We start from the raw sequence: 57,671 nt of genomic DNA, 5'->3' as shown, positions 1-57,671 counted from the left end.
CAATCTTCTTGTCTCCTAGATTATCTGTAACTTCCTCGTTGTAATATACTTTTACCATACTTGTTTCCTCCGAATTCTTTCTTTATTTTAAGCAATTCAAAATTGCACTTACCCTCTTGTAAAGCCAGTGACACCCGTTCGTGCCAACTGTTTGATCCCGTAGGGACGCAAAACTTCGATGCATGCTTCTACCTTTTTCGTATCACCGGCAACTTGCACAACGATCGTTTTCAGTGCGACATCGACAATGTGCGCTCGAAACGGATCAATCACTGCTTGGATCTCCGAGCGGCTAGTGGTTGGTGCATTGACTTTGATCAGCACCAGCTCTCGTTCGATATGAGGAACTTCTGTAATATCAGAAACCTTCAAGACATCTATTTGTTTATTTAAATGCTTGGTCACTTGTTCTGTTTCTGCCAAATCGTTCACGTTGACAATGATCGTCATTCGTGAAAACTCTGGCCGTTCCGTTGTGCCGACAGAAATACTCTCGATATTGACCTGCCGGCGGTTTAAGACACTCGTGATGCGGCTCAAAACACCTGCTTCATTATGGACGATTGCTGCTAATACCCGTTTCATCCCCTTAGACCCCCATCATTTCATGATTGGCTTTCCCCGGTGGGATCATCGGCAACACATGCTCTGAGGGCGAGACCATTACTTCGATCAGTTGCGGCCCCGTATGTGCAAAAGCTTCCGCTAGCATAGCAGAAAGCTGAGTGGGTTCATCGATCCGACAGCCTTCGATGCCATAAGCTTGTGCTAGTTTAACAAAATCAGGTTGCTGTGCAAAAACAGAGGCAGAGCGTCGTTTGCCATGAAATGTTTCTTGCCATTGGCGGACCATTCCTAACGAACGATTATTCAACAAAACAAATTTGACATTCAAGCCATACTCATTCAAAATAGCAAATTCCTGGTTTGTCATTTGGAACCCGCCATCGCCAACAAACACCACGACCATTTTTTCTGGATGAGCAAATTGGACGCCAATTCCCGCAGGGATACCATAGCCCATCGTGCCTAGTCCGCCACTGGTGATCAACTGCTTAGGAAAGCGAAACGGATAATACTGCGCGACCCACATTTGATGCTGCCCAACATCGGTGATGACGTAAGCCTCTCCTTTGGTCAAACACCCTACTTCTTCGATGACTTTTTGCGGTTTGATTTCTTGTGCTTGAGTGCGATCATAGCGATAAGGTTTTTCCATCTTCCGTTTTTGGCATAGATCCGACCAGGCAGACCACGTTCCTCTAGTTGGCGGATACCGTAGCATCTGTTGCAAAGCAGCCTTGGCATCGCCGACGATTGGGATCTTTGTCTCTACAATCTTGCCGATCTCCACCGGGTCGATGTCGATATGAGCAACGATGGCCTGCTTGCCGAACTGACTGCCGGCAGTCGCTAAGCGATCATCGAAGCGAGAGCCGATATTGATAATCAAATCGGCTTCTGATAAAGCCATGTTCGCCGCATACGTTCCATGCATACCGCCCATGCCCAAGAAAAATTGATGATCATTTGGCAGTAAGCCTAAGCCGAGCAACGTTGTGACTGTCGGCAACTTGTACTTGGCAATAAATGCATTTAATTCAGCCGCAGCTTCAGCCGCGATCACGCCTGCACCAGCCAGTACCACTGGTCGCTGTGCTTTTTCTAAAACGTGCATCAATTTTTCAATTTGCAGACGGGAAGGCTCTGCATTCGGTTGATAACTTTTCCTTGTGATCGGCAATGAGCAGGTTTCAGCGGTTTCTTGCAATGTAATATCTTTCGGAAGGTCGATCACAACAGGTCCCTTACGCCCAGTTGAAGCGATGTGAAAGGCTTCAGCGATCACTTTCGGTAAGTCATCCACACAACGGACTTGGTAATTGTGTTTCGTGATCGGCAACGTGATACCTAGAATATCCGCTTCTTGAAAAGCGTCTTTGCCAATTCCTGGTACGGCCACTTGCCCCGTGATAACCACCAACGGTACGGAATCGCTCATAGCATCGGCAATGCCCGTGACGACATTCGTAGCACCTGGACCACTTGTCACTAAAACGACCCCAACATTGCCAGTAGCTTTGGCATAGCCTTCAGCGGCGTGGATCGCGCCTTGCTCGTGACGCGTCAAAATATTCGGAATCGCTGCATCATATAATTGGTCATATAACGGTAAGACGGCGCCACCCGGGTAGCCAAAGATCATTTCGACGCCTTGCTCTTGCAAGCTGTCCACTAACACTTGCGCGCCAGTCCTTAGATGCGATGCTTGATAGTCGATGTTTTCCATTGCTACTCCTCCTCATCAGGTACTCGCATAATCCCGCCCGTATTCGCAGAGGTCACTAAAGCGGTATAACGTGCAAGCCATCCTTTTTTTACTTTTGAACGAAACTTCGGTCGTTCTTGCGCACGCTTGGCAAGCTCTTCTTCTGAAACTTGCAGATTTAGCGTTCGATTTGGCAAATCAATAATGATCTCATCGCCATCGTTGACTAGTCCTAATGGACCACCGGCTGCAGCTTCCGGAGAAATATGTCCAACTGCGATCCCCCGCGTCGCTCCTGAAAAGCGGCCGTCTGTAATCAAGGCGACATCTTTGCCTAACCCACGACCAACGATACTTGAGGTAGGCGCCAGCATTTCCGGCATTCCCGGCCCCCCTTTCGGGCCTTCATAGCGGATCACTACAACATGTCCTTTTTGTACGGTATGATTGTCGATTGCTGCGACTGCTTCATCATGAGAATCAAAACAGATCGCTTTCCCTTTGAACACTTGGACACTTGGATCGACCCCGCCAACTTTGATGACACTGCCTTCTGGGGCGATGTTTCCGTACAAGATCGATAGGCCGCCAACTGGACTATACGGGTTTTCTTTCGGATGGATGACTTCTTCGTTGTGGATCTTCGCTTCAGCGACATTTTCTCGTAACGTCTTACCGGTAACAGTCGGTCGATCGGGATGAATCGCTCCTTCGATATCACATAGCTCCCGAATGATTGCTGAAACCCCACCGGCTTCATGGACATCATGCATCGAATAGGCTGATGATGGCGCGATTTTTGAGAGATAAGGCACTCTTTTAGCGATTTCATTGACCCGTCTTAAGTCATAATCGATCTCTGCTTCATTGGCGATCGCTAAGGTATGCAGCACTGTGTTGGTGGAACCCCCCATCGCCATGTCTAAAGCGAAGGCATCATCGATAGCTTCTTTGGTCACGATGTCTCGAGGTTTCACTTGTTTTTCAACAAGATCCATCAACTTAAAGGCGGCTTGTCTAACTAGTTCTCGTCGTTCTTCAGACACGGCGAGGATCGTACCATTGCCTGGCATTGCCAATCCTAAGATTTCTAAGAGGCAATTCATCGAATTGGCAGTAAACATCCCTGCGCAGGAGCCGCAAGTCGGACAGGCATTTTGTTCCATAAACTCAAAATCTTCTTTTGTCATATTACCCGTCTTGTACGTCCCAACGGCTTCAAACATGGAAGATAAGGTTATTTGATGTCCCCGAGGATCAATGCCGGCTTTCATAGGACCGCCGGAACAAAAAATTCCTGGTACGTTGGTCCGCATGGCTGCTAAGATCATGCCAGGAGTGATCTTGTCACAATTTGGGATATAAAATACGCCGTCAAACCAGTGGGCATTGATGACGGTTTCTGCAGAATCAGCGATCAATTCTCGGCTAGGTAGCGAATATCGCATACCGATATGTCCCATCGCAATGCCATCATCTACGCCGATTGTATTGAACTCGAAAGGGATGCCGCCAGCTTCACGAATCGCTTCTTTTGCGATATCTGCTAACTCCCGTAAATGCACATGCCCAGGCACGATATCGATATAGGAATTACATATCGCAATAAATGGCTTGTTCATATCATGGATATTTTTAACTTGTCCTGTGGCATAGAGCAGACTCCTAGCTGGCGCTGCATCGATCCCTTTTTTAATTTGATCACTTCTCACACTCATCATCTCCTGCATTTTGGAATAAAAAAAAGCATCCCGGTTATAAAAAACTGGGATGCTTTGCCAGAATCCCATTTTACTTACGCAAATAGGACTCAAACAAACGGATAATTTTTGCTTCCGTGTTCTAAGTCCTGGTATCAATAATAATGACTAATAAATATTGATTAAAATTACGCATAGAAAATGGCTCCTTCATTAGAAATAGTAACGTTCTTGTAATTGTTTACCAATATACCCTTTGCAAAATCACTTGTCAACGAATTTTCTGAATTTTTTTTCAATAATGACAATTCCAAGGAACCCTTTCTCACATCAGATGTCATTTAATCGCTTGCTTCTTTTGATAAGAATGACTTTTAAATCACCTTTATTCTTGCTTGAGAATTAAAGTGTGCCAGCAACCCTTGTTTTTTTTAGACCAAAAGAAAAACAAAAAATATTTTTGAATTTTCTGACAATAATAACCGTTTCTTTTCCCATTCGATCCGCCTGCATAGTGGCAGTTCCTAGTTAGACAAAAGAAAAAACCCTTGATTACTCAAGGGTTTCTACAAGACTCAATTATTTCACTGCGTCTTTAAGAGCTTTACCTGGTTTGAATGCAGGTACTTTGCTAGCAGGGATCTTGATTTCTTCACCAGTTTGTGGGTTGCGTCCTTTGCGTTCTGCACGAGAACGAACTTCAAAGTTACCAAAGCCGATCAATTGAACTTTTTCACCGTTAGCTAAAGCGTCTTGAATTGTTGAGAATACAGCGTCTACTGCTGCAGTTGCGTCTTTCTTAGTTAAGTCAGTAGCTGCTGCAACTTTTTCGATTAATTCTGCTTTATTTGCCATGGATGGTTTCACCTCCTGATATTTTTTTTGATGTCATGCATCAACAAAAATCTTGAGTGGTCCAAGGTTTTTGTCAAATATTGATTACCATCAATATTCTGATATAACGTTATCATAAGAACCTTGTAATATCAAGGATTTTAACGTTTTTAGGGGGTTTTTTTTTGGTTTTTTCCCATTTTTCTAGAAAAGGACAGATTTCTTTGTAAAAAGAAACAAAGTATGATAAAATCTCTATTTTCTTCTGCGTGGAATGATCCGAATCGGCGTTCCTTCAAAAGTGAATGCCTTGCGGATTTGATTTTCTAAGAAACGCGCATAAGAGAAATGCATCAGTTCTTCTTCGTTGACAAAAATAACAAAAGTTGGCGGTTTGACAGCCACTTGCGTCGCATAAAAAATCTTCAAACGTTTGCCTTTGTCTGTTGGTGTTGGGTTGATCGCCACCGCATCCATAATGACGTCATTCAACAACGCAGATGGAATACGCATGTTTTGATTCATGCTGACTTCTTCGATCAACTGCGGCAACTTATTCAAGCGCTGTTTCGTCACTGCGGAAACGAAAATGATTGGTGCATAATCCAAATATTGGAATTCATCTCTGATTTCTTCTTCAAAATCACGCATCGTATTCGTTTCTTTTTTCAATGTATCCCATTTATTGACAACGATAATGATTCCACGGCCTGCTTCATGGGCATAGCCAGCGATCCGTTTGTCTTGCTCGCGAATTCCTTCTTCGGCGTTCAAGACCATCAAGACGACGTCTGAGCGTTCAATGGCCCGCATTGCTCGCATGACACTGTATTTTTCAGTAGATTCGTAGACCTTCCCTTTTTTACGCATGCCGGCGGTATCGATCATGGTAAATTCTTGACCGCTTTCGCTGGTAAAATGGGTATCGATCGCATCACGAGTCGTTCCTTCGATATCTGAAACAATTACTCGCTCTTCTCCAAGAATCGCATTGATCAAAGAGGATTTCCCGACGTTTGGTCGACCGATCAAACTAAACTTGATGATGGAATCGTCTTCTTCTTCCGCTTCATTGGTAAAGTGTTTGACTGCTTCATCTAGGACATCACCGATCCCTAATCCATGACTTCCTGAGATTGGGTATGGATCGCCCAGACCTAAACCATAAAATTCATAGATATCGTTGCGCATCTCGGGATTATCAACTTTGTTGACCGCTAAAATCACGGGTTTGTTGCTTTTGTATAACAAACGAGCCACAAGCTCGTCAGCATCTGTTACTCCTTCACGAGCACTCGTAATAAAAACAATGACATCTGCTTCATCGATGGCGATTTCTGCTTGATGCTTGATTTGATCCATAAACGGCTCATCACTTAAATCGATCCCACCAGTATCGATTACACTAAACTCACGGCCTAGCCATTCACCAGTGGCATAAATACGATCTCTGGTCACTCCTGGAGTATCCTCAACGATCGAAATTCGTTCTCCAGCTATCCGGTTGAAAATGGTCGATTTCCCCACATTCGGACGTCCAACGATCGCTATTGTTGGATTTGACATTTTTTACCCTCCATTTAAAAAAGCAGTCCTTGTACGCTGCTTCTTGTATTCAATCTTACTTAGTTTACCTAAAGCCATGGAAAGTTGCAAGCTTTCTCGGCAAACAAAAAATCAGCTTATAACAAATTCAAACATCGAATCGTTATAAGCTGATGGCATACAATTACTCTTCGTCGCTGTCTTTTAAGGCATCACCTAAGATATCACCCATGGTAAACCCAGTTGATTCTTCTGGCAATTGATAATCATCCTCTGAAACTTCTTGTGTTTCATTGGTATTTTCTGCTTTTTCTAATGCTTTGATACTTAATGCGATTCGGTGTTCTGAAGGGTTCACTTCGAGCACTTTCACTTGCACTTCATCGCCTTCTTGTAAGACTTCATGTGGTGTCGCAATGTGTTTATGGGAGATTTGTGAAATATGGATCAGCCCTTCAACACCTGGGAAGACTTCCACAAACGCACCGAAGCTTGTCAAACGTTTAACAGTCCCAGTTAAGACACTGCCAACAGCCGCTTGCTCTTCAATATTGGTCCAAGGTCCAGGCAATGTGTCTTTGATTGAAAGAGACACACGTTCTTTGTCTGCATCAACAGATAAGATACGGACGTTGACGGTATCTCCAACAGACAAAACGTCACTCGGTTTGCCAACATGCCCATGTGAAATTTCAGAGACATGGACAAGTCCATCGATGCCTCCTAGGTCCACGAAGGCACCAAAGTCAGTCAAACGAGCTACTTTTCCTTCTACTTCTTGTCCTTCATATAAATCAGCTAGTAAAGCTTCTTTTTGTTTTGCTTTTTCTGCTTCAACAACAGCTTTATGAGAAAGGATCAAGCGGTTTTCAGAAGGCTCGATCTCAACGATTTTAAAGGTCAATGTTTTCCCTTTGTAATCTTCAAAATCCGCAACAAAATGATCTTCGACCATTGATGCTGGAACAAACCCACGAACCCCTACGTCAACCACTAATCCGCCTTTAACGACGTTGGTGACTGGTGCTTCGATGATTTTTCCTTCTTGGAAATCTTTTTCGATATCTTCCCAAACTTTTTTCGCATCTAAGCGACGTTTAGAAAGGAGATAGCTGCCATTTTCTTTGTCTTTCCCAATTGCTGAAATCACAACTAATTCTAAGACATCCCCTACTTTGACTGCTTCGTTGATGTCTTCAACAGGTAAAGTCGATAATTCTTTTGCAGGAACAACGCCTTCGACACCGGCGCCTTCGATCCCTACGATCGCTTGTTTATCCTCAATGGCCAATACCTCGCCTTTAACGATATCTCCAACTTTTACTTCTTGGAAATTGTCTAAAGCGGCTTCCATTGATTCATTTCCACTCTCAACCTGATTATTTTCAAATTCTGTCATCTCTCATGTCCTCCTAACCAACAATTCTGCAATAATTGCACTACATCTTTTAGTTTAAAATAGAATGAAAAAAAAATAAAGCGATTTCTCTTATTTTCCTAAAAAACTACGGTTTTTTCGTTGAAAAAGTCTTTTCACGTCTGTTTTCTTGCTTGCTTTCATCTTTTTCGTAGGAAAAATAAAAAAACAATGGGGAACACCCATTGTTTTCGCTAGTCGATCTTTTCTTGGATCGTTTTTTTGATCGCTTCTACGACTTGCTCGATTGTTAAACCGGAGGTGTCAATTCGAACGGCATCTGTTGCTTGTTTCAAAGGGGAGACTTCCCGATGAGAATCCAAGTAATCTCTTTGCTGAATCTCTTCTTTTAAAGTTTCATAATCGGTACCGATCCCTTTTTGCTGATTTTCTTTGAAACGGCGCTGCGCCCGTTCTTCCACACTTGCTACCAGAAAAATCTTGACTTCTGCTTGTGGTAAAACCGCCGTACCAATATCGCGGCCATCCATCACGACACCGCCATCTTTAGCGATCATCTGCTGTTGTTGGACTAGTTTTTCGCGGATCGCAGGGTATGCCGATACCTTCGAAACTGCGTTGGTTACTTCTGGCTGACGGATCGCTTCTGTGACTTGCTCTCCTCCTGCAAAGACCTCTTGACCGTGTTCAGTCGGTTCAAAAGTGATGGGGTATTGATCGATCAAAGCAGCGATCGCCGCTTCATCCTCTAATGAACAGCCGCTTTTTAAGGCCAAATACGTGATGCTGCGGTACATGGCCCCGGTATCTGTATAAATAAACCCTAAATCATTGGCGATGATTTTTGCCACGGTACTTTTCCCAGATGACGCCGGACCATCAATAGCGATGTTGATTTTTTTCATTTTTCTTACTCCTCGTTTCCCAACGATGTGTATTCTTCATCGTTTCTGCTTATCGTTCACCTTGGCTTCTTCCTACCAAGAAAAAAAACCGCCAAAGCGGTTTTTTATTTAATTCGTAATGTGTCGCCAGGGTATAGCATGTAGTTGTTTGGATCAATCCCATTTAATTGATATAGGGTTTCAACTGAGATGCCTGTACGGGCTGCCACTTGTTCAGGACCTTCACCTGCTTGCACCGTCGTGTATTCCTCGGTACCAGTCGCTCCTTGCCCTTGATTATTTTGCGTAGTGTCTTGCCCTGCATTGTTTTCCTGTTGAGCCGGCTCACTACTACTTGATGGCGTTGTTGAAGCTGGTGCAGAACTGCTACTGCTTGATGAAGAACTTGATTCACTTGTTGACGAACTCGTTTCACTTGTCGATTCAGCAGTTGATGATTCCGTTGTTGATGACTCAGTTGTCGAAGATTCTGTCGTACTTTCTACTGTACTGCTCGAACTTGCTGCGGTCGGGGCATCACTGTTATGATTCAACACCCAAATACCGGCACCAACCGGAATTGCCACGATCAAGAAAAGCAAAACTAAAACGATCGTCAAAAAGAGTGAATTCCCACGCTTTTGTTTTCTTTGTTGGGATCTTGATGCAGAATCATCGTATTCTGTATCATAGATTGGTTGTTCCCACGGTTCTTGATTTTCTGAATTGTAGTCATTGTCTTTCTTGCTCACTCGTATTCCCTCCTAGTTTCCTTCCGATGTATTATACCATAGGTAAATAAAAACTGTCCTGCAAAATACGATTCAATTTATATCTTTAAAAATTTTTATTAAACGTTCTTGCCAATGAAGGATGACTTTTTTTTCTAAAAGCTCTTCTTCCGCTGCCAATTCGATCCCGTCATTGTCGCAACAATAAGGATTTGCTGGTGCGTCTTCCCCAAAGTGCGCCAATAAAAACTGGCGACGACAGCCGGTAAAATGAATATAAGCCAACATTTTTTGTAATTGTTCTTGCTTTTGCTGTTCGTTTTGTTTTAGCGTTTCCAGCCAAAACGCAGCCCCCAACTCCTTCATCTTCAGCTGCCATTTTTCTTGCAGCGGTGTCAAAGGTCCTTTCATCTTTTCCTGATCCATTCGTTCTAAAGCACGGCGTTCTTCTTTGTTTTCTCGCTGAAAGAAGTAGTGAATCTGCTCATCGTGTTCCTGATAAAGCAAGATCGCACTGCTTTGTTTGCCATCGCGGCCTGCTCGACCGATTTCCTGACTGTAGTTTTCCAGCGAATCAGGCAAGTCATAATGGATCACAAAACGAATATCTTCTTTATTGATCCCCATCCCAAACGCATTGGTTGCGACGAGCAATTTTAGTTTATTCTGAGAAAACTGCTGCTGCAACGTTTTTCTTTGATCGCTCGCTAGACCACCATGATAATAGCCTACCGAATAGCGCTGACGCAGTTTGTTATAGACTTCTTCGACTTTGCTTCTTGTGGAACAATAGATGATCCCAGCCCCGCCTAAGCGGCTGAGATAGTCTGCCAATGCCGCATCTTTGTCTGACGTTTTCTCTACGAACAAGCCGATATTGCTGCGGTTCATCGAATAACGGTAGACATTGGCGTTCTTTGCTAACAACACTTGCCGAATATCTGCTTCGACTTGCGCCGTGGCAGTAGCCGTCAATGCTAATGTGACGGGTGCCTTCAACCGTTTTTTTACTTCACCAAGCTGCAAGTACTCTGGTCGAAAATCAATGCCCCATTGGGAAACACAATGAGCTTCATCCACCACGAGCATAGCGATCTTAGCTCGTTCGAGTTGTTGCAAAATGGCTTCTTGCACGATCATTTCTGGACTTAAAAACAAAAATTTGTACTGCGATAAATGCTGCATCACATAGTGACGATCGGCAAGGTCCAGTTGACTATTAAACGCAATCGCGCGTTTTTCCCCTTGCTTTTGTAGGCCATAGACTTGATCTTCCATTAAAGAAACAAGCGGTGAGATAATGATTACGATGCCATCTATGAGGTACCCTGGCAGCTGATAACAGAGACTTTTGCCATTCCCGGTAGGCAAAATCGCCAACGTATCTTGCTGCGCTAAAACACTTTCGATGACTTCTTTTTGTCCTTGACGAAATGTTTTGAAGCCAAAGTACTGATTCAGTGCGTTTTCTAACATCGAATCCCCCGTTTCTGAGCAATCTGTAACAAACGGATCGTCAAAAAATCAGTCGTAAGAAGCTCCTGTAATTCTTGATAGCTGTTTTTCCAAGAAGTTTCTGGCAGCTTATTCAGCAATGATGTATCAAAGCGCTGATACGGAAATGTCGGATCAAGCAGTGCCCACTCAATCAAATGATCATTAACGGTTCCTCGTTTGATCCTTCTTTTTTCCATGATCTGCTCAACAGAAGCTCCTTGCAAGAACAATGCACGACTTTCCAGCATACTTTGATTCAGATTCCTATTTAGAAAAGGTGACAATCCTTGAAACAGAACCATCTGAGACTCTTTTTCAACCAGGGCTAAAAATTGATGGATCGCAGCTCCTACATAAAGATTGTCCCAAGGCTTACCTTGTACAGATTCTGGCAAAAGTTGGAAAAACGCCTGCCCCAGAAGATCAGGACCAGATAAGGTACCCGCTAAAAAATCTGCGACTTCTGCGGGAAGTTGGGCAAAAACTGCCGAAAGTTCTCGATGAGTGATCTTTTTGATTTCAGGGTATTGATGGATCAGTCGACGCACAGGTTCTGTATATAAAGGCGTGTTCTCAACAGGAATATACTGATTCGTCACCTCTTGATATGCAGCTGCTTGAACCAGCAGTCGGACAAAACGCCACGCCTCCTCCGTCGTTCGTCCATACCGAAAATAATCCGTATGATGCAACAACATTTCTCTTGACTGTTCATAATTTGCAGCGGTCCTTTTGAGCAGCAGACCATCTGAATCTCGACTTAGCATCCCTTGTTGGATCAAGTCAGCGATCGTCTGTTGATACTCCCTCTCATTCAACTGTGGCAACGCTTGAAAAAGACCTAATCGATCATAAAAAAAGGCATAACTCAAGACAGAGCTAGTGCGCTTACCAATGAGAATTTGATAAAGTGTCGATGGACGCAACTTGTCAGTATCAGAAAACAGCGCTAAAATAAAAGAATCCATATCTTCCTCCCAGAAAGGACTAAAAAATGTCACAACGCTGTAAAATTGTTCCTGAGCGCTGCATTGCTTGTGGACTATGTGCGATCTATGCTCCCGAGATCTTCGATTATGATGAAGATGGGATCGTTTTATTTGCCCAAGAACCGAGTGCACGGCAACAGTTTATCATAGAAGAACAACAAGAAAAAGTCAAAACTGCTTATCGCAAATGCCCCACCAGAGCGATCCTTATAGAAAAATAAAAAAGTCGACCTGCCATTAACAGACCTTTCGTCTGCCACAGCAAGTCGGCTCATTTTTTATTTTCCTATAGCAGAATGATGGGGCTGCTTACGAGCCAACCATGGGAGCAGTTTGGCATGTAGTGCTAAAAAGACGGCACTGACGATCGCTCCTTTAACCAAATTGAAGGGTAAAATCCCGATCGCCACATATTGCGGCAAAGACATCCCTAAAAATTGATCGGCTGTGACCCCGAAAAAGCGTAGATAAAGCGGTGTGATCACAAATAGGTTCGCCACACTCATAAAAATCGTTACCGACAAGATACCGCTGATGACACCAACCATTTTGTTTTTGGTGTGGATACCTTTGCGGAAAAAGTAGTACATTGGCAAAGTAAAGGCACATGATGCTAAAAAGCTTGCCGTATCTCCCACCATATCAGCAGGTGAAAAACCAGATAAGAACAAATGCAGGACCGAACGAATGAAGGCAGTCACTACCCCACTCCAAGGACCAAATAAAAACATCATGATCATCACGGGAATATCACTAAAATCGATCTTTAAAAAGCTGAATGCCGGAAAAATTGGAAAAGCGATAAATTGCAAAATTGTTCCCATAGCAGCACACATGGCGATCGTCACCATTTTTCTTGTTTTGTTGTTCATCAGTATAAATCCTCCTAAGTTCAGGATTCCTCTTCAAACGAACCTATTAAATTTCCTCGGCTTTCTTGTCGGCGCCAGACAAAAAATGCCCTCTTTTTTCCACAGGGAAAAAAGAGGGCATTCGAAATAGCCATAAGCAAATCAAATACGCTCTATCTTCTTTATCCAGACTGTACTGTCGGTATCGGAATTTCACCGATTCAGCTATTTCCGAAGAAATAGGTCGTGGACTATAACCACCGGTCGGGAATTGCACCCTGCCCCTGAAGACGAACCTTTATTCTATTTATTACATGTTCTATTATACACAAAATCTAAAAATTAACAATAGTTACGTTTTCAGATACTTTTCAACTATTTTGCACTGTTTTTCAGCTGGCTGACTTCTTTCTTCGACAACTCTCGGTATTCCCCTGGACGAAGACCTTTTAAATCTAACGGACCATAGTTTTCCCGTTTTAGTTTTTGCACAGGCAAACCAACTGCTTTTAGCATGTTTTTGACTTGATGATTGCGACCTTCGTGGATCGTCAATTGCACAATACTAGATTGTGCCGTTTGGTCTGTCGATAAGATTTCAAAGCGAGCAGGCGCGGTCTTACGCCCTTCGATCCGAATTCCTTTTGTCAATGGGAGCAGTTGCTTTTTATCCGCAATGCCTTTGACCTTGGCAACATACACTTTTTCGACTTCGTGTTTTGGATGCATCAGTGTCTGTGACAATTCCCCATCATTTGTCAGTAGCAGCAAACCGGAGGTATCATAGTCCAAGCGGCCGACTGGATACACCCGTTCAGGGACTTCAGCAAAATAATCCAAAACGACTTTGCGTTTTTTATCATCTGTTACAGCTGAGATCACGCCACGAGGTTTATAGAACAGATAATAGACATGTTGTTCTTGTTCGATCGGAACGCCGTCCACTTCAACGACATCTTTTGAACCGACTTGGACCCCTAATTCTTTGATTACTTGTCCATTGACTCGCACACGGCCTTCGGTTATCAGTCCTTCAGCTTTTCTTCTTGAGGTGATGCCGGCATGGGCAATCACTTTTTGCAAACGTTCCATCTTCATTCTCCTTCTGTTTCTGCTTGTTTGTAGCGGTCGTAAAAAAGATCAAACGGTGTATCTTCTTCAAGTTCATCTTCCATTGATTGGATGTCAGGCAATTCAGCCAAACTTTTTAAGCCAAAATAATCCATAAAGTATTCCGTCGTACCGTATAGGATCGCTCGTCCTGGTCCGTCCACGCGTCCCTTTTCTTCAATCAGCCGCTTTGCCACCAGTTTTTGGACCGAACCGCTGGATTGAACGCCGCGAATCTCTTCTACTTCCATCCGAGTGATCGGTTGCTTATAAGCAATGATCGACAAAGTTTCCAAAGCGGCTTGCGACAATGAACTCCCCATCGGTGATTCGGCGTATTTCTTCAATAAAGGGGCAAATTGCTTTTTAGTGGTTAAAATAAAATGATTGCCAACTTCTAGAATATGCAACGCGGTATGTTCATTTTCTTCATATTGCTGATTTAGTTCCTGCAAATGCTGATAGACACTGGCAGTATTACTTTTGACTAAATAACTCAGTTCTTCAAGTCCGATCCCCTCATCACCGACGACGAATAAGATCGCTTCTAATTCACTATATTTACTCATCTTCTTTACCTGTTGGATAGAGCAGAATCGACGCATAATTGTCTGATTGCTCTACTCGAATCGTTCCTTTTTTCATTAATTCTAACAGTGCCATAAAGGTTACCACAACTTCTGTTTTATTGTAAGAAGTAAAAAACGAATCAAAGCTGCGGCCTTTTTTAGCACTCACATGTTGCATCTCCAACTGAATCGCCGCCATCTTTTCATCGATGGTGCTTTCATCAGGAGAAATCTTGGTTTCTAGTACTTGGCGATTTTTCTTTTTCTCGATCATTTTTTGAAAAGCCAAAAAGAGATCGATCGTGTTGAATTGATTGGCTCTTAATTGATCTTCTTCCTCTTTGTATTCATCGACATCCATCGGATCTTTCGTGTAATACAAACTGCGCTCTTCCGCTTTTTCTGAAAGCTGTTCGGCTGCGTACTTAAATTTTCGGTATTCTAGCAGTTGTGCCACCAGCATATCCCGCGGATCTTCTTCGTACTCTTCGACTTCAGCAATCAACTCTTGTTTAGGCAACAGCATCTGGCTTTTGATCGCCATCAAAGTCGCCGCCATGACTAAATACTCTCCAGCGACTTCTAATTCTAAAATTTTCATGGCATGGATGTACTGCATGTATTGTTCGGTGATGGTAGCAACTGGAATATCATAAACATCGATCTCCAGTTTTTTGATCAAATGAAGCAGCAAATCCAACGGTCCTTCAAAGACAGCTAATTTTATTTTGATTTCTTCCATTCCATCCTCGATTTCTAGGCGCGCGGAAAGTGCTGCTTGTACACTTCCGTCATCCGTTTCTTCGTTATATGCGTGTAAATCTGAGTGGTCGAGATGTCTGCGTGCCCTAGCAACTCTTGAACCGTTCGTAGATCTGCCCCGTTTTCTAATAGATGGGTCGCAAAACTATGGCGCAGCGTATGGGGAGTCACATTCTTGGTGATCCCAGCTTGTCGAACCAAGGCTTTTAAATTTTTCCAGATCCCTTGACGAGACAGTTGCGTACCATGGTTGTTTACAAACAGATGGCTTTCATCCGGCGTTTTTCTCGTCAAATACGGACGCGCATCGCTGAGATAGGTTTCGATCCATTGAATCGCTAAGTCCCCTAATGGAACGATCCGTTCTTTGTCGCCTTTTCCGGTTGTTTGCAACAATCCCATACTTAAATGCAGATCGTTTAATTTTAACCCGATCAACTCACTGACGCGCAAGCCCGTCGCATACATCACTTCCAAAATCGCTCGGTCACGGATGCCCAAAACTGCTCGCGTATCCGGTGTTTCGATCAACCGCTCCACTTCTTGTAAACTCAAGGTATCAGGCAGCTTCTGCTGTTTTTTTGGTGAATCAATATGCTGCATTGGATCATGATCGGTAAACCGTTCTTGACGCAAAAATTGATGGAACCTTCGCAAACTGGAAACCATCCGAATCACGGTTGCCGAGGATTTTCCCGCTTCTTGCAGACTTTGCAAAAAAGACAAAACGATCACTCGGTCGATCTGCTGCCACTGAGTGACTTGTTTTTTTTGTAAAAACGCAAGATACTGTTGCAGATCTCGCTGGTAGCTGGCACGGGTATTTTGGGATAGCCCGCGCTCAATGGTCAAATAATGAAGATAATCAATGATTTGTTCGTTCATGGGCTTCCTCTACTTTCAGCTTTTTTATCATATCAAATTCTGGCTCGTTAAGATAGTAGCTTGCCAATAAAAAAGAGGCATCTACCCGTATCTTTTGCCCAAGGAAACACCCGAATCATAGCAGATTTTTCGGTTTCTTTCAAATCGGAAAAAAGAGCACTCTTCCTATTGGAAACCATCTGACTATCATTCGGGTGATAACAAACGTTTATTTAAGATCGCCAAAGTACAATCACTCGGCTTTGCTTTGGCACTTTTGACAGACACCATGAAAGGTCAACCGATGATCCTTTACTAAAAAATGGTACTTTTGTTCAACGATCTCTTCGACACTGCCCAGCAGATCCTCTTCGACTTCTTCAATATTGCCGCATTCCAAACACAACAAGTGATGATGAAAGTGTTTGGCACCTTCTTTACGTAGATCATAGCGAGCGACACCGTCATTAAAGCTGACTTTATCGACAATTTTCAGATCCGTTAAGATCTCCAATGTTCGATAGACGGTTGCCAAGCCAATCTCAGAATTTTTTTTTCGCACAAAAAAGAAAATCTCTTCTGCGGATAAATGGTCTTTCTCATTTTCTAATAAGACCAACAACGTCGCTTCTCGCTGAGGAGTTAATTTAAACCCCGACTCGTGCAATTGTTTCTTGGTCTTTTTTAACGCTGCTGTTGTGTTCATAGTTGCCTCCGTATGCCGTTAATTTATAACGATTCTAATCTGAGTGAAAATCACTCAAGACAAACATTGTAATCATTATAAATTAGAACGATAAAAGAAACAAGTATTCTCAATTAGGTTTTTTGATAAGAATCGTAAAGCCGTCTTTTTGCTCAATCAAACGCTGTTTCATCAAGGTTCCTAATGCCCGTTTAAATTGGCCTTTACTAATACCAAATGTTTGCAAAATCTCTTCTGGGGCTGATTTGTCCGTGAAAGGAATTTTGTTCTCAGGCGCTCGTTCTAAAAAGGTTAGAACCATGGCGGCATCATTTGAGATCGCCTCGTGGGCTCTTGGTTTCAATGAAAGGTTCAAGACACCATCTGGACGAATCCCAATCACTCGCCCTTTGACCACTTCCCCAAGGCGCGGCTCTTGATACCGTTCTGATGGATGGACGAAGCCAATATAAAAATCATCCGTCAGCAAGTAAGTACCCGCTAACTTCAAACGGTACACGCTACCTGTAACATCTTGATTCTTCATTTGCTCCGTACCATTTTTGCTCAATGCCTTAAAAATTTTCTCATCTGCTAATGAAGCCCAAATACGCTCTTTGTCATCGACCCGCAAGCTGACCATCAAACGGTCGCCTTTTTTGGGCCAAAGTTCCCGCATTGTTGGCAATTCATCTAATGAAACCACCATATCTTTGTCTTTCAAACCGATATCGACGAAAACGCCTAAGTCGCGACGGCTTCCTGTGACTGTACCAAAGGCATAATGCCCTTTGCGGCTTTTCGGAATATTCGTAGTGAGCACATTTTCTTGCTTTTGATTTTGATAGCCAAACCCTTCGACGGCTTCACCTAAATGATGTTCGCCTTCTTCCTTGGCTAGTCGGAAGGTAACCCCGCCTTTTTGAACAAAATAATTCTGTTCGTTTTCATCAATGATCAATCCGCTGAATACGGATGCTAATAAGTCTTTCATCTATTCTCTCCTTTTTCTTTAAAACTGCTCGTTCCTATAAAAAGAAACGCAACAGCGCCATAGCAATAACGCCTGTGATAACGATTTTCATCAAATCTTTGGTATAATACCCCACCAATAATGCCGGGATACAGGCAATGGTTTCTTTAACTTTCAAAATGGGGAATTGGCCTTCTCGAAAGATCAGCAAATTTTGCACCAATAATGCCGCCAAAATACACAACGGTAAGTAACTCAAAAAGATGGTGAAAGGTTCCGGAAATATGAGCTTTTTCGAAAATAAAAAAGGAACGATCCGCGGAAGCCAAGTAACCAATCCACATACTAGCATCAGTATAACAAAATTAGTCATGGTGTGTCACCGTCCCAACCAAACATCCTGCCAGTGTCGCCGCAATTACCGCAATCTCTGCGGTCGAAAAACGCATAAATAAAATCAAGTTCACCACAACTGTCCCTAGTATCAAGAGCGTTTGCTGGGTTTTCTTCTTAAGCGGTCGCTCTACTTGAAATAAAAAAAGACCAACAAACATAGCTACTAAGGCAAAATCTAAGCCTAACGCTTCTGGATCTGGAATAAATGAACCCAATAAACCACCCAAAAACGTCGCAAAAATCCAACTCAAATAAGCCATTACGTTCAACCCGTGGGTCCATTTCGCTGTGACTGGTTTGTCTTGTTGAAGTGCCGTCGTCAAAACGCCATAGGATTCATCAGTCAAAAGTGTCCCGATACCAATGGCAGAAAGCAACGGTGTCTTTTTAAAATAGGAAGCTACTGACAAACTCATTAAAAAGTGTCGTAAATTCACTAAAAAAACTGTTGCGACGATTGTCATGAAAGGTGCTTGAATCGCTAGTAAGGCGCAAATGATAAATTGAGCACTGCCAGCATAGACAATAATAGACATTAAAATAATTTCTAGAATAGACAACCCAACGCCTTTTCCCACAACCCCCATTGCAAAACCAATGCCCAGGTACCCAAGAATCGTTGGTACACAAGCAATGACCCCGTCTTCAAACCGATCATATCTCTCAATTTTCTGCACAAAAACCCCTCCTTGTTTGAACGATTATCTCTCATCATATCGAAAACAAGGAGGGGAAACAAGTATTTTTCACATGTGCATGTAATAACTCTGAAAATTTTCTAGTGACTCAGGAGACTTAGCGAACGGTGTGATCGTTCCCATTGCCTCTGAAATAGCCAGTTTTGGCGTTTACCGTAAATAAGTATAGCGGGAACGCTGAATCATCCGTTCCTTTAAGCAAGCTGCCTTGGGCATTTGTCGCATAAAAATTGTAATAGCCTTCACCATTGACGATTCGTACACGTTCAAAAGTATAGCCGCCTTCTACCACATAACCGCGAGCAATCGCTGTGGCGATGATTTTTTCTTGGACACCATCTGCCCACACCCAGGCGCTATTGTTTACATCATTCAAATCACTTTGGCGGGCTGGAATAATTGGCTGATTGTTGGTATTTGTTGGTGTATTCGGCGAAAGCACATACTCTTCTTCAGAAGTACTTTGCGCGGGCGTCGCAGCGCTTGTAGATCCGCTGCTCGAAGCGGAAGCGTTGTTCTCGGAAGCCGCCGCTTGTGCTGCTTCTTGGGCAGCTTGTTGTTGCGCCGCTGCTTGTTGGGTAGCTGTTTCACGCTTCGTCAAGGCAGTATCGACTTTACGTAGTTCCGTCGTAAGACTTTCAACCAGTGAATCGATTGGCAAAGCTTGGATTTTTTTCATCAAGGCATTGTAGTTCTCACGAGTGACACTCGCCGGTGCTTCACCGTCACCACTTAAAGCCACCATACTCTTCACTGCATTTTGAACTTCCTCGATCGCGCTGAACTCTTTTTGTCCCATGTCGATGGCTTGATTGATCAACTCATCAAAGGCATCCCCGTTCTCACGCTTCGCCATTGTGACAGCAGCAGCTTCTTTCAACGAGACTTCTTCCAACTGATCCTCCACAATTGCAGGACTGCTGAAATAGCTATTGATCTCTGTCAAAGCTGCTAATTTATCAGCAATTGTCTCTGCTTCTTGTGACAAGATATCATATCGTTCGTGGTCTTGAAAATCTGCCAACTGATTCGTCACAGCCGTCAGCTGTTCTGCTGTTTTGTCGCTTTTAATGAACACTCGCTCATCATTTGTATAAAAATCATTCAACTCATTTTCGATCTGATCTAACGTACGGTTCTCTTGCGCCTGTTGCGTTTGTCGGGCAGTTTCTTGTTGCTGCTGTTGATGGTAATAAGCCCAACCACCACCCGCTGCCACTAACAAACAAGCCGCTGTAATATAGAGTGCTTTGCGAGGGCTCTTCTTGCTTTCACTGGAAGAAGACGTTTCTTCTTCAGCAGTCGCCTTTTGTGGCGTTTCATCCGCTGCGGTGATTGGTTCAGGAATTGGATCGATGACTGGTTCTGGCTGCTTCTCAGCTTCTTCAATAACTGGCTCCGTCACCACTTCCTCCTCGCTTGACGGCAGAGGTTCCTCGCTGGCTTGCATCTGACTTTCCTCTTCAGCAGAGGAAAGATCAATGGCGGTTTCTTCTGCTTCTAGAGCAGCTGCTGCCTTTGCTTCTTCATCAAGTTTGTGCTGTCGGATATAAGCGGCCAAAATCTCAGAGTCATGCTGTTCATCCGTACTCAGTGCATCGGTCTCATTAACTTCTTCACTGGCTGAAATTGTGTGTTCTTCTGTAGACTCAGAGTTTTCCACTGTTTTTGGTTCTTGTTTAGACTCTGATTCAAGTGGTTTTTTTTGCTCATCAGAAAAAGCCTCTTGCTGTGCAAGGTCGATCGTTTCTTCATTCGAGGATGGTCGATCGCCTAAGTGCTCCTCCATTTTTCCAATCGGAACATTTTTAAAGTCAGACCAGCGAATATCATCGTTTTTGTTTTGTAGCTCTTCTGGCGTAACGGAAGAGTCAGATGATGGTTCCTGTTCATTCTCCTTTGCTTGGTTCCATTGAAACCCGCAATTGGGACAAACGGGTGTTTCTTCTATTGCTTGAAATCCACATTCAGGACATGTCTTCTTCATTGATTCAAACTGACTCCTTTTGTTTTTTGCATTTCCTTCTATGAAGCAGTACCCTACCAGATCAAACGCTTGACGCGCCCACTGCTTCCTATTTCAAAGACCGACAAATAATGGGTCTTTTTTCGCATTTCTTTTTTATTACTCAATTGTGCAGATGCACAAAATTAAATTTATCACATTCTAGGCAATTAGCCAACACTTGCTTGGTTACGTTTTTATTAAGTTCTTTACTTATCCTATGGAGAGATGACAAAACCTGAACAAAAAAGACTTTCCAAAGGGGACCTTTGGAAAGTCAATAAACCTTAATTATTCTAAGAAATCTTTCAATTGTTTTGAACGAGATGGGTGGCGTAGTTTCCGTAACGCTTTTGCTTCAATCTGACGAATCCGTTCTCTGGTTACCCCAAAGACTTTGCCGACTTCTTCTAAGGTCCGAGTACGGCCATCATCGATTCCGAAACGCAAGCGTAGCACATTTTCTTCACGGTCAGTTAACGTATCCAATACATCTTCTAATTGCTCTTTCAAAAGCTCATAAGCCGCATGCTCTGCCGGACTTGTAGCATCTTGGTCCTCAATAAAATCACCTAGATGAGAATCATCTTCTTCACCGATTGGTGTTTCTAATGAAACGGGCTCTTGAGCGATCTTCAAGATTTCACGAACTTTTTCCGTTGGCAAATCCATTTCTGCGCCGATTTCTTCTGGTGTCGGTTCGCGTCCTAAGTCTTGCAATAATTGCCGTTGGATACGAATCAATTTGTTGATGGTTTCCACCATATGCACTGGGATCCGAATGGTTCGAGCTTGGTCAGCGATGGCACGAGTGATCGCTTGACGGATCCACCAGGTCGCATAGGTCGAGAATTTAAACCCTTTGCGATAATCAAATTTCTCAACGGCTTTCATCAAGCCCATGTTTCCTTCTTGGATCAAATCAAGAAATTGCATTCCCCGACCCACATAACGTTTGGCGATGCTGACTACCAAACGTAAGTTGGCTTCTGCCAAACGCTGTTTCGCTTCTTGGTCGCCTTCTTCGATTTTCAGAGCGAGAGCCACTTCTTCTTCTGCGGTCAAAAGCGGTACCCGACCGATCTCTTTCAAGTACATCCGCACAGGGTCATTGATTTTCACACCAGTCGGTGCAGACAAATCTTCTTGAGGTTGGGTTTCTTGTCGTTTTTCATTACTCTTTAAACTATGGACTGAAGGCTCTCCATTTTCATCCACGACACTGATGCCGGAATCCTCCAGTTTTTGAATTAGTTTGTCCATTGCATCAGCATCCAAAGTATAAGGCGTTGCTAAACGATTGGTAATGTCATCGTAAACAACTTGCCCCTTTGTTTTGTTTTCTCGGATGTATTCGGCAACTGCTTTGTCATACGTTTTTTTTGTTTCTTCTGCCATGAAAGAAAGCCCCTTTCAGTTCGCTATTTAGCTTGTTTCAACCGTTTGGTCAAATCAATGATTTCGATTGCAAGTTCAAGTTCTAATTGCTGGTTTCCTATTTGTCTTGCTTCTTGCTGCTGGATTCGTTTTTGATTGATTTCTTCAGCAATGCCCGACTTTTGAAAGACCTGCAGAATGTCCTGAAATTCTTGTTCAGTCCCTTCCTCAGAAGCTTTAAGATCTGCAATATCGATCACCATTTTTTTCATTGAATCTTCTTTTAAAAAATCTAAGAACTTTGCTAAAACAAAGTGTTCTTCTGTTTCCATATACGCATCAAACAGCAGATACAGTTGTTGATAACGATCATGGATAAAGGATATACCACTCGCTCGGAAGCGATGGTTTAACGTACTGTCATGAAACAAACGGTACAATAATAATTCTTGCGCTTTTTCCACCTGTGTTTTGGGCTGCTGCCGTGTAGGCGGCGTAAAGACCACAGGGGTGTCTGTTGGCGGCGGTGGCGCTACATCTTGCATCGTCCGTTGCTCTTGCCGGTTTTGCTTAAGCTGCTGCTGCAAGGTCTCACGACTCAAATTGAACTCTGTAGACAACTGAGTCAAATAGCGGTCTTGCTCCAACAAAGAATCCACACGCTGCAATTCATTTAAAACAACTTGGACATAGTCCAGTTGCTCCTTCTCATTGGCTAAATTGCGATTCATCCGATGATAATCCATCTTGAAGGCAAAAACGGTTTCTTTGCCGTGGACAGCTAGTTTATAAAAAGCTTCTGTCCCATATTTGCGCAAATACTCATCTGGGTCCATCCGTTCCGGCACTCGCACCACAGATAATTTCAAACGGCTATTGTTTTGCAGAAGCTCGATCCCGCGGTTTGTCGCTTCAACCCCTGCACTATCTCCATCGTAACAAAGAATCACTTCTTGTGCCACTCGCTCGATATGGGCGATCTGCTGATTGGTCAAGCTGGTCCCCATTGAGGCGATCCCATTTTCGATTCCTGCCTGCCAAGCGGCGATCACGTCCATAAATCCTTCAAATAAATACACTTGGCCATCTTTGCGCATCGCACGGCGTGCTTTGTCAAAGTTGAACAGAACCTCGCGCTTGTTGAAAAGGATCGTTTCTGGACTATTTAAATATTTCGGCTGGTCTTGATCACCAACTTTTTCGCTTGCTAGCCAACGACCAGAAAAACCAATTGTTTTTCCTTGAGGATTACGGATCGGAAACATGATTCGTTGGTAAAAGCGGTCTGCCAATGAGCCATCGTTTCGTTGAACAAAGAGCCCTGTATCAGGAAAAAATTCAGCTTTGGCTTGTTCATTCAAAAAGACTTTCTCCAAAAACGAGCGTTCATTCGGCGCAAAACCAATATTGAATTCTTCGATCAATGCCATCGTCAATCCGCGATCCAATAAATAATCAAGCGCTTCTTGGCCAGCAGCCGTATTCACCAACATGTGATGATAGACCTCGGCGGCTTTTTCATGCAGCGCAATCAATTGACTCGTTTGTGAGGTCGCTTCATTGATGCCTTCTGATTGCTGGTATTGCGGATCAAGAGGAATATCGTTCATTTCTGCTACTTTGACGACTGCTTCAGGAAAACTGATGCCTTCAAGCTCTTGCAAAAAACCGTAAACATTGCCCCCACGACCGCAACCAAAACAATGAAAAATTTGTTTGTCTTCTGCAACGGAAAAAGAAGGTGATTTCTCATTATGGAAGGGACACAAACCAAAATAATTCTTTCCAGATTTCTTTAACTGGACATACTGTCCCACGATATCAACAATATTGCTGCGTTCGCGAATATCGTCAATGATCGTTTGAGGAATTCGTGCCATCCACTCACCTCCATTTGGTAAGTATTCATCGTTTATTAGGTAAAAAAACGCACTAATAGGTATCAGTGCGAAGAATAATTAGACGGAATCACTCATAATGATTTTACCATATTCTATTTGTATTTCAAGCTTTTTTACTTCAGTTATTTTGTGACAATCAGGAAAAGAACCCTGCCGTAACATCGATTTTCCATCGGTTCAATTTTATTAGATCCGCATAGAACATATTGCCGCCATTGTGATACAAATGACCGCCATTATAAAAGACCGATTGGATGCCCCAATAACGATAGGTTTGTTCTGTATCATTGCCTAATAACGGGGATAAAACCTCTCTGGAATATGTTTCTGCTAATTCTAAGGTGTTCACGCCACCCCGTTCAGCGACATAATCAATATAATCTGTACCAAAATTATAAGCCTGGACTGCGGTCCAAAGATCACAGTTCATTTGCTCTGCTTTTTCGATCAACTCGGCTAAATAAGAAACCCCTTGTTCGATGCTTTGTTCTGGCGTATCAAATTGGTTTTGTTTTCCATATACACTTTCAGAACTTTGCATCGGATCATTGCCTTGTCCTTTTGACTCCGTCAGCATGATACTCATTGCTAAAGACTGATATTCAGAGATGTCGTGGGCTTGTGTCTGCTGTGCGATTTCCGCTTCATACGCATAGACAGCTTTCAATGCCGTGTAGTTTCGATAGCCCCAAACCCCTGCTCCAATCAGCAGCAGCAAGAGCGCAAGCTTCAGTACAAATCCTAGGAAACGTCGAATTTTTCTCATCAAATACATCCCATCTTTTCTAAGTCAGAATCTATCGTACTATGAAATGAACAGGCTGACTAGAATTTTTTCTCTCCTAAAAAATCCTTAATAAAATCACAAGATTATTTAGAAAAAAACAAGCAATCCTAAGCTGATGGAGGGATTGTTGATGGTCTGACATGAAAAAGGAAACAGTGCTCCTTCAGATAATGGAAGCACTGTTTCACTGATTTTTATTTTTCGATCGTGGTCACGATACCAGAACCAACTGTTCGTCCACCTTCACGAATGGAGAAAGTCGTTCCATTTTCCACAGCGATTGGATGGATCAATTCCACATCGATCGTTACGTTGTCACCAGGCATAACCATTTCCGTTCCTTCTGGTAAAACGATATTCCCAGTTACGTCCGTTGTACGGAAGTAAAATTGTGGGCGATAGTTATTAAAGAATGGGGTATGGCGACCGCCTTCTTCCTTTGTCAACACATAGACTTCTGCTTGGAATTTCGTATGTGGTGTGATGGAACCTGGTTTTGCTAACACTTGGCCCCGTTCAATTTCATCCCGGGTGATTCCCCGTAATAATACTCCTACGTTATCACCAGCTTCCCCAAAGTCCATCGTCTTACGGAACATTTCTACTCCTGTCACGACTGCTTTTTGTGTTTCAGGTTTGATTCCGACGATTTCTACTTCATCACCGACTTTTACTGTTCCGCGATCGATCCGACCAGAAGCAACGGTTCCCCGTCCAGTAATTGAAAAGACATCTTCGATTGGTAATAATAATGGTTTATCAGTGTCTCGTTCAGGTGTTGGGATATATTCATCTACCGTATCCATCAGCGTTAAGATCGCTGCTTCAGCCTCTGGGTCACCTTCCAAGGCTTTTAAGGCAGAGCCTTTGATCACAGGAATGTCATCACCTGGAAAATCATATTCAGTCAGCAATTCTCTGACTTCCATTTCAACTAAATCGATCAACTCATCATCATCGACAAGGTCAGTTTTATTTAAAAAGACGATCAAATGTTTCACACCCACTTGACGAGAAAGCAAAATATGTTCACGGGTTTGCGGCATTGGGCCATCTGTCGCTGATACGACCAAGATTGCGCCGTCCATTTGGGCAGCCCCTGTAATCATATTTTTCACGTAATCCGCGTGTCCTGGTGCATCGATATGGGCATAGTGCCGTTTTTCTGTTTCGTATTCTACATGGGCAGTATTGATGGTGATACCACGTTCGCGTTCCTCAGGAGCCGCGTCGATACTTGCGTAATCTTGCGGATTGGCAAGTCCTTTTTTCCCAAGAACTGTGGTAATAGCAGCAGTCAAGGTTGTTTTCCCATGGTCGACGTGTCCTATCGTTCCGATATTAACATGGGGTTTGCTACGATCATAATGTTGTTTTGCCATATTGTTTCCCTCCTAGAGAAAGTTGAGTCGTTCTTTGACTCGAATCATATTTTGCGATTTACGCTTCCAAATTCATAAGTATCAACTTATTTTTTGTAAGTTTAAATCTACTCTTATTATAGGTCAAAATTAGTCAAAGTCAAGTGAGATGTCTCGTCTGCTAATCCCTAAGAATTTCTTTGCTTTTTTCGATCTATTGGACGTAGGACAATTTTTATGAATAATAGAAGATGAGGTGAGAAATGTGAAAAAAATCATTGCAACGCTGGTTTTTGCAGCAATTTTCCTTGGTGGCTGTTTTGCTACTTATCATTATTACTATGGTGGAAGTGACTACTATACAGTCATCAGGGATGCCGGCGAGCACGACACGGAAATTAGTGATAACGGAGTTGCCGAAGATGTCTACCGTTACACACAAGACGCTTACAGTTCCTCTGGAGAAGTCAAAACGGTCAAAATGAATGAGCACCGTTCCGCGCCTTTAAGAGAAGGTGCCTATTTGAAATTATTGGTCAATCCTAATAAAGGTGTTCTGAACTGGGAAGAAGTTTCTGAAGAAGACGTTCCCAAAGCCGCCCTTGAGAAACTGACCGATCAATAATTGCTGATATTGATCAAAGATATCCAGAAAAAAAGCAGAGACTCCTCATTACTTAAAGAGGAATCTCTGCTTTTTTGTGCTCGTTCTATGTTGTTAGATCCGCATCATCCACACATAAGACCTTTGTCCTACATCCGATTAATTACTTCTTCTACATTTTTGATCGTTACGGAAATCGTTCCGTCTGGATTATTGATAAATTCGATCAAATTTGGATCTCGGTAAACATCCAAAGGAACGATCAATTCGATCCCGTTAGATAATTTTAGTTTTTGTTTCCCGAATTTTTTCTCTGAGATCTCACGGACATCCCGCATCATTGGTGCCTGATTGACAAATCCTTTTTCAGCCACTTCTTCTTGAAAAGAAAGCTGAGCGGTAATATTGTCTTTAAAGACTTTTTGCGCCACTTCACTGACATCAATGTGTCCTGACTCTTCGATCGTGTCGTAAACCGCTTCTTTTAAATCGGCAACAACGTTATAGGTAGGTGTTTCAAATTTCTGACCAATTTTTTCCGCTACTTTTTTGATGACTTTGACGTTTTCTTCTAACGAGGGAATCGGTTCGGCATCAATGACTTTCGTTGAAAAGTAGGCATATTTTTCACCTGAAAAGCTATATTTCTTTTCAATCAGTTCAAAGTCTAAGCTCTCCACATCAATTGTGATCCCTTCATCGGCCTTTTGAGTTTTACCTGCTAGTAAGGCACGATGCAAAATCAAATTGTTTTCGATCCCAGCTTCCCCATTATCAATAAAGTGCGTATAGCCGTCTTGATAGTTGACCTTCAAAAATGCCAACTGCATTCTTGTATCAAATTCATACAAGACCACAAAGGCATCCGCACTTGGTGCATCTTCACTTTCCTTGTACGCTTCATACCACCGTTGGACGATCGCTTCACTGGCTGCGACAAAGTCTTCGGGTGCTTGTTTGACCAGTTGAGCGATCATTGATGTTTCGAGTAAACGCCCTGTTTTGGTTTGCGGTGTTGCAAGTTTCTGTATTTTTTTCGTCAAATAATCGCGGATGTATTCCGTGGTCAAATCGAGTTCAACTTGAGAAAAAACCGGATCACCAGTTTGACGGTCAATAATGTGTAATATCGCATGTTTCAAATAAATATCCATTAGTTACGCTCCTTATCCATTTGTCTAGTGTACAAAAAAAATAGGCGAACTGACAAGAGCCAAACGTCATTTTTCTTATTGGCCACTTCCTTTTTGAAAGATGCATTCATTGGAAAATCCGTCCTCGTCTGCTAAACTAAAGGTATCACAGAAAACGGAGGAATGAACATGAACAGCTATACGTTATCAAACAATGTAACCATCCCTGAGTTAGGTTTTGGCACATGGCAAACACCAGACGGCGACGTTGCCGTAGCATCAGTCAAAAAAGCACTGGAAGTAGGTTACCGCCATATTGATACAGCCCAAGGCTATAAAAATGAAGCCAGTGTTGGTCAAGCGATCAAAGAAAGCGGCATTCCCCGCGAAGAACTCTTTTTGACTACAAAATTGTGGAATGCGAACCATTCCTATGATCTTGTGATGTCTTCTTTTGAAGAGTCCTTAGAGAAACTACAAACAGACTATATCGATCTTTTCTTAATCCATTGGCCAAACCCAGTAGCCTTTCGTGACAACTGGCAAACAGCGAATGCAGAAACATGGCGCGCTTTTGAAGAATTGTATCAAGCAGGCAAAATCAAAGCGATCGGGGTCAGCAACTTCTTGCCTCATCATTTTGAAGAATTGAAAAAAACAGCGACCATCTTCCCAATGGTCAATCAGATTTTCCTTGCACCTGGCGAGTTACAAGAAGAAGTGGTGACTTATTGCCAAGAACACGATGTATTGCTTGAAGCATACAGCCCATTAGGTACCGGGAAGATATTTGATGTACCAGAAATGAAAGCATTAGCTGAAAAGCATCAAAAATCAATCGCTCAAGTTGCATTACGCTGGTCTTTACAACATGGTTTCTTGCCATTACCAAAATCAGTCACACCAAGTCGGATCGAAGAAAACATCCATGTCTTTGATTTTGAGCTATCTGAAGAAGACATGAATACGATCGATCAATTAGATGGCGTCGTTGGGAAAGCGACCAATCCAGATACGACAGGGTTTTAATTTTACTCTCTATAAGGAGAAGCCTATGAAGACAACTGATTTGATTCACCTCTCCCCTGCTGTTCAAAAAGCCTTACATGCTGATTTTGTTTTTCTTGTATGGCCAGGCAAAGTCCAACATTTCCCGGCGCGTCAATGGTCGTCTAGCGACTATCAGCAGATGCTGGCTGAGAAACTCACTGGGGAAGTACGCTTTTTTCTTTGGGAAAACTACTTAGTCGCCACTGGAGACAAGGAGCTTTTGATCCTAATGCCTAAGTACCATCAAATCAATGATCTAGTAGAAACGCCAACGCCGCTTCTTTAGCAGCGCTGGCGTTTTTTCAGGAAATATATAATTTTTTTTGTATTTTTTCATGAGAATGACTGTTCTTTTCTGCAAATTTTCCTTATAATCGATAGTGATCGAGAGGAGAAGATTATGAAAAAGAAACAATTAGCAAAATTGAAACAACAATTCCGCCCGTCTTATGAAACAGCTCGACAACAGTTGTTTACAGCGATCGAGCGCAAAACAGCAGATAAGTTCGACCTTCCGACAACTGTTTATATCAATCCTAAAAATCAAGAGGAATTATTGATTGAATTGTTGAAGGAAACACCCAAAGAACAAAAAATCGCTGTTCCTTTAGATGAGAACTTCAAAATCGTCGTGAAACGAATTCAACGCTTAGAAGCTGGCTTACTTGATCGTTTCAGCGATAACTTAGTCGATGAGATCGCTGCTTACTGGTTACCGACCAATCCGCAAGAAAGTGCGGCACCTACCTCCGCTCCTGTGAAAGAACCAGCAGAAGTGAAGGAAGAAACGGCACCAACTATACCTGCATCAACTAAAACTAAAGAAGTGGAAAAATCAACGGCTGATGATTCTGACGAATCCATGACTTTTTCAGCATTTGCCGAAAAAATCGCAGCATTCCCTAAATTTTCTGCAAAACAATCTTCAGGAGAAACGACCGTGATCGAAGCTTCCCCGAAAGAAGATCGTGTTCTAGCAACAATTTCTGAAACAGAAAGTGATACTTTTACCATCGAAACCGCTCTAGAACGCAAATACAAAGTAAAACTAGAAGTCATTCCATTGATCGAGGCGTATGCCCACACGGCGATTTCTAAACGATAAAAAAACTGGGAGAATGAACCATTCTCCCAGTTTTTTATAACCCGACGATAGTGAATAAAAATACAGCTGACTAATTTTACTCTTTGCTAAAAATCAGTAAGAATTACCACGCTTGTTAGCTTTCTTTTCAGAAATTTATAAAATCAATCCTTCTCCATAAACAAAATTAAAGGGATACTTTAGTATTCTTTTGCTTCCTTTGCGTCAATCCCTCTTCCTTAAACACTAGCTTCTCTTCCTTTTTCAATAAACGGAAGTACTCTGCCAAAATTTGCGGTGACTCTGAAAATAAAAGCGAGAAGCGGCTATTTTTGTTTTTATAAAAGGTTACAAAAGTTTGATTATTTACTGTTTGTTCAATCTCTATTGCCGTATATTGATCATATTCACCTTTTAAAACACCCAGTTTGATCAGCTGATCTGCTCCTAAGCCTTCTTTTGAAAAACCAACTAAACAGACTAAGCCGATCAGTGCAAACAATTTCAATTGGTCACTCAACTGATCTGGCCAAAAAATGACGAAAAGAAGCGCAGACAGAATTAAAGCAGTTGCCTTTTTTATAGAGTTCGCTTTTGCCTGCAAAAGAATTTTGCGCTGCTCTTTGAGTTGCATCACTAACAGAACGAGTAAAAATAAGTTGATCATAATTGCTTCCGCCATGAGTAACTTCCTTTCATACTACCATTCTGCAATAGTGCCATCATAGTTCTTCCATTTAGGGTTGGTCCAAATCAACCCTTCTTGCGAAATATCTCTAACTCTATCCTCATCCATCTCCAACCCTAAACCAGGCTTACTTGGTAATTCTACATAGCCATCCCTATACTGAAATACTTCTTTGTTTTTCACAAAATCTAACAGATCAAAGCCTTTATTGTAATGGATTCCTAAACTTTGCTCTTGAATAAAAACATTTGGGGTACAAGAATCAACTTGCAGTGTTGCTGCCAAAGCAACGGGACCATATGGTGCGTGTGGGGCAACAGCCACGTCATAAGCTTCAGCCATGGCAGCTATTTTTCGCATTTCCATGATCCCTCCACATAATGCCACATCAGGCTGGATCACATCTATTGCTCCTTGCTGAAAAAGTGTTTTAAACTGCCAGCGAGTATACAGTCTCTCCCCAGTGGCTAAAGGCGTTGCCACAAGCTGAGCAACTTCTTTAAAATGTTCCTCATTTTCAGGAAGAACAACTTCTTCTAAAAACATTGGATGATAAGGTTCTAATGCCTTCGCTAAAACTTTTGCCATCGGCTTGTGGACTCTCCCATGAAAATCAATTCCAATATCCAATTTACTACCAAAGCGTTCCCTAATCGAGGCGACACGTTTCACCACTTCCTCTATCTTTACATAGGAGTCAATATAGTGCAGTTCCTCTGTTGCGTTCATTTTAACTGCAGTAAACCCGCGGTCAACACGATCTTGTGCTTGCTCTGCGACATCATCCGGACGATCACCACCGATCCAAGAATATACTTTGATTCTGTCACGAGCAGCGCCGCCTAATAGTTCGTAGATAGGAACACTCAATGCTTTTCCTTTAATATCCCACAAAGCCATCTCTAGACCAGACACTATTGTTCCATGTATGGGACCGCCACGAAAGAAAGAGCGGTGCATTTCTTGGAACAAGCGCTCAATCTCAAACGGGTTCTGTCCTAACAAAAATCTTTCCCCTACCTCATAAGCTCCTGCAACAACTGTTTCGGTTTTTGTTCCAGAAATCATCTCTCCCCAGCCATCGATTCCTTCATCTGTTGATAATTTTACAAAAATCCAGCGGGGCTTTACTTTATACACTGTAATTTTAGAAATTTTCAAAACAATCTACTCCTCTTTTTCGACAATATTTTATTCAATTGCTGCTTCACGAATAATTTTTTTGATTCCTTCAAAGAAATACCATACACCGCCAAATCCTAGAAGAAGAACTGGAATACCAATCATCGGTTCATAGGTGAATGCAATGAAAACCAGGTAACTTTGAATCATTGAAGTTGCTGCAAAAGATGAAATAAGCATGGAACTTGATCCAAGATCAATCCCTACCTGTTTGGCTATTTCGGTTAGAATAGGTGAAGTAACTGTTCCACACCAAAGTAAAGAGGCGGTCACAACTAAACCGATAATAATGTTTTTCAGCAAGTTTCCTCTAGTCAATGCAACAACCATCGCTACTCGAAATGGAACTACAGCTAGATCGGCAAATGGCAACACACGATTTCCTGGTAAAACCAAAGCCATAGCAATTGTTAAAGGAATAATAATCAGTGCAGTTGTTATAACATCTGGATTGCCCACAACAACCGCTGCATCTAGTCCAATAAATAAACGGCGACCTTTAAATTTCTTCTGAGACCATTTTTGCGCTGCGTCTGAAATAGGCATTAATCCTTCCATAAAAAGAGAGGTCATTTTTGGTATCAGAACAAGGACAGCAGACATACTAACCCCTAATTGAAGAATCTGAGTGATATCATAGCCAGCTAAAAAGCCGATTGCGATACCTATGACACCGCCCATAATCATAGAGTCCCCAAAGAAGCCCAAATATTTTTGTGCATCCTTAATGGTAAACTTGGAATTTCGAAAAAGAGGAATGCGGTCTAAAAGCCAGTTTAACGGCCATGCAATTACTAAAGAAGATAAGGCTGAAACCGTGGGTAATGAAACCCCTGGAATTCCAAAAAAATCTTCAACCAAAGGCTGTGACCAATCAGACATTTTAAATGTGACAATTGCCATTACAACTGATGCGCCCACACCTAACGCTACGTTCTTAGTCACAAAATAAACCATTACACCAACAATAGCCATATGATGATAATTCCAAATATCAACATCCAACGTTTGAGTTCTTTTGAGAACCAACAAGATGATATTAACGATCAATATAGCAAATATAAGCAGTGCAATAATTGGAGATGCCCAAGTAACCGCCGCGATTGAGCCCCATCCCACGTCCAAGGCATCCAGCTGTACGCCGGTCCGCTCTACCATAGCACGGGCTGCTGGTCCGACATTGGTTGTCATAAAATCCAGAATCAGACGAATCCCTGCAAATCCGATTCCTAGTGTTAGCCCAGACTTAAATGCTCTTGAGATTTTCAAACCGAAAATCATGCCGATAATTGTAATAATGACAGGAAGCATCACTGTAGGACCAGCGTCAATAAAGAAATTGAATACATTCATTACATAATTCATTCTTTTTTCTCCTTAAATTTTTTATTTTAAATAATTCAAAATTTCTTCCATAGTTTGTTCAGAACCAATTCCCGTTAAAATAGGCATTCCCTTTACCACAGGAACTTCACCAGTCTGACCTTCAAATTGACCAGTTGTCACTAACAAGTCATAGTCTTGAACTTTACTAGGTACTTCCATCAGTTTGGTTTGGGTTGTGGAAGCCTCAACTCCATGTTCATTCAGATAATCCTTCACTTTTGATGCTACTACGGTTGAAGTCGCAATCCCATTCCCACAAGCAATTAAAATTCTTTTCATTTTCATTTCCTCCTATTTTTTAGGCTATCGCCTTTTTTAATAATGTTAGCAATTTTAGATCCGAATTCGCCGCCGTCATTTGTTCACGAAGTGGCTCATCTTGAATAATACTGACAATCTTTTGTAACATCTCCACTTGGCCGTGCGGTTCACCGATGGCCATCATGATAACGATTTTAGTAGGTAAAATGACTTGATTATCTTCCATATTGCGAAACCCTACAGCTGTTTCTAAGGTTGCAATCGCCAAAGTTGTTTGATTGACCAAATCAAAATTTGCATGAGGAATTGCTACGCCGGGCTGTGTCGAAGGTAAACCGGTTGGATATTCGGACTCGCGTAACTGTATTGCTTCGATATAATCTTCTTTGACATAGCCTCGTTGGTATAGTTCATTCGCTAAAAAAGCAAGGACTTCTTTATCACTGCCTGCTTTTATATTTCGAAATACTAGTTCTTCGTTCAGTTGCAATTCCATTTGTTTTCCTCCTTAAATCTCTGTTGCTAATTTCTGTAGTGATAGCGCTAGTTTTGCTGGGTCAGCAGCTTGCAAGTCTTGCGATTGAAAAAGATTGGAACCTAAACCAAGATAACTCGCTCCATGGTCAAAATATTCCTTGGCGTTAGAAATCGAAATTCCACCAACACCCATCAAAGGTAGCTTGCCCAATGGAGCTTGCACATCTGTGAAAAAGCGTGGTGTCACAACTGCAGCGGGGAAAACTTTAACGATATCCGCTCCATCTGTAAACATCTCATTGATCTCAGAAGGGCTCATTGCCGCTGGTACTGAGAGCACTTGCTCTTTCCTTGCAAAATCCATTATTTGCTTCGTAAAACGATGGGGACCTAATAAAAAACGAGCCCCAGCTGCGACGGCTTTTTGGGCGTCAGGTAACGTTCTTACTGTTCCTGCCCCAATGAGAATAGTTTCACCAAATAATTTGCTTAACTTGTTGATATGTTCTAGAGCCCCTAAAGTATTTAATGTGATTTCAACTGCAAACTCTTTCTCAAGCCCACTCATTGCCGTTAAAACTGAATAAGCTTGTTCATATGTGTAACCCCTCATAATAATTGTAAAGCGTGGGTAATCTTCTACTTTCATCGTATTCCTCCTAAGTCACTTGTCTAATTAGCTGATAAGCTGTTTTCGTATCTGAGCTTTCCTTCAAACGATTTAAAAACGTAGAATCATTACTAATATCTGCTAACTGATTCACAGCTTTCAAATGTTTCGTCAAATCATAAAACGATAATGGATAAATAAAATGGATTTTTTTACCGTTTGGAAAAGCGATTGGCTCAGCAGCAATCAATAGACTTATCCCGTCTTTTAATACGCCATTTTGTGGTGCTGTATGCGGGATACACGTTTGACTCCCTAAATACCCAGCGTATCCTTGTTCTTCGATTTGATCCAAACAATCTTGAATAAACAGCTCTGTAATCATCTGATCTTCTAACAAAGGATGGCAAGCAAATTTCACTGCTTGTTGCCAAGTTAGCTTCTCTGACGTTCTTCTTATAAAATCGGGTTTCAAATAATCAGTCAATGATGGTAACGCTTTAAAATTTTCTAAAGGTGAATCTTGCTTTTGCTTCAATAAAAAGTACTCTAACTCTTCCCTTAGTTGCTTCGTATCATTTACTTGAGCATATGTGCGAATCACCGAAAACAACTCATCAACTGAGCGGTCTACTTCATTTAATCCTAACTCTTTTAATACACGATATCGCAGACTTATCTGTTGCTTATAAGTCATGATAGGATCAATAATAAATTGCGGTAATTCACTGTTTAATGCAGTAGTTGTAAAAACCAAGTCATAATCCGTTCCAAATTTATAAAAATCTCTTACTGAAAATGAAGCTAAAAAATGCAACTCGGGAAATAGTTTTTTTAAATTTTCTCGCATCAGTTTTGAAACCATAACCCCATTGGCACAGACAACTACTGCCCTTGGTAATTGCGCTGCTATTTGACGAGGACTCATTAATTGAAAACCAAAGTAATAAGATAGAAGTGCCAACTCATCATTTGGAAACGCTCGGCCTAACCAGTTTTCTGTGGGAACAATCAGCTCCTTCATAAGATCCTTCAAAATTGCATGGTTGCTATCTTGAACTAAGCTATCAAGGGAGTACATGCCCAAGCTCAAATTGTATTTTATACGAAAACACGCTGGACGCAGATGGCCCAAAATCCGACGTTCAAATGCCTCTCTATCTTCAATCATAATTAGTGTTTGGTTTTGAAAACTTGTAACCATTTCACTGATCAAACATCTTAATTCACTATCTGAATCAAATACTTGAGTCGTCTTACGTTCAAAAATATTAGATGTTAAAAATAGCAGAGCTAGCCAAGAAAGATAGTTAGGAGACATGCTGGACCAAGGTGTATCTTGAAGCAAAATAGTCAGAACTTTATATTCTGGAGTTTTTCGAATCTCTATTTGTACCATTTCATCTTTTGAAGCAATCGGTGAAGTTGCACGTTGCAAGGTCATTCTTACAGCTGATTGCAGATAATCAATAGATTCATCTGAGTACCTTAAATGAAGCAATTGCTCCATGTTGTGTATCAAATGAACAACCTCTTCTTCAGGAATAGTCGGTGCCAATTTTCCTTTAATATCATCAAGACGAAATAATGAATGCTGCTTAATTAAATCAGAGAGCAGTTGTAAGATTCTCCTTTCCAATCCTTGCAGTTGATAACCGCTTTGACGATCATAGTGAATGGACAGGGCGTATTTGCTAACAAACTGCTTCGCTTTCTTTAAATCTTCTTGAATCGTATTGCGACTTACCGATAAGAGCTGTGTAAAATGATCCATACCAATGTAATCGGTATTAGTACATAAAAAACTTAACATGATGGCAATCCGCTCATATTCAGAGAAAATTGTAACCATGGCAGAAGAATCTTCTTTATTTTGTTCAAGAGAAATCATTCGTAACACTTCTAAAGGAATAATAAAATCTCCCATATGGTTACGCCTGATTTGAGGCAAACCGTTTTCAAGTAACTCCTCATTAAATTGCTTAATGGAATAGTTAATCTGTCTTCTTGTTAAAGAAAGTGATGTGGTTAACTCTGCCATCTTTATCTCGGGTTTTTTTACCAATCGTGTGAGAATTCTTCGGATCCGTTCATTCATTTGATTCCCTCCTGATGAAATCATTATAGCTTTGATTCTTCGTAAAAAGATGTATAATTGAAAGCGTTTTTTGTCATAGTTGTTTTTTCTTTTTGTCCTAGTAAAACTAGTTTTGATAAATCGCTGCTTGGAACCGACAAATAAAAAAAGTCCTCTATCAGCAAAAGTACAGCGAGATTTTTTATCTATTGCATTATTATCTCCAAAACAAAAAAAGGACGAACTCCCTTTAGTAAGGGGATTCGTCCTTTCCATTTATTGTTTAGGATAAAAAGTTTTAAAAACTAGAGAACCTTTTTTAATTACGTATTTCGGTTAAAAATTTACGGGCTTGCTCTTGGTTCATTTGAGTCGCAGCTCGCAGCTTAGCTGCCAGCTGTTCAATCTCGGTTCCTTTTGCTCCAACTGAAATAGCTAATGAACGGGCTTGCATGCTCATATGGCCTTGCTGGATACCTTCTGAAACCAATGCTCGCAAAGCGGCCAGATTCTGAACCAACCCGACACTTGCCGCCAGCGAAGCTAACTCACTCGCCGTTTCAACACCAGTCAATGCCAACGCAGCTTGGGCTTTTGGCAATATTTTTGTGGCACCCCCGACTGTGGCGATCGCCAACGGCAGTGTGATACTACCAATCAAACGGTCTTCTATGATGGTCCAGGAAGTCAACCCTTGCACGCGGCCATTACGGACAGCATAGCCATGACAAGCGGCAGAAACGGCGCGAGTGTCGTTTCCGGTAGCCAAAATCAGCGCTTCAACCCCATTCATGATCCCTTTGTTATGGGTAGCGGCACGATATGGATCGATCTTGGCAAAATCAGCTGCATGAACAATTTTTTCGGCAACTTGTCTGCCATTTCCGGTCTTGCTCAATTTGTCAAAAGGCACCGAGCAAGTGGCTGTTACTAACGATTCCGTAGCGAGATTGCTTAAAATACTAAAGAGAATTTCTTCTTCTGGGAACCACTTCCGAAAGAGGTCGGCCACTCCTTCTAAAATCGAATTGATGATGTTGGCGCCCATGGCATCTTTGACATCAACCAACAAATCGATTGAGACATAGGCTGTTGCTAATTCAGATTCTGCTGGCACAAAGTTCCGACCGATCACTCTTCGCAATCCACCGCCGCGTTTCACGATGGAAGGATACGTCTCATTCGCCATTGCAAAGATCGTTGCTTGCTCGGATTCAACTTTTGCCAAAATCGCTTCCGGATCCTGAACATCCATAAAGACGATCTGGCCTCGAAGCAAACGTTCTTGACTGGTCGTTGTAATGGGCCCAGCCATTTTTGCTCCATTGCTCATCGCTGCAATCACAGAAGGTTCTTCTGTGGCTAACGGGACATTGTATCTCTTGCCATTCACTTGCAGATTCAACCCCACACCTAAGGGAATCTCCACTTCACTGATCTGGTTTTCGATCAAGTGATTGGAAGTTTCCTTGTCTAATGCCATTTCTTGAAAAACCAAGGATTCGGCTGCTGTGATCGCCCCTTGTGCTTCAAGAAAGGTTAGTCGTTCGTTAGGCGTAAGGGCGTAAAACTTTTTTTTTTCTGTTTTTTCTGATGCCGACTCTTCATGAAAATCGGTTTGACTTGCTGCCGCCGAAGGGTTTTCTAACAGCATCGCTAGCCCTAACCCGCCACCGACACATAAAGAGGCGATCCCATAACATTCTTGTGTGTCTTTTAGCTGATAAGCGACGGTCGTTGCGATCCGAGCACCGGTTGCTCCAATCGCATGGCCAAGGGAAATGCCCCCACCGTAACGGTTGACTTTCTTGGGATCCAAACCAAGTTCACGTTCTACTACGATCGAGGAAGCTGCAAAGGCTTCATTGATTTCAAAAATACCGATATCTTCAATCGACAGTGCTTGCTTTTTCAGCAAAGTATCGATTGCTTTGATTGGTGAGATTCCCATGATCTCTGGGGCAAAGCCAACTTCAACGATCTCTTTGATCACTGCCAGATAAGGAATCTGATGCTCCTCACAATAGCTTTTTGAGGCGATCAAGACCATGGCAGCCCCATCATTGATGGTTGAGGCATTCCCAGCAGTCACCGTACCGTCCTTTTTGAAAACCGTTTTTAGTTCAGCTAATTTTTCGACTGTCGTAGCGGCGCGAATGCCTTCATCCTGGGAAACGGTAGCAGACTTTTCGGTCACGGGTACGATCTCTTGCTCAAATTTCTTTTCCGCTTGTGCTTTGGCAGCCTTCATTTGGGAGTGGTAGGCAAATTCATCTTGTTCTTGTCGAGTGATGCCATATCTTTCTGCAACAGTTTCAGCCGTTAAGCCCATCGGTTTGCTGCTAAAAGCGTCTGTTAAGCCATCATGCATCATTGTCGATACTGGATTTGAATACTGATCATCCGCCTTGTTATAATAACTGAATAGCGGCGCATTCGTCATACTTTCGATCCCACCAGTCAAGACGACTGATGCCTTGTTTAACTGAATTTGCTCCATGCCCATTAGAATCGCTTTCATTCCCGAACCGCAAACTTCGTTGATCGTTGAGGCTGGAATATCTGAAGAAAGCCCACTTTGCAGGGAAACTTGGCGACTTGGATTTTGCCCACTGCCTGCTTGCAGGACATTTCCGATAATCACTTGTGCGATATGTTCTTTTGCTTGTTGGTTTCTTGCCAACAAGGCTTTCGCAGCAATTGTTCCTAATTCTACTGCTGAATATTCTTTTAATGACCCATGGTATTTGCCAATTGGCGTTCTTAGTGCGTCGATAATGACAACTTCTTCCACGTACGTCACCTCCTCTTGAAATATATCATTAAATCTTCCAAAAAAGAATACCCCACATCAGCTTGCTGTGCCCTTTTCTACTTTCTTTAATAAAGTTTAAATTCTAATCAATTCTTTTTCATTTTTTTCAAAAAATATGATACCTTAGAACGTGTAGCCTACTAAGTACGTAGAACATAAAGGAGCGACGGAATGAACGTTGGTATTGATAAAATAAATTTTTATGTCCCCCCCTATTTTATAGATATGGTTGATCTAGCTCACGCCCGAGAGGTCGACCCAAATAAATTTACGATCGGGATCGGTCAAGATCAAATGGCGGTCAATAAAAAAACGCAAGATATCGTCACCTTTGCCATGCATGCGGCAAAAGATATCCTCACAAAAGAAGATTTACAAGCAATTGATATGGTGATCGTCGGCACAGAATCCGGCATCGATGAATCAAAGGCTTCGGCAGTGGTTTTGCATCGCCTATTGGGTATTCAACCATTTGCCCGCTCCTTTGAAATCAAAGAAGCGTGTTATGGCGCAACAGCAGGCTTACAGTTTGCTAAAGCCCACGTACAAGCCAATCCAAAAAGCAAAGTTTTGGTGGTGGCTTCAGACATCGCCCGTTATGGCTTAGCTTCCGGTGGAGAGCCCACTCAAGGCGTAGGTGCAGTTGCTATGCTGATCTCTGCAGATCCAGCGATTTTGCAGTTGGATAACGATAATTTGATGTTGACGCAAGACATTTATGATTTTTGGCGTCCCGTTGGTCATCAATATCCAATGGTAGATGGCCACTTGTCAAATGACGTCTATATCGATTCCTTTAAACAAGTTTGGCAAGCCCATTGCGAAAAAACGCAACGCACAGCAAAAGATTACGCTGCATTGAGTTTCCATATTCCTTATACAAAAATGGGAAAAAAAGCCTTATTGGCTGTTTTTGCCGAAGAAGAAGAAACGCAACAAGAACGCCTGATGGCTCGCTATGAAGAATCGATCGTTTACAGTCGTCGTACCGGCAACTTGTATACGGGTTCATTGTACCTAGGCTTGATCTCTTTATTGGAAAATTCCTCCAGCTTGCAAGCCAATGATCGGATAGGACTGTTTAGTTACGGCTCAGGAGCGGTTGCTGAATTTTTCAGCGGCGTATTGGTACCCGGTTATGAAAAACAGTTAGCACAAGCTGCTCACCAAACGTTACTTGATGCCCGTCAAAAACTAACGATCGCTGAATACGAAGCAATGTTCAATGAGACCATCGATATTGATCAAGATCAATCCTTTGAAGATGATCTGCTTTACAGTATTCGTGAAATAAAAAATACCATTCGTTATTATAAAGAAGAAAACGAGTGATGTTAAGAAAAACTTTGTTTATTTTCAAGCAAGAAAGCTTGATGAAACAAAGTTTTTTTCTTTCTTTTTAATTTGTTGAAACAAAGCATCTTTTTCAGACTTTTTCTGATTGTTATTCAAAAATTTTCAGATAATTCAGGAAAAACATTTGACAGTCCGCTTTTTTTTGTCTATACTAAAAACAATTCAAGTATGGAGGAACTTTTTTATGTTAAAAACGACCGTGTCCCCACAACTGAATATCTTTTACTTTAGCTACTTTAGATAGTTTGTATTCATAACACATTATGGATGCAAACCGCAAAACGAGTTTTGTTTGTATCTATGATGGCTAAAGCATTTTAACTTGAACTTGCAGCCATGTAGAAAATCTTCTAAATGGTTGCCAATATACGTTTACGCTTGGTATAGGATCGAATCCATTTAGACGATTGTCTGAATGGATTTTTTTGTTCAGGTAAACCCCAATTAAAAAAGAAACGTTTATAGGAGGAGTTACAATGAAAATGAAAAAATGGATCACAACTGGATTATTAACGGCTTCACTACTGGCACTGGCAGCTTGTGGGGAATCAAACAATGCTTCTGAGGGAAACGACGGATCAAAAACAGTCGGTGTCTTGCAACTCGTGGAACATGGCTCCTTGAATGCCGCCTACGAAGGATTTAAAGAAGGCTTAGCAGAAGCGGGCTATACAGAAGGTGAAAACCTGACGATCGAATACCAAAATGCGCAAAACAGTCAAGACAACTTAAAAAGCATGAGCGAACGCCTAGTGAATGCCAACCCTGATCTTTTATTGGGCATCGCTACTCCTGCTGCTGTTTCGTTAGCAAATGAAACCACTGATACCCCAATCGTGGTTACCGCAGTTACTGACTTAGTTGGGGCAAAATTAGCCGACTCAAATGAAGAACCCGGTCGCAACATCACCGGTACGTCAGACATGGTACCCATTGAGCAGCAGATCAATTTGCTGTTAAGCATCGTCCCTGACGCCAAGACGATCGGCATTATGTATAATGCAGGTGAAGCTAACTCGAAAATTCAAGCAGACTTGGCAGAAGAAGCCTTAAAAGCTGCTGGAGTCGACGTTAAAGTATTGACCGCCAATACCACCAATGATGTGCAGCAAGTGACCACTAGCCTGGCAAAAGATGTCGATGGCATTTATATTCCAACAGATAATACCTTTGCCTCTGCTGCTGCAATCGTCGGTGAAGTGGCGAAAGAAACCAAAACACCGATCGTCGCAGGTTCCGTGGAACAAGTCGATGATGGAGCTCTAGCAACTTATGGTATTGACTATAAATCACTAGGCATTCAAACAGGAAAACTAGCAGCAAAAATTTTGGATGGCGATGCAGAACCAGCTACCACACCCGTTGAAACAGCGGAGAATTTAGAGTTAGTCGTCAATGAAGAAATGGCTGCAGCTTTAGGGATTGATCCTGCCAGCATCACTGCCCCAGAATAACCATACTATTTTAGATTTGAGGAAATCATATGAATTTAGTCGACACGTTCTTACTATTACTACAATCTGCCACCTCTCAAGGGATCCTTTGGGCATTGCTGGCAATCGGAGTATTTTTGACCTTCCGTATTCTGGATATCGCTGATTTAACTGCAGAAGGAAGTTTTCCATTAGGTGCAGGGATCGCTGCAATCAGTATTACGAATGGCGTCTCCCCCATACTAGCCAGTTTGATGGGCTTTGGCGGTGGCATGTTAGCCGGCTTGGTATCCGGACTACTGCATACAAAACTAAAGATCCCAGCCTTGTTGGCCGGGATCATCACGATGACTGGGCTTTATTCCATCACAAATCGTGTGATGGGTGCTCCCAACATTGCCTTGTTAGGACAAGACACGGTCTTCACCCAATTTCAAGCAATGGGTCTGACCAAAAACAATGCCGTGATTCTTGCGGGCTTTCTCTTCGCAGCTATCGTCATTTTGTGCTTGTTCCTCTTTTTCCGTACAGAGATCGGCTTAGCATTGCGCGCAACAGGCGATAATTTAGCTATGAGTGAAGCCAACGGCATCAACACCGATAATATGAAGATCATCGGTTACATGATCTCTAATGGCTGTATCGCCCTTTCAGGTGCTCTTTTAGCCCAAAACAACGGTTTTGCTGACCTAAACTCCGGAATCGGTACGATCGTGATTGGCTTAGCATCGATCATTATTGCAGAAGTTTTATTTGCCAATAAATCTTTGCTTTTGCGGTTGATCACCATCGTGATTGGAGCGATCGTTTATCGCTTTATCCTGGCCGTCGTTTTCGAGTTCAATGTCGAAGCCAATGATATCAAACTGGCATCCGCAATCGTCTTAGTCATCTGCCTCTCGTTACCGCAGCTTCGTTCAAAACTAGGACTTAAAAAGATGCTGCCAAAAACCAAAGGAGGCCAATCCTAATGACTTCAGTCTTAACAATCGAAAATCTACACCAAACCTTTGAAAAAGGGACGATCAATGAGAACCATGTCTTGCGAGGCATTGACCTGACGATGAATGCCGGAGATTTTATCACGATCATCGGTGGCAATGGTGCCGGAAAATCGACCCTTTTAAACAGTATTGCAGGAACGATCCCAACAGAACAAGGAAAAATCACCTTAGATGGGAAAGACATCACCCGTTTATCCGTTACGAAACGCTCAAAGGATATTAGCCGAGTCTTTCAAGATCCACGTATGGGGACAGCGGTTCGTTTGACTGTTGAAGAAAACTTAGCACTTGCTTACAAACGGGGCCAAGTCCGAGGGTTTGCGACAGGCGTCAAAGCAAAAAATCGCGCGTTTTTCCAAGAAAAATTAGCCAGTCTAAACTTAGGCTTAGAAAATCGTCTTTCTGCCGAGATCGGTTTGTTATCAGGCGGACAGCGTCAAGCGATTACCCTCTTGATGGCAACATTGCAACAACCTAAATTGATTTTATTAGATGAACATACCGCTGCCCTAGATCCAAAAACCTCGTTGACTGTCATGGCATTGACCGATCAATTGATTCGTTCACAGCAGTTGACGGCCTTCATGGTTACTCATGATATGGAAGATGCCATTCGCTATGGCAATCGCCTGATCATGCTTCATCAAGGCAAGATCGTCGTGGATATTGCCGGTGAGCAAAAGCAACATTTAACAGTCCCTGAATTGATGGAAATGTTCCATCAAAATAGTGGTGCTGAATTAAAAGATGACCAACTGCTCTTACGCTCTTAACAAGCAAAAAGACACGTAGAAAGGAACCCCCTTCTACGTGCCTTTTTTGATTCTTCCAAATGATTGGCAAAATCCTTACTTTGCTTCATTTTCCGCAATGATATCTGTGACCTTCATCAAGCGGGTCAATGTTGCTCGTTCGTCTTCTGCCAGATTGCTTTCGATGTATTGAATGGTTTCCGTCAGCTTGGGAATCGTCATATACTCTAACGCATTGACTCTTCGCCTCGTCCGCTCGATCTCATTGGCCATCAGTTGACAGGTTTTCTCGATTTCGGCCAACTGAAGCATCACTGGCAGCATCTGATCAAGATGAGACAACGAGAGATCCAGCTCACTGGTGGTACTTACAAAACCGTAGGAAAAGTCATCATCGGAGCTCTCTTCTTCGTAAACAGGATTTAACACTGGCACATCCATATTCATGATGGTCCGACTTTGTACATCTAGGGTCACTTTATTTAAAGGGATCATAAATGCTTCTTGCAAAACGACATCGGGAATACTACTAGAAGCCAGCACATACTCTTCCATCCCTGCTTGCAGCGCAGTTTCCATTTTTTTACGAAGCTCCTGGTTTTTCTTTACTAGCTGAATGAATTGGCGCACCAGCTCATCTTGCTTGTCTTTCAATAATTTGTGACCACGGGTTGCCGTCGTCAGCCGTTTTTTCAAACGACTTAGTTCCATCCGAGTTGGATTGACATTTAAGATCGCCATTAAGAACTCACATCCTCGTCCGTTGGGTAATAGGCGTCGATAAATTCTTCTTTGATACGGCTCAACTCTTGTTTTGGCAAGGTAGCTAATAGCTTCCAGCCTAAATCTAACGTTTCTTCAATCGTCCGGTTGGTTTCAAATCCCTGGTTGACATACTCTTTTTCGAAAAGATCTGCAAAACGCGCGTACTTTTTATCAAGATCAGACAAGGCAGACTCTCCTAAAACGATCGATAACTCTTTGGCAGCTTTCCCATCGGAATAGGCGGCATAAATTTGATTCATCGTTGCCGCATGATCTGCACGGGTCTTACCTTCTCCCGTTCCTTTGTCCTTCAACCGAGAAAGACTTGGCAAAATATCCACTGGCGGATTGATATTGCGTTTGTAAAGGTCTCGCGACAAAATGATTTGTCCTTCTGTGATATAGCCAGTCAAATCAGGAATCGGGTGGGTTTTATCGCCATCTGGCATCGTTAAGATCGGAATCTGTGTGACCGATCCTTCTTTGCCCATCAAACGTCCTGCCCGTTCATACAGTGTAGCTAAGTTGGTGTATAGATACCCTGGGTAGCCGCGACGTCCCGGAACTTCTCGGCGGGCAGCGGAGATTTCTCGCAATGCTTCGCAGTAGTTCGTCATATCGGTCATGATCACTAAGACGTGCATGCCTTTTTCAAAAGCCAAATACTCTGCTGCAGTCAATGCCATCTTAGGAGTAGCGATCCGTTCGATTGCTGGATCGTTGGCAAGGTTCATAAACAAAACAGATCGATCTAATGCACCGGTTTTGCGGAATTCATCCACGAAAAATTCAGCTTCTTCAAACGGAATCCCAATTGCTGCGAAGACGATCGCAAAATTGCCTTCTTGGCTGGGTACTGTTGCTTGTCGTGCAATTTGAGCAGCGATCTCTTTATGAGGCAAACCAGAAGCAGAAAAGATTGGTAATTTTTGTCCACGAACTAATGTATTTAAATGATCGATCGTTGAAATCCCAGTTTGGATAAATTCATCCGGGAAGTCCCGTGCCATCGGATTGATGGCTTCACCATTTACATCGATGCGTTTTTCGGGCAAGATTCTCGGGCCATTATCTTTTGGTTTTCCTAAACCGTCAAAAACCCGACCCATCATATCTAGAGAAACCCCTAAAGTTAAACCAGTTCCTAGAAACCTTGCTTTGCTTTCTTCAGCACTCAAATTACTGGTACCTTCAAATACTTGGACAACAGCATTGTCATCACTGACTTCCAGTACTTGTCCTTGACGGATCTCGCCTGTGTCCATGCGGACCTCAACGAGTTCGTCGAATTTAACGCCTCGAACATTTTCGACCACCATTAAAGGGCCGGCAATTTCGGAAACTGTACGATATTCTTTTAACATCAATGAACACCTCCAGTTTCAATGATTCGTTGTAACTTTTCTTTGATGTCATGCTTGATCGTATCCAAGCGGGTCAATTCTTCTTCAGGAATGTATTTGCTGCGGGCGATGCGCTCACGCAGATCAACCGTTCCTTTTGTGATCTCATCTAAGTAAGCACCTAGCTGCAGTGCACGTTGGGCTTGTTCATTAAAGTAAAGAATATTCTCCAACATTTTGAACTGCTTATTGCGAGATGTATACGTGTCAACGTCATCAAAGGCGTTTTGCTGCAAGTAATCTTGTCTCAAAGAACGGGCTGTCATCATTGTCAAACGGTCTCTTTGAGAAAGAGAATCCATCCCTACCAATTGAACGATTTCTTCTAAACGGCTTTCTTCTTGGAGAATCGCCATTGATTCATTGACTAGCTCCGACCAGCGATCGCCTAATAATTGATCTAAATAAGAATTGATTTGATCTTCGTAAAGGGAATAGGAATTCATCCAGTTGATGGAAGGAAAATGCCGTTTTTGCGCCAGCATACTATCCAATGCCCAGAAGACTTTCACGATTCGTAAGGTATTTTGGGTGACCGGTTCTGAGATGTCTCCACCAGCAGGTGAAACCGCACCAATTGCGGTAATGCTTCCTTCCCGAGGTTGTGTGCCTAATGAATGGAAACGCCCTGCTCGCTCATAGTATTCCGCAATTCGACTTCCAAGGTACGCCGGATAGCCTTCATCTCCTGGGATCTCTTGCAATCGTCCACTCATTTCCCGCAGCGCTTCTGCCCAACGTGATGTTGAGTCTGCCATGATAGCAACACTATAGCCCATGTCACGGTAATATTCTGCAATCGTGATTCCTGTATAGATTGAGGCTTCCCGAGCAGCAACTGGCATATTCGACGTATTGGCGATCAAGACCGTTCGTTCCATGATTGACTTGCCGGTATTTGGATCGATCAGTTCAGGAAATTCATTCATAACATCCCGCATTTCATTGCCTCGCTCGCCACAGCCGACATAGACCACGATATCCACATCCGACCATTTAGCAATTTGGTGCTGAACAACCGTTTTTCCGGCACCAAATGGTCCGGGAACGGCAGCTGAGCCGCCTTTTGCCACTGGAAAATAGGTGTCGATGACTCGCTGTCCAGTGACCAGTGGTTCGCCTGGATTTAATTTAGCAGTAACGGGACGTGGTTGACGAACCGGCCATTTCTGAACCATCGTCAAGTTTTTTTCACCCTCAATGGTTTCTAAGACACAGATCACTTCAGTAATAGCAAAATTCCCTACCATGATTTCTTTGACGGTTCCTTCATAGTTTGGTGGCACCATGATCTTATGCTCGATCACCGATGTTTCTTGTACTGAACCTAAAATGTCGCCACCTTGTACGGTATCACCGACTTGTACTTGAGGGACAAAGGTCCATTTCTTTTGGCGATTCAGTGGATCGATGGTAACCCCTCGTTCCAAAAAATCACTTTCTGTTTGCGACATAAACGTATCTAATGGTCGTTGGATCCCATCAAACATCTGAGTCAACAAACCTGGTGCTAGTTCGACAGACAATGGTGCGCCTGTCGTTTCCACGGGCTCGCCTGGTCCGATTCCCGCTGTTTCTTCGTATACTTGGATCGAAACCAGCCCTTTTTTGATCTCAATGATCTCACCGATAAGGCCCTTGTCACTGACTTTGCAGATTTCGTGGATTTTTGCGCCACTTAATCCTGAGGCGGTGACCAGTGGTCCCGATACTTTTTCAATTGTGCCAAATGCCACATTTATTCCTCCTAGCTGGCTGACTTGTCTGTTATGAATCTAATATATTCATTCCTACCGCTTTTTCCACATTTTGCTGAATTCGTGCCATGCCGATCCCTAAACTACCCGTACTACTTGGAATCGGAATGATCGCTGGTGTCGGTACTTCTTCATAGCGGCGAACGATCGGTTCTAATTGTTCGATCAGTCGCTCAGTCAAAAAGATTACCCCATAGGCTTCAGCCATTTCTTCTAGTTGTTGGGCGGCTTCATCCAAATCGCTGACTGGAAAGATGTCGATCCCTAGCCCTTTGAAAGGCAAGATCGAGTTCTTACCACCCATCATTGCTATTTTTTTATGCATAACTATCACGCACCCGACTTCTTAAAATCTCTTCCGGCACCTTATTGATTTTCCCAATCAGGAGAATACGCAAGTTCTTGCTTTCAATTTCCTTGGCGTACAAGTACCCTGCCAATGCTGAAGGGCCAAAAGGAACAATTTTATGTTCTTTGAGCTTCGCCATTAGAAAATTGTCTTTGCGTATATCAAAGGTATTCAAGGTCTTCTTCTCTACCAACTCTTCATAGCTGTGATTGATCAGTTCTTTATAAGGAGTCCCTTGCAAATATGCCACAAATGCCTCAAGGGAAGTCGTGATCTCAGCTAACAATTCTTTTGCAGGTAGGTTTCCATGATCGGCTAAAACTGCGCTGATAAAGCCGCGCTTGCGTTTCATCGCGTAACTGCGCAACGTTGTTGAAATGTTGAAAATATCGATTTGTCGACGAATCAAGCTTTGCAGCAGATCGTCGTCGTATTCTTTGCCAATCGTCCACAATTGTTCCCAATAGTGGTTATCAAAGATGATGTCGATCGATTGGACCTCATGGTAGTTCTCAATATAAGAGAAGACTTCTTCCACACAATCAACCATCTCTTTGGCAACAAGATTGCTTTTTCTGGTCTTGACCAGATCCTTAAGGACGGAAAGCGGCTGGGTACCAATTGGGACAAGATATTCAGAAAAATCTTCTTGCATGTACGCCGCTTTTACCAAGACTTTCAGATTTTGATAGTCATATTTCAAAGCAAAGAAATCAACGATCGCTTTTTCCGGTGTCAGCTGATACATCGTGTCGTATACCCGTTTCAACTCCGCCATCAACACATGTTCAAAGTCGTGTACACGATCATCCTCGTTGATGAAGTCACCATAAACCGTTTCTTGCAACATACCGTAGATTTCTTCTGCGCTAGCAGCCGAGAGCATCCGCTCATAGCGGCTGCGATCGAATAATTGCGATTCATACGTCCGAATTCTCGTATTTAAGGTATTGTATTTGATGTCATTCATCTGTTTGCACCTGCTTACTGTTCAAAAATCAATTGCAGTAACGTATTGCTTAACTCTTCTTTGTTGGCTTCTAGTAGCGCATCAAAAGTAAAATTCAACTCGATCGCTTCTTGTCGCAACAAAAAGCCACCCTTACGAGGGATCGTTTTATTTACCAGTTTCAGCTGAACATCTGGGGCAGATGCCTGCAATTTAGCGAGGAGCTCCTCATCCACTAAATGGCGGGTCTTCTCACCTAAAAGCAACTCAACCTCACCAGTTAACCTTGCATTCGCCAAGCCATTAGCGATAAACGCATAAAATGCTGCTTGATCCATCGTATTTAAACGGGTCAAAGCCTCAGTAAACAGCTCATCTAAGACCGACTGCTTTGCTGCCAAGACCTTGTTTCTTGATTGAATATGCACATCTGAGATTTCCAAATACATCGCCGCACGTTTTTCTTTTTCATAAAAAGCTAACCGCTCACTAAGCTCTTTTTCTAATTGCGTTCGCTTCAAGTTTTCTTGATTTTCACTTTCTTTTTTCGCTTCTTTGATTTGCAGCTGGTATTTCTTTTCCGCATCAGCGGTTATTTTGTCAGTTAAACGTGTAATATCAGACATTCACTTTTCCCTCCTCTTAATTCAAGACAAGCAAGAAGGAAATAACGAACCCTAAAATACAATACGTTTCCATCATCGCTACCAAGATAATTCCTTTGGTCACATGTTCTGGTTTTTTGGCTAAAATCTGCATCGCAGCACATGCGGCACGTCCTTGCCATTTTCCGGCTACGATCGCTGTTAATGCGATTGGCAATGAAGCAATAAACAAGTACAATCCGCGATCGAATGAGAGCGAACCGCTGATTTGACCAAAGATCATAAAGGAAATTACGAACCCGTATAACCCCTGAGTACTAGACAGCAACTCTAAGATCAACGCTTGTCCGAATTTCTCTGGCTGCTCTGAGATCAAGCCTGACGCTGCTTCACTGGTCATCCCAACACCAATCGTTGATCCGATACCGCCGCAAATCGTTGCGGTCGCTACACCTAAAGCTGCAAAAACAATTCCACCATTTTCGTAAAAGAAACTAATCCAATTTTCCATTATTGTCCTCCTGTAACTTTTCTTCTGAGATGATCTCTACATAATTTTCATTTGATTTGAACGGGTCAAAGGCACGTCCGCCCCCCGTAAAGAATTTTCCAAAATACTCTAAATACTGCAAACGGATACCATGAACATACGCACTAAGGTAACTTAAGAAAATATTTAGGCCATGCAATGCCACAAATAATAAGATACCAACCGTAAACCGGGCTGCTGGCGGCAGGTAGCTGATGATCAAGTTGAAGGCTGAGGCGATACTTCCGCCGGCAACCCCTAACGCCATCAGACGGGTGTAACTGATCAAGTCACCAACATAATTGGTCACATCCATCAATCCGTACAATCCAGAACCGATTTTTCCGGCTAAGGTTTTACCTTCTAAACTGCCTCCGATGGCCACTGCTAATAGACTGGCAGCGATCATTACGATCCCAATCGTTTGTAACGGTGTGTCAGGGAAAAGCAGCATTCCTGCGGCAACAAAAGCCACACTGATCAAAAAGACGATCCATGAACCGGCTTGGAACATCGCGGCCAGTTTCTGGTCTTTTTTCTTCCATAGAATATAGAATTTCAGTGCCAAACCAAACATGATCTGGATGTACCCAAAAATCACGGATAAGACTAAGATCTGGTTGACATCATCCTGGGCAGACAACAGTTGGAATGAGAATTCAAATCCGAAGAAGTTGCCATAGATCAAGCCCCAAATAATCGTAGGGATCGAGCATAACTGAAAGAGGGTCAAGTTTTGTTCCAGCCCTTTGCTGAGGTGGAACAGCTTTTTCCCAAGAAACGTCGCCAGAAACAAAAGCAAACCATAGCCAAAATCGGCAACCATCATCCCGAATGCCACCATATAAAAAGGCGCCATAAATGGTGTCGGATCTAACTCGTCATATTGCGGCAAGCTGTACATCCGAACAAGTCCTTCAAAAGGTTTGATCCAACGTGCGTTTTCTAATAAAATCGGCACATTACTAATCTCTTTTTCCGTCACTTCTTGGTATTCGAGGTAATAGTTATCCGTGGTTCCTTTTTTGATGCGTTTTTCTAATTCGGCCGTCCCATCAACAGGAACCCAGCCAGAAATCGAGACCGCATGAGTAGAACGTAAAAGCATCTTATTGCTTTTTAAGCGGGTGATTGCTCCATCTAAATACTCGGCAACGATCCGCAAAGTTTCTTGCTCGTTTGTCATTGCACGAAGAGAGGATTTGATCTCTTTTTCTTCATCAATTAAACGTTGGGATTTTTCTTTCATCGTTTGCAGATCTTCTTCTGGGATGCCCTCATAAGGGTAGATGTATTGCTCAAAGGCTACTTTTTTAAGAAGTGAAGTTACTTTTTCTTTTACATCTTTGTGGAAAAGGACCAGTAAATAAGTGGTTGTTTGTGATTGATAAACAGTTTCCACATAGACGAGCGGCAGCTTCTCACTGTTCGTCGTAAAGTCAGCCATTTCAGAAGTGGGAATCGAACCTAGCAAGCCACCTGATTTTTTTAATTCCTTTAAAACCGCTGGACGCTCTTTAAAATACTTCCAAATCGACAGCTCTGCTTCTTGTGCTAATACATCGCGTTTTTCTTGATCGATCAAGCGAAGACGTTTGTCTTGTTTACGAAGGGTCTGGCATAATTCTTGCCAGGGATAGGTGTGGGCTGTTTCAGCCAATTCTTGAAGGGTATATTTTTTGATTGGTTGCCGCAGTTGTGCCAGCATTCCTTTTTTGGGTACATATTCTTCTAAAAAATTTAAGCTCCAGTTGACTTGACCAAACTGGTTCTCCATTTCTTCTTCAGACTGTTCCTCGCGAACCGGTGTCAAAACACCCGTCGTTTCTTCAGAATCGTAGTATTTCTCCGAAGAAAGCAGTTCTACGCCCTGAAAGTCTTGCAGCTGCTCTAAAACAGCTTCTTTCTGATCGTAAAAGGTCAACAGACTGAACTTTTGCATTTTTGCAATTGCCATTTATGTCACAACCTTATTTATTATTATTGCCAATGCTTCTTCCTTTAACTCATTAGGGATCGTTCGTAGTGTTTCCACTTCTGCTTTCGTTTTAGCCATGAGCGGTTCTTTTGACTGTGTTAACTCAGCTGCGATTTTTTGATTGATTGCTTCTTTTTGTTGGGCTTCTTTTTCTGCTAACTCTTTTTTAAACGCCTTCAACCGTTCTTCGCGTTCTTGTGCCAATTGTTTTTTTTCTGCTTCCGCTTCTTGGTTTTTATTTTCAGCAAATTGCTCTGCTTCTTGTAATAATCGAATTGCATCTACTGCCATTTTCTCACCTGCTTTCCCTTTTTTTCCGCAAAAAAAACCACTACAAATCAAGCATATGGCATTCGCTGATCGTAGGGTGTCAAAAATCAATAAGTGGCAAATACCTTCACCTATTTCCGTTTTCTAATATAACCGTACCATAAATTTAGCGATAGAACAAGGTTCCTAGCGTTTTTTTATAGTCTTTACATATAAAAGTCACAAAAATTACACATTTTCACAAAAAGAAATCCTTTTCAATTTATAGGGGGTTAAATGATGACAAAAAAGAAAGATTAGAAACAGAATGCCGTTTCAAATCTTTCTTTTATTTTTCTCTCTTCTATTTCTTAACTTTCATAATTTCAAAGCAAAAATCCGTAATTAAAATAACAAAGATTCGTCCTACTCACGAATAAATGGCATACTCATACAGCGTGGACCTCCACGTCCGCGAACCAATTCACTTCCTGAGATCTCATTCAACTTGACGCCTGCCTCTTTTAACAACCCGTTGGTGATGGTATTGCGGTCATAGACCACGACTTCCCCTGGGGCGATCGCCAATGTATTGGAACCATCATTCCATTGTTCTCTGGCTGCTGCCGCTAAGTCGTCACCACCACAGCGAATCAAGTGTACTTCAGGCAAATCTAAATAACGGCAAAGAATGTTTTCCAACGTATCTTTTTCCTCATATACTCGCACACCGTCCTTGTGTTTAGTGATTGAATACAGCGAAAGTTCTCCCTCGATTTCTGGATGGATCGTGAACTTATCATGATCCACCATCGTAAAGACCGTATCTAAGTGCATAAATTTTCGTTCTTCACCAATATTAAATGCCAAGATATGTTCAAAACTCGGTTCTGTAGCAAAAATCGTTTCGGCAATTTTTTCGATAGAAGCAACCTCGGTTCGTTGAGAGATACCGATCGCCACGATTTTATCAGATAAAATCAGCTGATCGCCACCTTCCATCCGCGTCGTTTCGTCCCGATGATACAAAAAGTTCGTCTCATTGCGGGAAAACATCGGGTGGTGCGTAAAAATTTGTTTTCCGTAGAGGGTTTCTCGTCTTCTCGTTGCAGAATACATTCGATTCAAGGAAACGCTATGACCAATCGTAGCAAACGGATCTCTCGTGAAATACAAGTTTGGCATTGGATCGATCAAAAAAGGATATTCCGTTTCAACGATCGCCGTTAACTTGCTAGCTCTTGGAATTTCTACCTCACTTTTTTTCAAGCCCGCCATCGTATGATCGATAAAGGAGCGATTATCTTTGATCGACAGGAAAAAATTGCGCACTTCGTTGCGAATCTCTTCATCAAGGATCGTTGTCTCATTTAAATAATCTTCTAAAAAAGCTTCTTTGGCACCGGTCGTCGACAATGTCTCTGCAGCAAGATCTTCCAAATAAAGGACTTCCACCCCTCTGTTTCTTAAAGTCTCGGCAAAAAAATCATGCTCTTTTTGTGCTTGGTCTAGAAAAGGAATATCATCGAACAACAAGCGATCAAGATAATCCGGCATCAAGTTTTCCAATTCTGCTCCTGGACGATGCAACAGCACCCGCTTTAAGGGTGCAATCTCAGAAAAGATCTGTATTGGCTGGTTCATGGACTTTTCTCTCCTTCTTGGCAATTTTGTAGAATAACTTATGTCATTCTTTTTTTTGATTCTACATCACATAATTATTCATTTCTTCGACTCATCGTGTTTTTTCTACTCGTGATTCAAAGTTTTTTCGGATCATATAGTTATAAACATGCATTTTAAAAAAAGAAACCCCCGATAAAAAAACAACTAATAAAGAATATAAATTCTAGATACTTTAATTTACCGCCTTTTTCAATTGTATATTTTTGTTAAAAAAACAGCAAGGCAAAAGAACTGGCGGACTATAGCCCTAGTTGCGAAACCAGATTGAACTATCTTTGTTTTTTTGGATCATTTCATGATTTTCAAATGATACCGCTATCAAACAGATGAATATTTGATATGATTCAAGTATCTTGATACTAAAGAAACGTCTATAAAGGAGCGATTTGATGAAAACGCAACGTCAGCTTTACTATGGTGCCGACTACAATCCTGAACAATGGTCTAAAGAAGTCATTCTTGAAGATATGCGCTTAATGAAAGAAGCAGGTGTGAACTATGTAAGTATCAATATTTTTGGCTGGGTCAATCTGCAGCCAGATGAATCCACCTATGATTTTGAATTTCTGGATTGGCTGATGGATCTTTTATATGAAAACAATATCATGATCGACCTAGCCAATGGAACAGCTTCTCCTCCCGCTTGGCTTGTTCAAAAACACCCTGAGATGCTGCCTGTGACCATTCATGGCAATCGACTGGTTCATGGTGCGCGCCAGCACTACTGTCCGACTTCCCCTATCTATCGTCAATATGCCGCCGATTTGTCTGAAGCAGTCGCAAACCGTTATGCTAATCATCCAGGGCTGGTCATGTGGCATATCAATAATGAATATACCTGTCACATCCACGAGTGTTATTGCGATCATTGTCGGAAAAGATTTCAGACATGGTTAGCAGAGAAATATCTGACCATCGCTGGATTGAATGATGCTTGGTCAACGAAGTTTTGGAGTCAATCCTATGGCAGCTGGGAGGAAATTTTCTTACCAGAGGCAATGCCAACCTTCAAAAATCCTGCACAGCAATTAGACTACCGTCGGTTTCTTTCCGACATGAATCTGGAACTTTATCAAATTGAAAAGGCGGCGATCGCAAAATATTCCCATGACATTCCTTATATGACCAATCTTATGGGCTTACACAAATACGTAGATGGATTTAAATGGGCACCTGAAATAGATGTGGTCAGCTGGAATTCGTACCCGAATCCCTTTGAAAAAATCCCTTACCCGCAATTTCTTGCTAACGATTTAACCCGCAGTTTGAAGAAAAAGCCATTCTTGATCATGGAGCAAGCCACAAGCGCTGTTAATTGGCGACAAATCAACGGGGCCAAGACACCCAACCAGTTGCGTCTTTGGAGTTATGAATCGCTAGCTCATGGTGCTGATGGTATCATGTTCTTCCAATGGCGACAGTCTCGTGGCGGTGCGGAAAAATTTCATAGTGCGATGGTGCCTCACGGAGATCCTCAGTCAAGCCGTATCTTTCGTGAATGTGCACAATTAGGCAACGAATTTTCGCAACTATCCGAAATCGTTGGGACGCGCTTCTTGGCTGATGTCGCGGTTGTCTTCGACTGGGAAAATTGGTGGGCGCTGGAATTGGATGCCAAACCAAGAACCTTAAAGTACATTCATCAGTTACGCAGCCTGTATGCCGCGCTAAGGGCGTTAAATTTGAGCGTAGACTTTGTCCATCCTTCCGAATCCCTAGATGGCTATCCTTTAGTGATCGCCCCAAATCTCTATTCAGCACCCGAAGCATTCGGTAAGAAGATCCATGATTACGTGCAACAAGGCGGTATCTTCTTGACCAATTTCTTTAGTGGGATCGTCAATGAAAATGACCAAGTCTATCTTGGGGGCTATCCAGGCTTGTTTAGAGACACATTAGGGATCATTGTAGAAGAGTTTTACCCAATGAAAGCAGCTACCCAGCATCAGATTGACTTTCAAGGTCATCGGAACGACAATTCTCTATGGGAGGAAGTCATTCATCTAAAAGGTGCGAAAGCTTTGGCAACCTTCCAATCCGGTTATTTGACCGATAAGCCCGCCATTACCATGAACCGGATCGACGATGGGTATGCGTATTACGTGGGAACAGAATTGTCTCTTGAAGGACTAACTACATTTTTAGCGACCATTCTGGAAAATCACAAATTAACGACTCATGCCCAGCACTTCTTGGCTGCTCCTACTGAAATCTCCGTTACCTGTCGCAAAGGTGCTGGCTATACACTCGTCTTTTTCTTAAACCATACCGAGCAGACAACAGAAGTGAAGCTGAAAGCCGCTGGAGTAGACCTTCTAACCAAAGAAACCAAACAGTTGGCAGTTCTGAAACCAAAAGAAGTCGCAGTTCTTAAGTATATTGATTAATCTAAGGAAAGAACCTCCATGAAGCGATCGCTTCATGGAGGTTCTTTTATTGAGGTTACTAGATTAGAAAGGTTCATTAGACAAACGATAGGCATTTTCTAAACAAGAGGCTATCTTTTGTCTTAGCTCTCCATCACTTTTTTCTGAATAGTGATACTCTGGATTAGTCCAATGGGATTTGTCATACAACCAAACAGGCATTTTTTTCGCTTCGCCGGTTTCCCATTCATAACGGGGAAAAAGATGTGCATGAAGAAAGTTATCGGTATTTCCCAATAGTTCATAATTGATTCTCAATGGAGAACAAGCCTGTATTATAGCATCTCCTAAAAGAGTCATATCAGTTAAGAAAACCTGTCGCTCATTTAAATCTAGATCATTTTAAAGAAGCCACCTCTCTTTTAGGTAATAATACACAATATCCAGGAAGAAATTGGACATCGCCATAAACAGCAAAACTGCCAGACAATTCTTTGATCACCATTGGATTTGTCCCATCTATCGCTGATTTGATTCTATTCTCATACCATTTCAATTTGATCCCCCCTCTCCTGTTCCTTGCAGCTATTCATGTAAAAACTATACAAGATTAAGGAAAGGCTTTCAATAGTAACAAAACAAAAAAATCTTTGCTATATGAGTTGTCCTCCAAAATCGTATTTGTAGACTTTTATAAACAAAAAAATGTATCAATCTTATAAAAGACTGATACATCAATGATACCGGCGGCCGGGGTCGAACCGGCACGCCCTCAACGGGCACTGGATTTTGAGTCCAGCGCGTCTGCCAATTCCGCCACGCCGGCATGTTGAAAGGTTAGTATTTAGTACTAAGGCGGTAACCGGATTTGAACCGGTGATGAAGGTTTTGCAGACCTCTGCCTTACCACTTGGCTATACCGCCATTATACTATTGTTGCAATCTACAATCAAGTGA

54 protein-coding genes, 2 tRNA genes, 1 pseudogene and 1 riboswitch (1 of these 58 only partly in view) are annotated in these 57,671 nt (G+C 42.3%); of the genes and pseudogenes, 10 read left to right on the top strand and 47 right to left on the bottom strand.

All coding sequences use genetic code 11. The features are described 5' to 3' along the window. The 11 genes from ilvC to CXM95_RS05625 form a co-directional block, all read right to left on the bottom strand. Positions 1-58, bottom strand: the start of a protein-coding gene (gene ilvC / locus CXM95_RS05675; protein ID WP_086299633.1) for a ketol-acid reductoisomerase. It extends 932 nt beyond the left edge of the window; only the first 58 of its 990 coding nucleotides appear in the window; the start codon lies at positions 56-58; the stop codon falls past the left edge of the window. Positions 59-108: 50 nt separating this feature from the next. Beyond that, positions 109-585, bottom strand: a complete 477-nt coding sequence (gene ilvN, locus CXM95_RS05670) for an acetolactate synthase small subunit (protein ID WP_005229349.1) — start codon at positions 583-585, stop codon at positions 109-111. A gap of 4 nt (positions 586-589) precedes the next feature. Beyond that, positions 590-2,290, bottom strand: a complete 1,701-nt coding sequence (ilvB, locus tag CXM95_RS05665; protein ID WP_016613086.1) for a biosynthetic-type acetolactate synthase large subunit — start codon at positions 2,288-2,290, stop codon at positions 590-592. A 2-nt stretch (positions 2,291-2,292) separates the two neighbouring features. After that, a complete protein-coding gene (ilvD, locus tag CXM95_RS05660) occupies positions 2,293-3,981 on the bottom strand; it encodes a dihydroxy-acid dehydratase (protein WP_008381045.1) in 1,689 nt (562 codons plus the stop codon). Between the two features lie 567 nt (positions 3,982-4,548). Continuing rightward, positions 4,549-4,824, bottom strand: a complete 276-nt coding sequence (locus tag CXM95_RS05655) for an HU family DNA-binding protein (RefSeq protein ID WP_003126821.1) — start codon at positions 4,822-4,824, stop codon at positions 4,549-4,551. Positions 4,825-5,058: 234 nt separating this feature from the next. Next, a complete protein-coding gene (gene der, locus CXM95_RS05650; RefSeq protein ID WP_005237082.1) occupies positions 5,059-6,369 on the bottom strand; it encodes a ribosome biogenesis GTPase Der in 1,311 nt (436 codons plus the stop codon). Positions 6,370-6,532: 163 nt separating this feature from the next. Beyond that, entirely contained in the window at positions 6,533-7,747 is a 1,215-nt protein-coding gene (gene rpsA / locus CXM95_RS05645) for a 30S ribosomal protein S1 (protein WP_005229333.1), read from the bottom strand. Positions 7,748-7,959: 212 nt separating this feature from the next. Further along, positions 7,960-8,631: a (d)CMP kinase gene (gene cmk / locus CXM95_RS05640; protein WP_005237085.1), complete on the bottom strand. Its 672-nt coding sequence runs from the start codon at positions 8,629-8,631 to the stop codon at positions 7,960-7,962. A 104-nt stretch (positions 8,632-8,735) separates the two neighbouring features. Beyond that, positions 8,736-9,362: an SAG1386/EF1546 family surface-associated protein gene (locus CXM95_RS05635; protein WP_005237087.1), complete on the bottom strand. Its 627-nt coding sequence runs from the start codon at positions 9,360-9,362 to the stop codon at positions 8,736-8,738. Between the two features lie 72 nt (positions 9,363-9,434). Next, complete coding sequence (locus CXM95_RS05630) at positions 9,435-10,817, bottom strand: RecQ family ATP-dependent DNA helicase (RefSeq protein WP_016613083.1); 1,383 nt, start codon at positions 10,815-10,817, stop codon at positions 9,435-9,437. Next, positions 10,811-11,806, bottom strand: coding sequence for a helix-turn-helix domain-containing protein (locus CXM95_RS05625; protein WP_005237094.1), 996 nt, complete (start codon positions 11,804-11,806; stop codon positions 10,811-10,813). Before CXM95_RS05625 ends, CXM95_RS05630 begins: the two co-directional genes overlap by 7 nt. Before the next feature lie 26 nt (positions 11,807-11,832). Between CXM95_RS05625 and CXM95_RS05620 the strand changes: the two genes are divergently transcribed. Further along, on the top strand, positions 11,833-12,048 hold the full coding sequence (locus CXM95_RS05620; RefSeq protein WP_005237096.1) for a ferredoxin: 216 nt from the start codon (positions 11,833-11,835) through the stop codon (positions 12,046-12,048). Between the two features lie 57 nt (positions 12,049-12,105). On the opposite strand, the gene CXM95_RS05615 is transcribed toward CXM95_RS05620, so the two are convergent. The 14 genes from CXM95_RS05615 to tuf all read right to left on the bottom strand — a co-directional run bounded on the left by CXM95_RS05615 (position 12,106) and on the right by tuf (position 26,187). Then, positions 12,106-12,699 (bottom strand): ECF transporter S component, encoded by a 594-nt coding sequence (locus CXM95_RS05615; RefSeq protein WP_016613081.1) that lies wholly within the window; start codon positions 12,697-12,699, stop codon positions 12,106-12,108. Between the two features lie 150 nt (positions 12,700-12,849). Further along, a riboswitch (FMN riboswitch) is annotated at positions 12,850-12,974 on the bottom strand. 79 nt (positions 12,975-13,053) lie between these two features. Next, the gene (locus tag CXM95_RS05610; RefSeq protein ID WP_034872188.1) at positions 13,054-13,770 is read right to left on the bottom strand and encodes a pseudouridine synthase; all 717 of its coding nucleotides are present in this window, start codon (positions 13,768-13,770) and stop codon (positions 13,054-13,056) included. 2 nt (positions 13,771-13,772) lie between these two features. Further along, positions 13,773-14,357, bottom strand: a complete 585-nt coding sequence (gene scpB / locus CXM95_RS05605; protein ID WP_016613078.1) for an SMC-Scp complex subunit ScpB — start codon at positions 14,355-14,357, stop codon at positions 13,773-13,775. Beyond that, entirely contained in the window at positions 14,350-15,099 is a 750-nt protein-coding gene (locus CXM95_RS05600) for a segregation/condensation protein A (RefSeq protein ID WP_008381030.1), read from the bottom strand. Before CXM95_RS05600 ends, scpB begins: the two co-directional genes overlap by 8 nt. Before the next feature lie 14 nt (positions 15,100-15,113). Further along, on the bottom strand, positions 15,114-16,004 hold the full coding sequence (xerD, locus tag CXM95_RS05595; RefSeq protein ID WP_005237104.1) for a site-specific tyrosine recombinase XerD: 891 nt from the start codon (positions 16,002-16,004) through the stop codon (positions 15,114-15,116). Between the two features lie 232 nt (positions 16,005-16,236). Continuing rightward, entirely contained in the window at positions 16,237-16,689 is a 453-nt protein-coding gene (fur, locus tag CXM95_RS05590; protein ID WP_005237105.1) for a ferric iron uptake transcriptional regulator, read from the bottom strand. Positions 16,690-16,798: 109 nt separating this feature from the next. Continuing rightward, positions 16,799-17,662 (bottom strand): CvfB family protein, encoded by an 864-nt coding sequence (locus CXM95_RS05585; protein WP_008381026.1) that lies wholly within the window; start codon positions 17,660-17,662, stop codon positions 16,799-16,801. Between the two features lie 34 nt (positions 17,663-17,696). Continuing rightward, positions 17,697-18,014 (bottom strand): AzlD domain-containing protein, encoded by a 318-nt coding sequence (locus CXM95_RS05580; RefSeq protein ID WP_008381024.1) that lies wholly within the window; start codon positions 18,012-18,014, stop codon positions 17,697-17,699. After that, a complete protein-coding gene (locus CXM95_RS05575; protein ID WP_016613076.1) occupies positions 18,007-18,714 on the bottom strand; it encodes an AzlC family ABC transporter permease in 708 nt (235 codons plus the stop codon). Before CXM95_RS05575 ends, CXM95_RS05580 begins: the two co-directional genes overlap by 8 nt. A gap of 118 nt (positions 18,715-18,832) precedes the next feature. After that, on the bottom strand, positions 18,833-20,722 hold the full coding sequence (locus CXM95_RS05570) for a cell division site-positioning protein MapZ family protein (protein ID WP_016613075.1): 1,890 nt from the start codon (positions 20,720-20,722) through the stop codon (positions 18,833-18,835). Between the two features lie 309 nt (positions 20,723-21,031). Further along, entirely contained in the window at positions 21,032-22,138 is a 1,107-nt protein-coding gene (rpoD, locus tag CXM95_RS05565) for an RNA polymerase sigma factor RpoD (RefSeq protein WP_005229298.1), read from the bottom strand. A gap of 23 nt (positions 22,139-22,161) precedes the next feature. Continuing rightward, positions 22,162-23,997 carry a DNA primase gene (dnaG, locus tag CXM95_RS05560; RefSeq protein ID WP_008381016.1) on the bottom strand — a complete coding sequence of 612 codons (1,836 nt, stop codon included), beginning with the start codon at positions 23,995-23,997 and terminating at the stop codon, positions 22,162-22,164. Positions 23,998-24,154: 157 nt separating this feature from the next. Next, positions 24,155-24,784, bottom strand: coding sequence for a lysozyme family protein (locus CXM95_RS05555; protein ID WP_016613074.1), 630 nt, complete (start codon positions 24,782-24,784; stop codon positions 24,155-24,157). Positions 24,785-24,999: 215 nt separating this feature from the next. Further along, on the bottom strand, positions 25,000-26,187 hold the full coding sequence (gene tuf, locus CXM95_RS05550; protein WP_005237121.1) for an elongation factor Tu: 1,188 nt from the start codon (positions 26,185-26,187) through the stop codon (positions 25,000-25,002). A 244-nt stretch (positions 26,188-26,431) separates the two neighbouring features. Between tuf and CXM95_RS05545 the strand changes: the two genes are divergently transcribed. After that, positions 26,432-26,791 (top strand): YxeA family protein, encoded by a 360-nt coding sequence (locus tag CXM95_RS05545; RefSeq protein ID WP_034872187.1) that lies wholly within the window; start codon positions 26,432-26,434, stop codon positions 26,789-26,791. A 128-nt stretch (positions 26,792-26,919) separates the two neighbouring features. Here CXM95_RS05545 and CXM95_RS05540 read toward each other — a convergent pair whose 3' ends face one another. Beyond that, a complete protein-coding gene (locus CXM95_RS05540) occupies positions 26,920-27,924 on the bottom strand; it encodes a nucleoid-associated protein (protein WP_005237126.1) in 1,005 nt (334 codons plus the stop codon). Between the two features lie 162 nt (positions 27,925-28,086). Between CXM95_RS05540 and CXM95_RS05535 the strand changes: the two genes are divergently transcribed. The 3 genes from CXM95_RS05535 to CXM95_RS05525 all read left to right on the top strand — a co-directional run bounded on the left by CXM95_RS05535 (position 28,087) and on the right by CXM95_RS05525 (position 30,058). Continuing rightward, on the top strand, positions 28,087-28,932 hold the full coding sequence (locus tag CXM95_RS05535; RefSeq protein ID WP_016621006.1) for an aldo/keto reductase: 846 nt from the start codon (positions 28,087-28,089) through the stop codon (positions 28,930-28,932). A 25-nt stretch (positions 28,933-28,957) separates the two neighbouring features. After that, positions 28,958-29,239, top strand: coding sequence for a hypothetical protein (locus tag CXM95_RS05530; protein ID WP_005237130.1), 282 nt, complete (start codon positions 28,958-28,960; stop codon positions 29,237-29,239). A gap of 114 nt (positions 29,240-29,353) precedes the next feature. Then, positions 29,354-30,058: a hypothetical protein gene (locus CXM95_RS05525; protein WP_086299636.1), complete on the top strand. Its 705-nt coding sequence runs from the start codon at positions 29,354-29,356 to the stop codon at positions 30,056-30,058. A 166-nt stretch (positions 30,059-30,224) separates the two neighbouring features. Here the strand turns inward: CXM95_RS05525 and CXM95_RS05520 are convergent, their stop codons facing one another. From CXM95_RS05520 to CXM95_RS05485, 8 genes are all read right to left on the bottom strand, one after another. Next, the gene (locus CXM95_RS05520) at positions 30,225-30,719 is read right to left on the bottom strand and encodes a hypothetical protein (protein WP_086299637.1); all 495 of its coding nucleotides are present in this window, start codon (positions 30,717-30,719) and stop codon (positions 30,225-30,227) included. Between the two features lie 18 nt (positions 30,720-30,737). After that, positions 30,738-31,886 (bottom strand): galactonate dehydratase, encoded by a 1,149-nt coding sequence (gene dgoD, locus CXM95_RS05515; RefSeq protein ID WP_086299638.1) that lies wholly within the window; start codon positions 31,884-31,886, stop codon positions 30,738-30,740. A 30-nt stretch (positions 31,887-31,916) separates the two neighbouring features. Next, positions 31,917-33,272, bottom strand: a complete 1,356-nt coding sequence (locus CXM95_RS05510; protein WP_086299639.1) for a PTS galactitol transporter subunit IIC — start codon at positions 33,270-33,272, stop codon at positions 31,917-31,919. Between the two features lie 21 nt (positions 33,273-33,293). Continuing rightward, positions 33,294-33,572: a PTS sugar transporter subunit IIB gene (locus CXM95_RS05505; RefSeq protein ID WP_005229267.1), complete on the bottom strand. Its 279-nt coding sequence runs from the start codon at positions 33,570-33,572 to the stop codon at positions 33,294-33,296. Between the two features lie 19 nt (positions 33,573-33,591). Beyond that, positions 33,592-34,050, bottom strand: coding sequence for a PTS sugar transporter subunit IIA (locus CXM95_RS05500; protein WP_005229265.1), 459 nt, complete (start codon positions 34,048-34,050; stop codon positions 33,592-33,594). Between the two features lie 12 nt (positions 34,051-34,062). Beyond that, on the bottom strand, positions 34,063-34,680 hold the full coding sequence (locus CXM95_RS05495) for a bifunctional 4-hydroxy-2-oxoglutarate aldolase/2-dehydro-3-deoxy-phosphogluconate aldolase (RefSeq protein WP_086299640.1): 618 nt from the start codon (positions 34,678-34,680) through the stop codon (positions 34,063-34,065). Positions 34,681-34,690: 10 nt separating this feature from the next. Then, a complete protein-coding gene (locus CXM95_RS05490) occupies positions 34,691-36,739 on the bottom strand; it encodes a BglG family transcription antiterminator (RefSeq protein ID WP_181154927.1) in 2,049 nt (682 codons plus the stop codon). Between the two features lie 298 nt (positions 36,740-37,037). Further along, positions 37,038-39,512 (bottom strand): hydroxymethylglutaryl-CoA reductase, degradative, encoded by a 2,475-nt coding sequence (locus CXM95_RS05485; RefSeq protein ID WP_086299641.1) that lies wholly within the window; start codon positions 39,510-39,512, stop codon positions 37,038-37,040. Positions 39,513-39,704: 192 nt separating this feature from the next. Between CXM95_RS05485 and CXM95_RS05480 the strand changes: the two genes are divergently transcribed. From CXM95_RS05480 to CXM95_RS05465, 4 genes are all read left to right on the top strand, one after another. Further along, entirely contained in the window at positions 39,705-40,865 is a 1,161-nt protein-coding gene (locus CXM95_RS05480; protein ID WP_086372697.1) for a hydroxymethylglutaryl-CoA synthase, read from the top strand. Between the two features lie 500 nt (positions 40,866-41,365). After that, positions 41,366-42,343 (top strand): ABC transporter substrate-binding protein, encoded by a 978-nt coding sequence (locus tag CXM95_RS05475; protein ID WP_005237146.1) that lies wholly within the window; start codon positions 41,366-41,368, stop codon positions 42,341-42,343. Between the two features lie 29 nt (positions 42,344-42,372). Beyond that, complete coding sequence (locus tag CXM95_RS05470) at positions 42,373-43,293, top strand: ABC transporter permease (protein WP_005237148.1); 921 nt, start codon at positions 42,373-42,375, stop codon at positions 43,291-43,293. Next, the gene (locus CXM95_RS05465; RefSeq protein ID WP_005237149.1) at positions 43,293-44,099 is read left to right on the top strand and encodes an ABC transporter ATP-binding protein; all 807 of its coding nucleotides are present in this window, start codon (positions 43,293-43,295) and stop codon (positions 44,097-44,099) included. The genes CXM95_RS05470 and CXM95_RS05465 overlap by 1 nt, the downstream gene beginning before the upstream one ends. 75 nt (positions 44,100-44,174) lie before the next feature. On the opposite strand, the gene CXM95_RS05460 is transcribed toward CXM95_RS05465, so the two are convergent. The 10 genes from CXM95_RS05460 to arcA form a co-directional block, all read right to left on the bottom strand. Continuing rightward, a complete protein-coding gene (locus CXM95_RS05460; RefSeq protein WP_005229243.1) occupies positions 44,175-44,819 on the bottom strand; it encodes a V-type ATP synthase subunit D in 645 nt (214 codons plus the stop codon). Beyond that, the gene (locus CXM95_RS05455; protein WP_005237151.1) at positions 44,819-46,207 is read right to left on the bottom strand and encodes a V-type ATP synthase subunit B; all 1,389 of its coding nucleotides are present in this window, start codon (positions 46,205-46,207) and stop codon (positions 44,819-44,821) included. Before CXM95_RS05455 ends, CXM95_RS05460 begins: the two co-directional genes overlap by 1 nt. After that, positions 46,207-47,982, bottom strand: a complete 1,776-nt coding sequence (locus tag CXM95_RS05450; RefSeq protein ID WP_008380990.1) for a V-type ATP synthase subunit A — start codon at positions 47,980-47,982, stop codon at positions 46,207-46,209. The genes CXM95_RS05455 and CXM95_RS05450 overlap by 1 nt, the downstream gene beginning before the upstream one ends. Positions 47,983-48,013: 31 nt before the next feature. Beyond that, positions 48,014-48,328 (bottom strand): V-type ATP synthase subunit F, encoded by a 315-nt coding sequence (locus CXM95_RS05445; protein WP_005229240.1) that lies wholly within the window; start codon positions 48,326-48,328, stop codon positions 48,014-48,016. Beyond that, positions 48,321-49,322 (bottom strand): V-type ATP synthase subunit C, encoded by a 1,002-nt coding sequence (locus CXM95_RS05440; protein WP_005237156.1) that lies wholly within the window; start codon positions 49,320-49,322, stop codon positions 48,321-48,323. Before CXM95_RS05440 ends, CXM95_RS05445 begins: the two co-directional genes overlap by 8 nt. A gap of 14 nt (positions 49,323-49,336) precedes the next feature. Beyond that, entirely contained in the window at positions 49,337-49,927 is a 591-nt protein-coding gene (locus CXM95_RS05435; RefSeq protein WP_061053898.1) for a V-type ATP synthase subunit E, read from the bottom strand. Positions 49,928-49,943: 16 nt separating this feature from the next. After that, complete coding sequence (locus tag CXM95_RS05430) at positions 49,944-50,417, bottom strand: V-type ATP synthase subunit K (protein ID WP_101698911.1); 474 nt, start codon at positions 50,415-50,417, stop codon at positions 49,944-49,946. Then, positions 50,401-52,392: a V-type ATP synthase subunit I gene (locus CXM95_RS05425; protein WP_086299642.1), complete on the bottom strand. Its 1,992-nt coding sequence runs from the start codon at positions 52,390-52,392 to the stop codon at positions 50,401-50,403. The genes CXM95_RS05430 and CXM95_RS05425 overlap by 17 nt, the downstream gene beginning before the upstream one ends. Next, positions 52,393-52,704: a hypothetical protein gene (locus tag CXM95_RS05420; protein ID WP_008380980.1), complete on the bottom strand. Its 312-nt coding sequence runs from the start codon at positions 52,702-52,704 to the stop codon at positions 52,393-52,395. Positions 52,705-53,088: 384 nt separating this feature from the next. After that, the gene (gene arcA / locus CXM95_RS05415) at positions 53,089-54,306 is read right to left on the bottom strand and encodes an arginine deiminase (protein ID WP_008380978.1); all 1,218 of its coding nucleotides are present in this window, start codon (positions 54,304-54,306) and stop codon (positions 53,089-53,091) included. A gap of 431 nt (positions 54,307-54,737) precedes the next feature. Between arcA and CXM95_RS05410 the strand changes: the two genes are divergently transcribed. Next, positions 54,738-56,735 carry a beta-galactosidase gene (locus tag CXM95_RS05410; protein ID WP_016613060.1) on the top strand — a complete coding sequence of 666 codons (1,998 nt, stop codon included), beginning with the start codon at positions 54,738-54,740 and terminating at the stop codon, positions 56,733-56,735. Between the two features lie 63 nt (positions 56,736-56,798). On the opposite strand, the pseudogene CXM95_RS05405 reads toward CXM95_RS05410, so the two are convergent. The 3 genes and pseudogenes from CXM95_RS05405 to CXM95_RS05395 form a co-directional block, all read right to left on the bottom strand. Further along, positions 56,799-57,270: pseudogene (locus CXM95_RS05405) on the bottom strand (HIT family protein). A 185-nt stretch (positions 57,271-57,455) separates the two neighbouring features. Beyond that, positions 57,456-57,540, bottom strand: a tRNA-Leu gene (locus tag CXM95_RS05400). A 27-nt stretch (positions 57,541-57,567) separates the two neighbouring features. Continuing rightward, positions 57,568-57,638: transfer RNA gene (locus CXM95_RS05395), tRNA-Cys, on the bottom strand. Positions 57,639-57,671 lie beyond the last annotated feature (33 nt).

The sequence above is a fragment of the Enterococcus sp. CR-Ec1 genome, assembly GCF_002850555.1.
Taxonomy (GTDB): domain Bacteria; phylum Bacillota; class Bacilli; order Lactobacillales; family Enterococcaceae; genus Enterococcus_D; species Enterococcus_D entomosocium.
Note: the sequence above shows the minus strand (reverse complement) of the source record. Positions and strands in the feature narration are given on the sequence as shown.

What these genes read in the sequence shown, in the direction of transcription:
- ilvN (WP_005229349.1), bottom strand. Translation starts at nt 585, where the DNA reads ATGAAACGGGTATTAGCAGCAATCGTCCATAATGAAGCAGGTGTTTTG.
- scpB (WP_016613078.1), bottom strand. Translation starts at nt 14,357, where the DNA reads ATGAGTAAATATAGTGAATTAGAAGCGATCTTATTCGTCGTCGGTGAT.
- CXM95_RS05520 (WP_086299637.1), bottom strand. Translation starts at nt 30,719, where the DNA reads ATGGCGGAAGCAATTATGATCAACTTATTTTTACTCGTTCTGTTAGTG.
- CXM95_RS05460 (WP_005229243.1), bottom strand. Translation starts at nt 44,819, where the DNA reads ATGGCGATCTTAAATGTCAATCCAACTCGGATGGAACTAAGTCGTTTG.
- rpsA (WP_005229333.1), bottom strand. Translation starts at nt 7,747, where the DNA reads ATGACAGAATTTGAAAATAATCAGGTTGAGAGTGGAAATGAATCAATG.
- CXM95_RS05530 (WP_005237130.1), top strand. Translation starts at nt 28,958, where the DNA reads ATGAAGACAACTGATTTGATTCACCTCTCCCCTGCTGTTCAAAAAGCC.
- CXM95_RS05555 (WP_016613074.1), bottom strand. Translation starts at nt 24,784, where the DNA reads ATGAGAAAAATTCGACGTTTCCTAGGATTTGTACTGAAGCTTGCGCTC.
- rpoD (WP_005229298.1), bottom strand. Translation starts at nt 22,138, where the DNA reads ATGGCAGAAGAAACAAAAAAAACGTATGACAAAGCAGTTGCCGAATAC.
- CXM95_RS05610 (WP_034872188.1), bottom strand. Translation starts at nt 13,770, where the DNA reads ATGGAACGTTTGCAAAAAGTGATTGCCCATGCCGGCATCACCTCAAGA.
- CXM95_RS05440 (WP_005237156.1), bottom strand. Translation starts at nt 49,322, where the DNA reads ATGAATGACATCAAATACAATACCTTAAATACGAGAATTCGGACGTAT.
- xerD (WP_005237104.1), bottom strand. Translation starts at nt 16,004, where the DNA reads ATGAACGAACAAATCATTGATTATCTTCATTATTTGACCATTGAGCGC.
- cmk (WP_005237085.1), bottom strand. Translation starts at nt 8,631, where the DNA reads ATGAAAAAAATCAACATCGCTATTGATGGTCCGGCGTCATCTGGGAAA.
- CXM95_RS05475 (WP_005237146.1), top strand. Translation starts at nt 41,366, where the DNA reads ATGAAAATGAAAAAATGGATCACAACTGGATTATTAACGGCTTCACTA.
- ilvB (WP_016613086.1), bottom strand. Translation starts at nt 2,290, where the DNA reads ATGGAAAACATCGACTATCAAGCATCGCATCTAAGGACTGGCGCGCAA.
- CXM95_RS05625 (WP_005237094.1), bottom strand. Translation starts at nt 11,806, where the DNA reads ATGGATTCTTTTATTTTAGCGCTGTTTTCTGATACTGACAAGTTGCGT.
- CXM95_RS05425 (WP_086299642.1), bottom strand. Translation starts at nt 52,392, where the DNA reads ATGGCAATTGCAAAAATGCAAAAGTTCAGTCTGTTGACCTTTTACGAT.
- CXM95_RS05470 (WP_005237148.1), top strand. Translation starts at nt 42,373, where the DNA reads ATGAATTTAGTCGACACGTTCTTACTATTACTACAATCTGCCACCTCT.
- CXM95_RS05535 (WP_016621006.1), top strand. Translation starts at nt 28,087, where the DNA reads ATGAACATGAACAGCTATACGTTATCAAACAATGTAACCATCCCTGAG.
- CXM95_RS05615 (WP_016613081.1), bottom strand. Translation starts at nt 12,699, where the DNA reads ATGAACAACAAAACAAGAAAAATGGTGACGATCGCCATGTGTGCTGCT.
- CXM95_RS05480 (WP_086372697.1), top strand. Translation starts at nt 39,705, where the DNA reads ATGAACGTTGGTATTGATAAAATAAATTTTTATGTCCCCCCCTATTTT.
- dnaG (WP_008381016.1), bottom strand. Translation starts at nt 23,997, where the DNA reads ATGGCACGAATTCCTCAAACGATCATTGACGATATTCGCGAACGCAGC.
- CXM95_RS05600 (WP_008381030.1), bottom strand. Translation starts at nt 15,099, where the DNA reads ATGGAAGAAATCAAAATAAAATTAGCTGTCTTTGAAGGACCGTTGGAT.
- CXM95_RS05510 (WP_086299639.1), bottom strand. Translation starts at nt 33,272, where the DNA reads ATGAATTATGTAATGAATGTATTCAATTTCTTTATTGACGCTGGTCCT.
- fur (WP_005237105.1), bottom strand. Translation starts at nt 16,689, where the DNA reads ATGAACACAACAGCAGCGTTAAAAAAGACCAAGAAACAATTGCACGAG.
- CXM95_RS05620 (WP_005237096.1), top strand. Translation starts at nt 11,833, where the DNA reads ATGTCACAACGCTGTAAAATTGTTCCTGAGCGCTGCATTGCTTGTGGA.
- CXM95_RS05570 (WP_016613075.1), bottom strand. Translation starts at nt 20,722, where the DNA reads ATGAAGAAGACATGTCCTGAATGTGGATTTCAAGCAATAGAAGAAACA.
- der (WP_005237082.1), bottom strand. Translation starts at nt 6,369, where the DNA reads ATGTCAAATCCAACAATAGCGATCGTTGGACGTCCGAATGTGGGGAAA.
- CXM95_RS05420 (WP_008380980.1), bottom strand. Translation starts at nt 52,704, where the DNA reads ATGGCAGTAGATGCAATTCGATTATTACAAGAAGCAGAGCAATTTGCT.
- CXM95_RS05630 (WP_016613083.1), bottom strand. Translation starts at nt 10,817, where the DNA reads ATGTTAGAAAACGCACTGAATCAGTACTTTGGCTTCAAAACATTTCGT.
- tuf (WP_005237121.1), bottom strand. Translation starts at nt 26,187, where the DNA reads ATGGCAAAACAACATTATGATCGTAGCAAACCCCATGTTAATATCGGA.
- CXM95_RS05435 (WP_061053898.1), bottom strand. Translation starts at nt 49,927, where the DNA reads ATGTCTGATATTACACGTTTAACTGACAAAATAACCGCTGATGCGGAA.
- CXM95_RS05525 (WP_086299636.1), top strand. Translation starts at nt 29,354, where the DNA reads ATGAAAAAGAAACAATTAGCAAAATTGAAACAACAATTCCGCCCGTCT.
- CXM95_RS05410 (WP_016613060.1), top strand. Translation starts at nt 54,738, where the DNA reads ATGAAAACGCAACGTCAGCTTTACTATGGTGCCGACTACAATCCTGAA.
- CXM95_RS05455 (WP_005237151.1), bottom strand. Translation starts at nt 46,207, where the DNA reads ATGTTAAAAGAATATCGTACAGTTTCCGAAATTGCCGGCCCTTTAATG.
- CXM95_RS05655 (WP_003126821.1), bottom strand. Translation starts at nt 4,824, where the DNA reads ATGGCAAATAAAGCAGAATTAATCGAAAAAGTTGCAGCAGCTACTGAC.
- CXM95_RS05465 (WP_005237149.1), top strand. Translation starts at nt 43,293, where the DNA reads ATGACTTCAGTCTTAACAATCGAAAATCTACACCAAACCTTTGAAAAA.
- CXM95_RS05430 (WP_101698911.1), bottom strand. Translation starts at nt 50,417, where the DNA reads ATGGAAAATTGGATTAGTTTCTTTTACGAAAATGGTGGAATTGTTTTT.
- CXM95_RS05495 (WP_086299640.1), bottom strand. Translation starts at nt 34,680, where the DNA reads ATGAAAGTAGAAGATTACCCACGCTTTACAATTATTATGAGGGGTTAC.
- arcA (WP_008380978.1), bottom strand. Translation starts at nt 54,306, where the DNA reads ATGAACCAGCCAATACAGATCTTTTCTGAGATTGCACCCTTAAAGCGG.
- CXM95_RS05505 (WP_005229267.1), bottom strand. Translation starts at nt 33,572, where the DNA reads ATGAAAAGAATTTTAATTGCTTGTGGGAATGGGATTGCGACTTCAACC.
- CXM95_RS05580 (WP_008381024.1), bottom strand. Translation starts at nt 18,014, where the DNA reads ATGACTAATTTTGTTATACTGATGCTAGTATGTGGATTGGTTACTTGG.
- CXM95_RS05500 (WP_005229265.1), bottom strand. Translation starts at nt 34,050, where the DNA reads ATGGAATTGCAACTGAACGAAGAACTAGTATTTCGAAATATAAAAGCA.
- CXM95_RS05585 (WP_008381026.1), bottom strand. Translation starts at nt 17,662, where the DNA reads ATGAAAGACTTATTAGCATCCGTATTCAGCGGATTGATCATTGATGAA.
- CXM95_RS05490 (WP_181154927.1), bottom strand. Translation starts at nt 36,739, where the DNA reads ATGAATGAACGGATCCGAAGAATTCTCACACGATTGGTAAAAAAACCC.
- CXM95_RS05445 (WP_005229240.1), bottom strand. Translation starts at nt 48,328, where the DNA reads ATGCATAAAAAAATAGCAATGATGGGTGGTAAGAACTCGATCTTGCCT.
- CXM95_RS05540 (WP_005237126.1), bottom strand. Translation starts at nt 27,924, where the DNA reads ATGGATATTTATTTGAAACATGCGATATTACACATTATTGACCGTCAA.